The following is a 57,671-nucleotide window of genomic DNA, read 5'->3' as shown; positions in this document are numbered from 1 at the left end:
AGGGAATTGAAATTATTCCTGTCCGTAAGTTAAAAGAAGTATTTGAGTTAACGTTTATGCAAGGAAATATGCATAGAGAGCTAGATGTACATACTAACGTAGACGAAACAGATGCACAATCTATGTAAAAATAAACAATAATAAAATTTGCCAGACTTCGTTTAAGTTTGTATGCTTAATCGGAGTCTTTTTCTTTTCGTGAGGTAGAAAAACAAGCTATTTACAATTGCGCGGAATCTCAGCAATTGCATCTAGGTGTATTGTAATATAAAATAGTTGAACAGGAGTTTAATTTATTATGGAGGTGCTATGTCTAGTATGAATACGAACGAAAGAATCGTGCCCCTCCTACCATTAAGAGGCGTTCTCGTATATCCAACGATGGTTTTGCATCTTGATGTAGGACGTGATAAATCGATACAAGCACTAGAGCAGGCGGCAATGGATGAAAATATCATCTTTTTAGCAATGCAAAAAGAAATGAATATCGATGATCCGAAAGAAGATGACATATATAGTGTAGGTACAGTGGCGAAAGTGAAGCAAATGTTAAAATTGCCGAACGGTACGCTTCGTGTCCTTGTGGAAGGTTTACATAGAGCAGAAGTAATAGAGTTTATCGAAGAAGAAAATGTAGTACAAGTGTCTATTAAAACGGTAACTGAAGAAGTAGAAGATGATTTAGAAGAGAAAGCTTTTATGCGTACGTTACTGGAGCATTTCGAACAATATATTAAAGTTTCGAAAAAAGTTTCAAATGAAACTTTTGCAACGGTAGCTGATGTGGAAGAACCAGGGAGATTAGCTGATTTAATTGCTTCTCACTTGCCGATTAAAACGAAGCAGAAACAAGAGATTTTAGAGATTGTATCTGTAAAAGAACGATTACAAACACTTATTTCAATTATTCAAGATGAACAAGAGTTACTTAGCCTAGAAAAGAAAATTGGGCAAAAAGTGAAACGTTCCATGGAGCGCACGCAAAAAGAATATTTCTTACGTGAGCAAATGAAGGCGATTCAAACTGAACTTGGCGACAAAGAAGGCAAGGGCGGAGAAGTAGAAGAACTTCGTGAGAAAATTGAACAGTCAGGAATGCCGGAAGAAACAATGAAGGCTGCCCTGAAAGAATTAGATCGTTATGAAAAGTTACCAGCAAGTTCTGCGGAGAGTGGTGTTATTCGCAATTATATTGATTGGTTATTAGCGCTTCCGTGGACAGAGGCAACAGAAGATATAATTGATCTTGCTCATTCGGAAGAGATTTTAAATAACGATCATTACGGTCTTGAAAAAGTGAAAGAGCGTGTACTTGAATATTTAGCTGTACAGAAGTTAACGAATTCATTAAAAGGACCTATCCTTTGTTTAGTAGGCCCTCCTGGGGTCGGCAAAACTTCGTTAGCGCGTTCAATTGCAACATCATTGAATCGTAACTTCGTCCGTGTATCTCTTGGTGGTGTGCGTGATGAATCTGAAATTCGTGGTCACCGTCGTACATATGTTGGAGCAATGCCAGGACGCATTATTCAAGGTATGAAAAAGGCGAAAACAGTTAATCCAGTCTTCTTATTAGATGAGATTGATAAAATGTCTAACGATTTCCGTGGAGATCCATCAGCGGCATTACTTGAAGTATTAGATCCAGAACAAAACCATAACTTCAGTGATCATTACATTGAAGAACCATATGATCTATCAAAAGTTATGTTTGTAGCAACTGCTAATACACTTTCAAGTATTCCAGGTCCATTACTTGACCGCATGGAAATCATTTCGATTGCTGGCTATACAGAACTTGAAAACGTACACATTGCTCGTGAGCATTTATTGCCGAAACAATTAAAAGAACATGGCTTACGAAAAGGTAATTTACAAGTGCGTGATGAAGCGCTGCTTGAGATTATTCGTTATTATACACGTGAGGCTGGTGTTCGTACGCTAGAGCGCCAAATTGCAAAAGTTTGCCGTAAAGTAGCGAAGATTATCGTTACAGCAGAACGTAAACGTATCGTTGTGACAGAGAAAAAGATTGTTGATTTACTTGGTAAACACATATTCCGTTATGGGCAAGCTGAAAAAACAGACCAAGTTGGTATGGCAACAGGTCTAGCTTACACAGCAGCAGGCGGCGATACACTTGCCATTGAAGTTTCTGTAGCGCCAGGAAAAGGGAAACTAATTTTAACAGGGAAACTTGGGGATGTTATGAAAGAATCAGCACAAGCTGCGTTTAGTTATATACGTTCTCGTGCAGAAGAGCTTCAGATCGATCCGAATTTCCATGAGAAAAATGATATTCATATTCACGTTCCAGAAGGAGCAGTTCCAAAAGACGGACCGTCAGCAGGTATTACGATGGCAACGGCACTTATTTCTGCGCTAACAGGTATTCCTGTAAGTAAAGAAGTGGGTATGACAGGTGAAATTACACTTCGTGGTCGTGTATTACCAATTGGTGGTTTAAAAGAAAAAACATTAAGTGCTCACCGCGCAGGCTTAACAAAAATTATTTTGCCAGCAGAAAACGAGAAAGATTTAGATGATATTCCAGAGAGCGTAAAAGAAAACCTTACGTTTGTGCTTGCATCTCATTTAGATGAAGTATTGGAGCACGCATTAGTAGGAGTGAAACAATGAAAGTAACAAAAGCAGATATTGTAATTAGTGCTGTTAAACCAGAACAATATCCAGACAGTGATTTACCAGAAATTGCATTAGCAGGTCGTTCAAATGTGGGGAAGTCTTCCTTTATTAATAAAATTTTAAATCGTAAAAAGTTAGTGCGTATTTCTTCTAAACCAGGAAAAACGCAAACGCTGAACTTTTTCTTAATCAATGAGATGATGCACTTTGTTGACGTTCCAGGTTATGGATATGCAAAAGTATCTAAATCAGAGCGCGCTGCATGGGGGAAAATGATTGAAACGTACTTTACAACTCGTGAGCAATTAGACGCAGCTGTATTAGTAGTTGATTTACGTCACCAACCAACAAGTGATGACGTGATGATGTATGATTTCTTAAAGCATTATGAAATCCCAACAATTATTATTGCGACGAAAGCCGATAAAATTCCGAAAGGGAAATGGCAAAAGCATTTAAAAGTTGTAAAAGAAACGCTTGCTGTTGAAATTGGCGATGAAATTGTTCTATTCTCTTCTGAAACAGGACTTGGAAAAGAAGAAGCGTGGAAAGCAATTCATAAATTTACAAAAACAAAAAACGCGTGACGAATGTCGCGCGTTTTTGTTTTGCTAAATTTTTTAGCGTACGTTTAATGTAACTTCAATATTTCCTCGTGTTGCTTTCGAGTAAGGACATACACCGTGAGCCGCTTCTACAAGTTCTTGTGCTTCGCTATGTGAAACGCCAGCCACATGTACATCAAGTACAGCAGATAGACCGAAACCACCATCTGTATCTTTTCCGATAGAAACGTGAGCAGTTACTTCTGTACTTTCTACTTTCACACGTTTTGTACGAATGACAAGTTGTAATGCACTATCGAAACAAGCTGCATAACCAGCTGCAAATAGTTGTTCTGGATTTGTTGCTTCTCCGCCTGCACCACCTAGTGCTTTCGGCATTTTTACATCAAGATTTAATATGCCATCATCTGAAACTACTTTCCCATTTCTTCCACCTGTTGCTGTTACTGAAGCAGTATATAATTTATCCATATTTATTCCCCTTTTCCATCATTAATTGTTTTCATTGTGTCAATTAGTTTATTTAGTTGAATTAATAAAGAGCGATATTCTTGCTCTGTAATTCCTAAGTTTGTAGCCATCGTTGTCGGTAATGAACAAGCCTTTTCCTTTAAATCTTTGCCTTGTTCTGTTAATTTAATACAAACTTTTCGCTCGTCTTCCTTGGAACGAACACGTTTTACAAGTTTTAATGATTCCATGCGTTTTAACATAGGTGTTAAAGTACCAGAATCTAAAAATAGACGTTCTCCAATTTCTTTTACTGTTAGTCCATCTTGCTCCCATAGTACGAGTAAAGTAATGTACTGGGGATACGTAATACCCATTTCTTCTAAATAAGGTCGATAAAAACGAGTAACCTCTCTAGAGCAGGCGTAAATAGAAAAACAAAGTTGGTTATCTAGATGCAAAGAGTCCTCTGTCATAAATAACTCCCTTCTAATTAAGTTGTGTGCAATTTAATTTTGTAAAACCAATATAACGAAAAAGAAATACAATGTCAAATACATTGTATTGAGAAAGTCTTTGTTGCATTTTGGAACAATCATACATATTTTCCTTCATGATGAAAGAAGATAGGGAAGATGATGTTATAATTTATATGGAATAGTTTCCATCACTTGATTATGAGGGCTTTTTTTGGTAACGTACAAATAGAGTTATTAATTTATAATCATTATAAAGTAGAAGTTTTTTTATTAGTGTTACTGAATCTCCTTTATTACATACGGATAATAATTAAAAAATAATCGGTTGTTCACACGATTGTCAGATTCATAAGAGGAAAGTTGTATTATGATAGTAGATAAAGTGATAAAACGGGTGAAGGGGGACATGCTGCGTGCATATTCTTGTTGTTAGTGTAAATTATCGAACAGCCCCTGTAGAATTTCGTGAGAAACTCACATTTCAGGCAGCAGAACTAGAGCGAGCGATGACTACATTACAAAATCAAAAGAGCGTGTTAGAGAATGTCATTGTATCAACTTGTAATCGCACTGAGATTTATGCTGTGGTCGATCAATTACACACGGGACGGTATTATATTAAGAAGTTTTTAGCTGATTGGTTTCAGCTTGAAATAGAAGAAGTCGCGCCATATTTAACTATTTTTGAACAAGATGGTGCAATAGATCATTTATTCCGCGTAACGTGCGGTTTAGATTCTATGGTAGTCGGAGAAACGCAGATTTTAGGTCAAATAAAAGATAGCTTTTTAGAAGCGCAACAAGTTAAAGCAACAGGCACAATTTTTAATGAATTGTTTAAGCAAGTCATTACATTAGCAAAACGTGCCCACTCAGAAACAACAATCGGGGAAAGTGCGATGTCTGTTAGTTATGCTGCTGTTGAGCTTGGAAAGAAAATATTTGGCGAGTTAACAGATTGTCATGTGCTTATTCTTGGGGCTGGTAAAATGGGCGAACTTGCACTGCAAAACTTATATGGAAGTGGTGCTCGTAAAGTAACAGTTATGAATAGGACGCTTTCGAAAGCAGAAGTAATGGCTGAGAAATATATGGGACATGCAAAATCGTTAAGCGAATTACAATGTGCATTATTAGAAGCAGATATTTTAATTAGTTCAACTGGTGCATCGGAGTATGTCATTACGAAAGAGATGATGACGAAGGTAGAGAAAATGCGCTCTGGTCGCCCTTTGTTTATGGTTGACATTGCAGTGCCACGTGATATTGATCCAGCGATTGATGAGCTAGAAGGTTCTTTCTTGTATGATATTGATGATTTACAAGGAGTAGTGGAGGCAAACCGTGCTGAGCGTTTGAAAGAAGCAGAGAAAATTCAATTTATGATTGAAGAGGAAATTGTTCTATTTAAAACGTGGTTAAGTACACTTGGTGTTGTTCCATTAATATCAGCTCTTCGTGATAAGGCACTTGCAATCCAAAGTGAAACGATGGTAAGCCTAGAGCGAAAAATACCAAACCTTAGTGATCGTGAGAAAAAAGTCATTAGTAAGCATACGAAAAGTATTATTAATCAATTATTAAAAGACCCAATTTTAGTAGCGAAAGAAATAGCTGCTGAAGAGGGAGCGAGCGAAAAATTAGCGTTATTTGCGAAGATTTTCGATTTAGAAACGGAAGACGTAGAGAGTTGTGCGGAAGAAGTAGAACATAAAAAAGTGTGGACACCATCCGTTCCATCTTTATAATTTGGAAGGATGATCGGATGAGTTTTTTAAATAACAGTATTATTTATCATATTGCAATTATTTTATATGCTTGTAGCATTAGTTTATATTTTATAGATTATTTCCAAAGTAACCGAAAGGCGAACCGATTTGCTTTTTGGTTACTTGCGATTGTATGGGTCCTGCAGTCTATTTTTATGTTGCTTAGGGCTACAGATTCAGAAACGAATCCTATTTTAACTTTATTATCAGGGATTTATTTTTATGTTTGGTTATTGATTACGATGTCGTTAGTCATTAATCGATTTATGAGAATCGACTTTTTAGTCTTTTTTACAAATGTTGTTGCATTTGGCGTAAGCGCTTTTTCTATTTTTACACCGCTCGGAAAGATGTCGCCAGTACTTGCGGAACAATTAGTTTCAGAACTTGTATACGTGCATGTCGGTATGGCAATTATTTCTTACGCAACGTTTACTGTATCGTTCATTTTTTCTATTATGTACTTATTACAATATCGCCTATTAAAAAAGAAAAAATGGAATGCGAGATTAAGAAGGTTAGGGAATTTACCGAAGCTAGAATCTATGTCTTACGGATTAAATTTATTTTCTGTTCCATTTTTCTTACTAGCAATTTTATTAGGATGTATATGGGGATATACAAAATTGGATAATTTCCATTGGTATGATACGAAAGTAATCGGATCTTTTGTCGTTCTATTTGTGTATTGCACAGGTTTATATTTACGAGCGGCAGATGTGTTGCAAGGTAAGAAAATTGTACAGTGGAATATCGGATCGTTTCTCGTAATGCTAGTAAACATTTTTCTATTAAGCAGTTTATCCAATTTCCACTTTTGGTATTTATAATGAGGAGAGAGAATTATGCGCAAAATTATTGTAGGATCACGAAAGAGTAAACTAGCATTAACGCAAACAAACTGGTTTATTGATCAGTTAAAAGCCCTAGGTCTACCATATGAATTTGAAGTGAAAGAAATTGTCACAAAAGGTGATGTTATTTTAGATGTTACTCTTTCAAAAGTAGGCGGCAAAGGCTTGTTTGTAAAAGAGATTGAACACGCGCTACTTACGAAAGAAATCGATATGGCTGTACATAGTATGAAAGATATGCCAGCCGTACTTCCAGAAGGTTTAATGATTGGCTGTACACCAAAGCGTGTTGACCCTCGTGATGCTTTTATCTCAAAAAATGGAGCATCGTTTAAAGAGTTAGCGGAAGGTGCTATTTTAGGTACGAGTAGTTTAAGACGTAGTGCACAGCTACTCGCTGCGAGACCAGATTTACAAGTTAAGTGGATTCGCGGGAATATCGATACACGTTTACGTAAATTAAAAGAAGAAGATTATGATGCGATTATTTTAGCGACAGCTGGATTACAAAGAATGGGCTGGGATGATGAAGTTATTACAGAACATTTAGATGAAGCGTTATGTGTACCTGCTGTAGGACAAGGTGCATTAGCGATTGAGTGTCGTGAGGATGATAAGGATTTATTGCAATTGTTAGCGCATATTAATGATACGATAACAGAAAGAACAGTGGCAGCGGAGCGAGTATTTCTTCATAAACTTGAAGGTGGATGCCAAGTTCCAATTGCTGGATATGCAATCCTTACAGAAAACGATGCAATCGAATTAACAGCTCTTGTCGGCTCTATGGATGGCTCTGTTTTATTAAAAGAGACAGTAGTGGGTACTAATCCTGAGGAAGTAGGATTAGAGGCCGCGGACCGTTTAATTAAGCAAGGCGCCAAAGAACTCATTCTTGCTGCAAATAAGGAGCAACAATAAATATGAACGCTCTCGCTGGAAAAACGGTATTGATTACACGTGCCCAGCATCAAGCGAAACAAATGAGTGTAGCAGTGAAAGAAAAGAGCGGAATTCCATTGGAAATTCCGCTTTTGCGTATGGAAGGTATGTCTCATAGGCAAATTCAACATATTGAAGAGCAGCTACATTCATACGACTGGGTTATTTTTACGAGCAGAAATGGTGTAGCTTTTTTTCTAGATAGTTTAAAAAAGAAACTACCACTAACCATTAAAATCGCTGCGGTAGGTGTGAAAACAAAATTAGAGTTAGAAAAAAGGGGCTATCAAGTTCATTTTGTTCCGACTTTATTTGTTGCAGAAGCATTTGCAGAAGAGTTTCTAAAAGAATTAAGTGGAAATGAACGTATTTTATTTCCGAAAGGGAATTTAGCAAGAGAGGTAATTCCGGTTGCACTTCGGGAAATTGGTATTTCTCTAGATGAGCTAACCGTATACGGTACGAAAGTGAATATAGAAAAAAAGCAAGAGCTTATAGCGGCATTGAAGTTAGGGAAAGTAGACATTATTACATTTACGAGCCCTTCAACTGTTACTAGTTTTGTTCGTTTACTTGAGGGTACAAACTGGAGAGAATGGACAAAAAAATGTACAATTGCTTGTATAGGACCTATTACGGAAAAAGAGGCAAGTCTTTATTTTCCGTCTGTTATTGTGCCGAAAGAGTACACTGTAGAAGCATTACTACAATGTGTTTGTGAATCTATAAAATGAAAGAATGGGGATAGAAATCTATGAACTCTTTACAATTTAATCGTCATCGTCGTTTAAGACAAAGCGGGGGCATGCGTGCGCTTGTGCGTGAAACGTTTTTACATACGGAAGATTTTATTTACCCTATTTTTGTATTAGAAGGTGAAAATGTTCGTAATGAAGTTCCTTCTATGCCAGGCGTATATCAAATGTCTTTAGATTTATTGCAAGCTGAAATGCAAGAAGTTGTTGATTTAGGTATTCGTTCTGTTATTGTATTTGGTTTACCTGCTGAAAAAGATGAAGTTGGATCATCAGCATATTGTGATCATGGAATTGTACAACGTGCTATTCAGCAAATTAAAGGTGATTTCCCTGAGCTAGTAGTAGTTGCAGACACATGTTTATGTCAATTTACAAGCCATGGTCATTGCGGTGTAATTGAAGATGGTATTATTTTAAATGACGAGTCTCTTGCAGTTCTTGCGAAAACAGCTGTAAGTCAAGCGAAAGCAGGAGCGGACATTATTGCGCCATCAAACATGATGGACGGCTTCGTAACAGCAATTCGCCATGCATTAGACGAAAATGGTTTTGGACACGTGCCAGTTATGTCGTACGCTGTGAAATATTCATCAGCATTTTATGGACCATTCCGTGATGCTGCGCACGGTGCACCGCAATTTGGTGACCGTAAAACATATCAAATGGATCCGGCAAACCGTATGGAAGCATTCCGTGAAGCAGAATCAGATGTAATGGAAGGTGCAGACTTCTTAATCGTAAAACCAGCGCTTTCTTACTTAGATATCGTTCGTGATGTGAAAAATAACTTTAATTTACCAGTTGTCGCTTATAATGTAAGTGGTGAATATTCGATGATTAAAGCGGCAGCGCAAAATGGTTGGATTAATGAAAAAGAAGTTGTTCTTGAAAAATTAATTAGTATGAAACGTGCAGGAGCAGATTTAATTATTACGTATCATGCAAAAGATGCAGCAAGATGGTTACAAGAAGGAGGCGCTAAATAATGAAAAAGTTTGATAAGTCAATTGCAGCGTTTGAAGAGGCGCAAGACTTAATGCCTGGTGGCGTAAATAGCCCGGTTCGTGCCTTTAAGTCTGTTGGGATGAATCCGTTGTTTATGGAGCGTGGAAAAGGCTCTAAAGTATATGATATCGATGGGAATGAATATATCGACTACGTATTATCATGGGGTCCTTTAATTCATGGTCATGCAAATGATCGTGTTGTAGAAGCGTTGAAATCTGTTGCTGAAAGAGGTACAAGCTTCGGTGCACCAACAGAAATTGAAAATAAATTAGCAAAACTTGTTATTGAGCGCGTGCCATCAATTGAGATTGTGCGTATGGTTAACTCTGGAACGGAAGCAACAATGAGTGCACTACGTTTAGCTCGTGGTTATACAGGTCGTAATAAAATCTTGAAATTTATCGGTTGTTACCACGGTCATGGTGATTCGTTATTAATTAAAGCTGGTTCTGGTGTGGCGACTTTAGGTTTACCAGATAGTCCTGGTGTACCAGAAGGTGTAGCGAAAAATACGATTACAGTAGCTTATAACGATTTAGAAAGCGTAAAATACGCGTTTGAACAATTCGGTGATGATATTGCTTGTGTAATTGTAGAACCAGTAGCAGGAAATATGGGGGTTGTTCCTCCGCAGCCTGGATTTTTAGAAGGTCTTCGTGAAGTAACAGAACAAAACGGTGCATTGCTTATTTTTGATGAAGTAATGACAGGATTCCGAGTAGCTTATAATTGTGGCCAAGGTTATTATGGCGTAACGCCTGATTTAACATGCTTAGGTAAAGTAATCGGTGGTGGTTTACCAGTAGGAGCATACGGTGGTAAAGCGGAAATTATGCGCCAAGTTGCGCCAAGCGGACCGATTTACCAAGCTGGTACTTTATCAGGTAACCCACTTGCAATGGCGGCAGGTTATGAAACGTTAGTACAGTTAACGCCAGAATCATATGTAGAATTTGAGCGTAAAGCTGAAATGTTAGAAGCTGGATTACGTAAAGCAGCTGAAAAACATGGCATTCCGCACCATATTAACCGTGCAGGCTCTATGATTGGTATTTTCTTTACAGATGAACCCGTTATTAATTACGATGCAGCAAAATCTTCAAACTTAGAATTCTTTGCGGCTTACTATCGTGAAATGGTAGAACAAGGTGTATTCTTACCGCCATCTCAATTCGAAGGTTTATTCTTATCGACAGCACATAGTGATGCAGATATTGAAGCGACGATTGCAGCAGCTGAAATTGCAATGTCAAAATTAAAAGCGTAATGTATTAGAGAAAATCGCTCTCCGTAAGGGGAGCGATTTTTTTTATTCATAAAGTAAGCTTTCCGCACATAAATCTGTAATGACATATAGTTTGGGAGGGGGAAAAGAAGTGGCTGCAGATCATTCATTACGATTTTCATTAAAAGAATCTGTGTGGTTCCAAAAAGGACAGGAAGTCGAAGAACTTTTGTCAATTTCGTTAGATCCAGACGTTGAGATAGAAGAGCTTGATCATGAAGTAATCGTGAGAGGACAATTAGATTTAACGGGAGAGTATGTTGCACGAAAAGATGATTCAGCGTATTCATTAAGAGAACTATCGCCAGCAAAGTCAATTGATTATGTAGAAACAAGAGAAGATGGGGTTAATGAACTTGTTCATTCCTTTCCACTTGAAATATCAATTCCGAGGAATCGAGTGAAAGTAATTGAAGAGCTATATGTATCAATCGAGGAATTTGATTATGAATTAAAGGAAAATGGTTGCTTACAATTATTAGCGGATATATCTATTACCGGTTTGTGTGATGAAGAGAGAAGCGAGGATGAAGTTGAAGAGGAAGAAACGGTGTATGCTGAGTTAGAAGAAGATTCAGCGCAAGAGGATGAAAATAGACCGGCGCCGCATGTAGAAGAACCAGCATATAAGGAATCAGATGAGTGGGAAGATTACGCATTTGAACCGTTCCAATTAGAGGAAAGAAAAGAGCAGGAATTAGAAGAAGAGAAAATAGAAGAACATGAATTTGTGGAACGTGAAGAGGAGCAAGAAACAACGCCACAATTTGAACTGTTCGGACGAAAAGATTTCAAGAAAGAAAAAGCGAAAAAGCAGGAAGAACAAGAAGAAGAGTACTCACAGCGAGATGAAAATGCGCTTTATTTAACAAAACTATTTACGAAAGAACCGGAAGAAGAATTTACAAAGTTAAGAATGTATTTCGTGCAAGAAGGGGATACAATTGAATCTATTGCAGACCGTTATGAAACGTCTGTACAAAATTTACACCGTGTCAATCAAACAGAAGATATATTTTTAAATACGGGGCAAATTATTTATATTCCCGTTTCAAGGGTAAAGACGAAATAAGGAAGTGAGTGTTTTCACTCACTTCCTTTCTTAGAGGCTATGTTTTGAATAGAAAGGGTTATTCGTATGGATATTGAGTTGCGAAATCACTATGAACCTATCGTGAGGCAATATAGATTGGATACGCAGCATATGGAAGAGCACGGAAATGTAATGAAAATTTATACGAATCAAGGTCCATATGCACTCAAGAAAATAGAAGGCAGAAAGTTAGAGCGGAATAACTTTCTGCATCATATTCAATATTTGAAGGAGAAAGGTTTTTCAAATTATGTACCTATATATCATGCGACGGATGGAAGTTATATTTTAAGTGACGGGACGTATAATTATTATTTAATGCCTTGGTTAGAACGTGCAGAAGGAAACGGTGATGACAATGATCAATACCATAAAATGTTTCAGACACTTGGAACGTTGCATCAAAAAACTGTGAAGGAAGAAACGTATACGGAAGAAGATTTAGAAAAACATTATACAAGTATATCCGATCGTTGGGAAAATGATGGTGAGATGTTAGAAGAGTTTCTCGTAGAATCTGAATCAAAATGGTATATGTCCCCGTTTGAATTGCAATATTGTACGTACTATCATCATGTAATGAGAGCGCGTGAATTTGCAACGAAGCAATTAAATGAGTGGAACGATGCGATGAAAGAAAAAGAGAAAACGCGTATTACTTTTGTGCATGGTAATGTGTCACTTAATCATTTTTTATTTGACTATGAGCGGAATGGCTATTTTATTAGTTTAGAAAAATCGAAGTTTGCAACGCCTGTGCAAGATATAGTAGGTTTTTATTCACGGTCTTTAAACACATATCCAATCGCAAGAAGTGATCGGTTTGAATGGTTTCAAATGTATCAAAAAAATTTCCCTTTTACGAAAGAAGAGCAACTACTTATGTTTGCGTATATGACGTATCCATCGCAATTTATTCGGCAAATCCAGTCTTATAAGAAAAGAAGAGATAATCGCAACGAGGAAAATGAACTGCGCGGAGTAAAGAGTTTGCAACAATCGCATTGGCTCGTTAGCAATATAGAATATTTCCTGTCGCAATTACAAGCTGCCCAGCAAGGGAACGGATAAAGTAAAGGCATTCTCCGCTGATGATTAGCCTTCACCAATTGGGCGTTTACGGGCAGCAGGGCTCCCATCTAACTTCTTTGCTTCAGCTGAGTTTTGAGGTGGAGGTCTTACTGCCCGCAAATAGCGGGGGAAAGAAGATAAGTAGAGGATTCTACTTATCTTCTTTTTTTGCACGAAAAGCTGTAGTTTTAAATTTATCTTGACGAATAAGGTTTCGTTTTTTACACTATTGTATATAATAATTAACAATCATATAAATGCCTTGAAGGGGAAGAGTATAACATGAAACGTCTTCAGAGAGGAGAATCATTAGCTGAGAGATTCTCTAGATAGTTATGTTAGAAGGTAGCCCTGGAGCATCTTTTCTGAACGGAATAGTTCTTATTAGGAAAAGACGGATTTGTCCGTTATCAAATTAAGAGTATAAGCAAATTATGAATTTGTTTGTAAATAAAGGTGGTACCGCGATGTCCCTCGTCCTTTTTGGATGAGGGACATTTTTTATTTTAAGGAGGGAAAATAATGTCAAACACGGAAAAGAATTTACCAACTAAATATGATCATATGTCCGTTGAAGAAGGCCTTTATCAATGGTGGCTTGAAGGCAAATATTTTGAAGCAACAGGAGACGAGAAGAAACAACCGTATACAATTGTAATTCCACCTCCGAACGTAACTGGTAAGTTACACCTAGGTCATGCTTGGGATACAACTCTTCAAGATATTTTAACTCGTACGAAGCGTATGCAAGGATACGATGTACTATGGCTTCCAGGAATGGACCATGCTGGTATCGCAACACAAGCGAAAGTAGAAGGAAAACTTCGTGAAGAAGGTATTTCACGTTACGATCTTGGCCGTGAAAAATTCCTTGAAAAAGCTTGGGAGTGGAAAGAAGAGTACGCTTCTCACATTCGTCAACAATGGGGGAAAGTTGGTTTAGGACTAGACTATTCTCGTGAACGATTCACATTAGACAAAGGTTTATCAGATGCGGTTAATAAAGTATTCGTTCAATTATACGAAAAAGGCTTAATTTACCGTGGTGAATATATCATCAACTGGGATCCAGCAACACGTACAGCTCTTTCTGATATTGAAGTAATTCATAAAGAAGTTCAAGGTGCATTCTACCATATGAACTATCCGTTAACAGATGGTTCTGGTCACATTCGTCTTGCGACAACTCGTCCAGAAACGATGCTTGGTGATACAGCAGTAGCAGTTCATCCAGAAGACGATCGTTACAAACATTTAATCGGAAAAACAGTTACACTTCCAATCGTAGGCCGTGAGATTCCGATTATTGCTGATGAGTACGTAGAAAAAGATTTCGGAACGGGCGTTGTAAAAATTACACCAGCTCATGACCCGAATGACTTTGAAGTAGGTAATCGTCATGACTTACCACGCATATTAGTAATGAACGAAGATGGAACAATGAACGAAAAAGCTGGTAAGTATAACGGTATGGATCGTTTCGAATGCCGTAAAGAATTAGTAAAAGACTTACAAGAAGCTGGCGTATTAGTAGAAATCGAGCCACATATGCATTCAGTAGGTCATAGTGAGCGTAGCGGTGCAGTTGTTGAGCCTTATTTATCAACACAGTGGTTCGTAAAAATGGCTCCACTTGCTGAAAAAGCAGTAGCGCTTCAACAAAAAGAAGAAGAAAAAGTAACGTTCGTACCAGAGCGTTTTGAAAACACATATTTACGTTGGATGGAAAATATTCATGACTGGTGTATTTCTCGTCAATTATGGTGGGGACACCGTATTCCGGCTTGGTACCATAAAGAAACTGGTGAAGTATACGTAGGTACAGAAGCACCAGCAGATATTGAAAACTGGAATCAAGATAACGACGTACTTGATACATGGTTCAGTTCAGCGTTATGGCCATTCTCAACACTTGGTTGGCCAAATGAAGATTCAGCAGATTTCAAACGTTACTATTCAACAGATGCACTAGTAACGGGTTATGATATCATCTTCTTCTGGGTATCTCGTATGATTTTCCAAGGTTTAGAGTTTACAGGAGAGCGTCCATTTAAAGATGTATTAATTCACGGTTTAGTTCGTGACGAGCAAGGTCGTAAGATGAGTAAATCTCTTGGTAACGGTATTGACCCAATGGATGTTATCGAGAAGTACGGTGCAGATGCAATGCGTTTCTTCTTATCAACAGGAAGTGCACCAGGTCAAGATTTACGTTTCAGCATGGAAAAAGTAGAATCTACTTGGAACTTCATTAATAAAATTTGGAACGCATCACGTTTCGTATTAATGAACATGGATGATATGAAGTATGAAGAAATCGATTTAACTGGTGAAAAATCAGTAGCAGATAAGTGGATCTTAACTCGCTTAAACGAAACAATCGAAAGCGTAACACGTAACATGGATAAATATGAGTTCGGTGAAGCTGGTCGTTCATTATACAACTTCATTTGGGACGATTTCTGTGATTGGTATATTGAAATGGCGAAACTTCCACTATACGGTGAAGATGAAGCAGCTAAGAAAACAACTCGTTCTATTTTAGCTTACGTATTAGATCAAACAATGCGTCTATTACACCCATTCATGCCATTCGTAACAGAGAAAATTTGGCAACATTTACCGCATGAAGGCGAGTCTATTACAGTAGCTGCGTGGCCAACAGTTCGCGAAGATTTACAAGATACGGAAACTGCGGCAGAAATGCACCTTCTAGTTGATATCATTCGCTCTGTTCGTAACATCCGTGCAGAAGTAAATACGCCAATGAGCAAAAAAGTTCAAATGCAAATTAAAGCAAAAGATGAGGCTGTACTTGCTCAACTTACGAAAAACAGCTCTTACATTGAGCGTTTCTGTAACCCAAGCGAATTAACAATTCAAACGGACTTACAAGCGCCAGAAAAAGCAATGACTGCAATCGTATCAGGTGCAGAGTTATTCTTACCGTTAGCTGATCTTATCAATCTTGATGAAGAGAGAGCTCGTCTTGAGAAAGAACTTGAGAAGTTCGATAAAGAAGTAGAACGTGTACAGAAGAAACTTTCTAACCAAGGTTTCGTAGCGAAAGCTCCTGCAGCGGTTATTGAAGGAGAGCGTGCGAAAGAGCAAGATTACCTAGAAAAACGCGAAGCAGTTCGTCAACGTCTAGCAGATCTTGAAAAGTAAAAATGTTTTTAGAGACTCACTATATTGGTGAGTCTCTTTTCTTTGCGTATAATAGAACTATGAAAGTTGTCTTTTGAAAGGGGAAAAACATACGTGATACATACATACGAAGAAGCGATAGGGTGGATCCATAGCCGATTGAAATTTGGAATTAAACCAGGATTAGAAAGAATGAGATGGATGTTAGAAGAACTTGGAAATCCAGAGCGTCATATAAAATGTGTTCATCTTGCTGGTACAAATGGAAAAGGTTCAACGTTAACATATATGCGTTACATGTTAGAAGGCGCGAAATATAAGGTAGGAACGTTTACCTCTCCTTACATCGAATCATTTAATGAACGCATTAGTGTGAATGGAACACCAATTGCAGACGAAGAGATTACTGAACTTGTAAAGATGGTAAAACCAGTCGTTGAAAAACTAGATGAAACGGATTTAGGGGAAGCGACAGAGTTTGAAATTATTACTGTTATGGCGATTTGCTATTTCGGTAAAGTCAATTTCTGTGATGTTGTTTTATTTGAAACAGGGCTTGGTGGACGTTTTGACTCTACCAATGTTATACACCCTGTCCTCACGATTATTACGAATATCGGTCACGATCATATGCATATTTTAGGAAATACACTAGGGGAAATTGCATATGAAAAGGCGGGGATTATTAAGTCTGGCGTGCCGGTAATTACTGGTGTACAAGATGAAGAAGCTTTGCAAGTCATTCAAAATGTTGCAAAGGAAAACCATGCAAACTTATACGAACTTAGCAAGCATTTTACAGCGTTACATAAACAGTCTAATGAAGATGGGGAACAGTTTGATTTTACTTGTCCTTTTTCCGCATTTGAAGATTTGCAAATCTCAATGAAAGGCATTCATCAAGTAGGAAATGCAGCGTTAGCACTTATGGCAGTAATGTATGTAAAAACATATTTATCATTTTTAATTGAAGAAGAGGAAATAAGAACGGGATTACTGGAAGCATATTGGATTGGGCGCTTTGAAAAGTTGCAAAGTAACCCGGATATTATTATAGATGGTGCTCATAATCCAGAAGGTATCGAAAGCCTTGTGAAAACAGTAGAAGCGCATTACAAAGATAAAAATGTAATAGTGTTATTTACTGCCCTTGGTGATAAACAATTACATAACATGGTAGGTCAATTAGAAACCATTGCAGATGAAATTATTTTTACAACATTCGCCTTTGATCGTGCTATTTCTGCTGATAAGCTTGCATCATATTCACAGAAAGAATCAAAATTAGTTTTTGAAAATTGGAAAGAGGCAATTGATACAAAAGTTGAAATGATAGCAGAAAATGATGTTTTTATCATAACGGGTTCTCTTTATTTCATTTCTGAAGTACGAAAATATATTCGCGAGAAAAACTAGATAGTCTTTGCTATCTAGTTTTTTTGTTCTACAAATGAAGTCAAATGCATACATATAAGATAAATATATAGGGTTATTTGGCGAATTCCTCTGACAAATATCTCGTTTTTTTATGAAATGAATATGATATGATGCGGACAACGATAAGAGGTGAGGTGTGAGTGTATGGACAAGCAATCACGAACGATCTCAGTGAAAGTGAATGGAACAGAAGCGAAGTATGAGGAAAAAAAGAAAGATGAATTTGAATGGATGGTAGTAGAAAGTGAACGACCGAAAAATGTTGTTCCGTTTCAAAAAGCGAAATCAATGTCTGTGGAAAAATACCGAAAGAAGTGGAGTAATACATTAATTGTAATCGTTGCAACTGCAATCATTATCGGTACGGCGTTTGGAATGGGGATGCTTCATTTACTTACTGGACAAGGAACGACAGGAGGAAGTGAAGTGACAGCTTCAAGGCCGACTGGAAATGGAGAATCAAGGGTGGGTGGAACGGCAGAACAAACACCAGCACCGAAAGAAGAAAAACAAAAAGCACAGGCAGGAACGTCATTGGATCCGATGAAATTATTTTTTGTTCAAGGTGGGCTTTATTCTTCTGAAGAAAAGGGACAGGCAGCTCTTGAAGAATGGAAAGGCAATGGGGGCATTGGTGCTTTGAGACCGAGCGGTGATAAGTATGCAATAGTTGTTGGTATTGCTAGCGATGAACAGTCTATAAATCAATTAATGACTAAGTATAAAAATGATGGTGTCTCCGTTTTAAAAAAGAGCTGGGATATAACAGATAAAGCATTGCTGAAAGATGATAAAGAAGTAGGGACATTTTTAACAAAAGTGCAGCCATTATACACTCATTTAGCAAAATATGCTTCTAGCGTACAAGTTGGTGGAAAAAGCAGCCCAAAAGATATAGAAGCAATTGAAAAAGAATGGAAAAAGGTTGAAAAAGAAGGGGAAAGTATGAAACGAGAAGAAGCAAAGAAACTGTATATGTATACGTCGGTAGCTGTACAAACAGTAAAAGATGGGAAGATGGATAAGGAATCTTTGGCGAAATTAAATCAAGTTATTATTGATGGTTTACTCTCGTATGAAAAAATTGTTTCGTAGAAAGTGAAATGATAGGATAATAAAATGAGTAAGAAAGAAGTACATGTACTTCTTTCTTTTCTTTTGAATTTAGAGCAAAGTGCTTTCTCTATGATGGGAATATAATCGTATGCAATAAAGAAGTGTTATTTTAGTTAGAGAAATTAATATTTCTTTCATTTGTGGGCAAACTATTCCTTTGATACGATTAATATAAATTGTTCTGCTTCATGTGAGAAAGGAAGGAGAAAATATGAGAAAAATAATTTTAGCTTCAGGATCACCTCGGAGGAAGGAATTGCTTGAGTTAGCTAGTGTGCCATTTGAAATCGTTGTAAGTGAAGTAGAGGAAACAATTGGTGCATATTCATCGCCTTCTGATATTGTAATGTCGCTTGCTTTGCAAAAAGCATCAGCGGTGGCAGAAAATAATAGTGATCACATTGTGTTAGGTGCAGATACAATTGTTACATATGAGTCGCGTATTCTTGGTAAGCCTTCTAATGAGGATGAGGCGAAAGAGATGTTACAATTACTATCAGGGAAAACACATGAAGTGTATACAGGTGTTGCGATTATAGCAAAAGAAAAAACGGTTACTTTTTATGAGCGTACAGAAGTTACATTTTGGGAGTTAACAGAAGAGGAAATTGATACATACGTCGCGTCGAAAGAACCTCTTGATAAAGCCGGTAGTTATGGGATTCAAGGTAAAGGATCTATTTTCGTTCAAAATATCCAAGGGGACTACTATAGTGTAGTTGGCTTACCAATTGCACGTCTCGTTCGGGAATTAAAACAATTTGATATTGATGTAACCCATGCGTAAAATTGCATGGGGTTTTCTTTGAGAGAACAAATAAAGGGGTGGAGAGATGAACGGTATTCGTGATGTTGTAAGAGAAGAACAGCCACGGGAGCGTTTATTGTTAGAAGGTGCTGGAAGTTTATCAAATCGAGAGCTTCTCGCAGTGTTACTCAGAACAGGTTCTAAAGAAGAAACAGTTTTAAAGTTGTCAGATAAAATTTTACACCAATTTGATGGCTTACGTATGTTGAAAGATGCAACATTAGAAGAGCTAATTAGTATACATGGTATTGGGATTTCAAAGGCATCGCAACTTATGGCAGCCTTTGAACTAGGCAGAAGAATGGTACGTTTAGAATATCAAAATAGATATAGTATTCGAAGTCCAGAAGATTGTGCGAAATACATGATGGAAGAAATGCGTTTTTTACAACAAGAGCATTTTGTTTGTTTATATTTAAATACAAAAAATCAAGTTATACATAGGCAAACGATCTTTATTGGAAGTTTAAACACGTCAATTGTACACCCGAGGGAGGTTTTTAAAGAAGCCTTCCGTCGTGCAGCAGCCTCTATCATATGTCTTCATAATCATCCCTCAGGAGATCCCACGCCGAGCCGTGAAGATATTGAAGTAACAAAACGCTTAGTAGAATGCGGCCAGATTATCGGAATTGAAGTGCTTGATCATATTATAATAGGTGACCATAAATTCGTGAGTTTAAAGGAAAAAGGTCATATTTAAGACTATGCTTTTTACTTATTTTGTTTTATAATGTGATTTATGAGTTTTTTGTAGAAATTTATCTACAAAAAGGATAAAGATATAAAAAACGTACTGTTTTTATAATATAAATTAAGAAAAAATGAGTCCGTGAAAACAAGAAAGGAAGATAAATAATATGTTTGGATTTGGTGGATTTACTCGCGATCTTGGAATAGACTTAGGAACTGCGAACACGCTTGTATATGTAAAAGGAAAAGGTGTAGTTTTACGTGAACCTTCAGTAGTGGCGTTACAAACTGATACGAAACAAATCGTTGCTGTAGGTAGCGACGCAAAACAAATGATTGGTCGTACACCAGGGAACGTTGTGGCACTTCGCCCGATGAAAGACGGTGTAATTGCTGATTACGAAACAACTGCAACAATGATGAAATATTACATTCAACAAGCTCAAAAATCAAACGGTTTCTTCTCACGTAAGCCGTATGTAATGGTATGTGTACCATCTGGTATTACAGCTGTAGAAAGACGTGCAGTAATCGATGCGACTCGTCAAGCGGGTGCTCGTGATGCTTATCCTATCGAAGAGCCATTTGCAGCAGCAATTGGTGCAAACTTACCTGTTTGGGAACCAACTGGTAGTATGGTTGTTGATATCGGTGGTGGTACAACAGAAGTTGCAATTATTTCTCTAGGTGGTATTGTAACAAGCCAGTCAGTCCGTGTTGCTGGTGATGATATGGACGATTCAATCATTCAGTACATTAAGAAAAGCTATAACTTAATGATCGGTGAAAGAACAGCTGAAGCATTAAAATTAGAAATTGGTTCTGCAGGCGAGCCCGAAGGTATCGAGCCTATGGAAATTCGCGGTCGTGATTTAGTAAGTGGTTTACCAAAAACAGTACTAATTCAGCCAGAAGAAATTGCAGATGCATTAAAAGATACAGTAGATGCGATTGTAGAATCAGTTAAAAATACGTTAGAAAAAACTCCACCTGAATTAGCGGCTGATATTATGGACCGCGGTATCGTATTAACAGGTGGCGGGGCATTACTACGTAATTTAGATAAAGTAATTAGTGAAGAAACGAAAATGCCAGTTCTTGTTGCAGAAGATCCATTAGATTGCGTAGCAATTGGAACAGGTAAAGCATTAGACAATATCGATCTTTTCAAAACTGCTGCTCGATAATATTGCAAAATAAAAATCAGTGAAATTAAGAGGGTGTGAACGTGCCACAGTTTTTCTTAAACAAAAGATTAATTGTTTTGTTGGTTAGTATTATTCTTCTCGTGGCATTGATTGGAATCTCATTGAAAGAACGGAACAGTTTAACATGGCCAGAGCAGTTTGTTAAAGATACTGTCGGTGTTGTAGAACGTGTATTCCAAAAGCCAGCGAAATACGTAGCTGGATTCTTCGAAAATGTAGAGGATGTAAAGCGCACGTATGAAGAGAATAAAGAATTAAAAGCAAAATTAGATAATTATGCAGGTCTATCAGGGAAAGTAAAACAATTAGAAGATGATAACAAGAAGCTACAAGAGCTAACTGGTAAAAAAGAGTTAAATAGCGGGTATACTGAAATTCCAGCTACTGTTGTTTCTCGTAATCCAGATAAATGGTACGATTTAATTGGAATTGATAAAGGGGCACAGCAAGGAATTAAAAAAGATATGGCTGTAGTAACTTCACAAGGGTTAGTTGGAAGAGTGAAAAGTGTATCTCAGTTTACATCGTCAGTAGAATTACTAAGTTCTATGAGCCGAACAAATCGCGTTTCTGCTATTGTACAAGGGCAAGAGAAAATCTTTGGATTGATTGAAGGTTATGACAAAGAAAAGCAATTACTTCTTTTCACAAAGATTGGCTCTGATGCACCGGTAGAGAAAGATCAACTAGTTGTAACATCTGGACTGGGTGATATTTTCCCGAAAGGTCTTGTAATTGGAAAAATCGTTGAAGTTCAGCCGGATGCATATGGCTTAACAAAAACAGCTTATGTAAAACCTGCCGCTGATTTAAATGACGTAGAGCATATTACGGTTGCTAAACGTGCAACACCTTCAGCGCCATTAGAATAGGAGGAGAAGAAGAGATGATGAAGATATTAAAAAGAGCAGCTCTTCCTCTTTTGCTCCTTTTTGTGTTTCTATTTGAAAATATGTTTGCTACTGTTGTTCCAACGGATGTGTTTTGGAAAGACAGCATAGCAGCACCGCATTTCTTTATAATTGTCTTATGTTTTATTACAGTGTATTATAGTCCGGTCCAAGGGATTTATTACGGACTATTATTTGGCTTCTTATTTGATACCGTATACACAGAACTTGTCGGGATATATATTTTTGCTTATCCGATTTTAGCTTATTTAGTATATAGTGTGATGAAAGTACTACAATTGAATTTATTTATTGTTGTTTCTATCATATTAGCTAGCGTTGTAGCACTAGAGTATTATGTGTATGGATTCTTAACTTTATTAGGACGTACTCATATGCCAGCGTATGTCTTTTTCACAGATCGTCTCCTTTCTACTTTATTGTTAAATGCTATTTTCTTATTGATAGTTTGTTTCCCACTGAGACGATATATAGTGCGTCTTTCAAAAGCGATGGAAGAAAAAGAAAAAAGGATTTTCTAATTTTATGTCGAATTGAATCGGTGGGGTGAACTTTAGTGGAAGAAAAAAAGCAACAAAATGTAACGATAAAAGGGACAAAAGATGGGATAACGCTTCATTTAGATGATTGTTGTTCATTCTCAGAATTATTGGTGGAATTAGACGAAAAACTTTCTACACATTACTACGATGGTGATGGGCGCTCTTTAATTGAAGTGCATGTGAAAGTAGGAAATCGTTATTTAACAGAAGTCCAACAAGAAGAGATTCGTACGTTAATTCGTAATAAAAAGAATCTTGTTGTGGATTCAATTGAAAGTGATGTTATCACTAAAGCAGAAGCAATAGCTTGGAAAGAAGAAACAGAAATTGTCCCTATTTCCAAAATTGTTCGCTCTGGACAAGTTTTACATGTAAAAGGAAATTTGTTGTTAATTGGAGATGTTAATCCAGGCGGAACGGTTATCGCTGGGGGGAATATTTTTGTCGTAGGATCATTAAGAGGAATTGCACATGCTGGGTATTATGGGGATTCGGATGCTGTAATCGCTGCATCTGTTATGAACCCGATGCAACTTCGAATTAGTGATGTGGCAATGCGGGCTCCGGAAGAGAAAGAAGACGGAGCGGAGGCGGCAGAATGTGCGTATATTAATGAGAACAATCACATTGTTGTCGATCGCCTGCAACTTCTCACTCATCTTAGACCTAATTTAACAAAGTTAGAAAGGGGAATTGTATAGCTGTGGGAGAGGCAATAGTAATTACATCTGGAAAAGGCGGAGTAGGTAAAACTACTACATCTGCGAACATTGGTACGGCCCTAGCGTTATCTGGAAAGAAAGTGTGCTTAATTGACACAGATATCGGTCTTCGAAATTTAGACGTAGTAATGGGGCTGGAAAATCGTATTGTATTTGATCTTGTTGATGTCGTTGAAGGGCGTTGCCGTTTACCTCAGGCTCTTATTAAAGACAAACGTTTTGATGATCTTTATTTATTACCTGCAGCACAAACGAGTGATAAATCAGCGGTAACACCTGAACAAATGGATGAATTAATACAAGTATTACGTCAAGATTATGATTACATATTAATCGATTGTCCTGCGGGGATTGAGCAGGGATTTAAAAATGCGGTAGCTGGTGCGGATAAAGCAATCGTTGTTACGACTCCAGAAGTATCCTCAATGCGCGATGCGGATCGTATTATTGGGCTTTTAGAAAAAGAGGATATTGAACCACCGAAACTTGTTATTAACCGTGTACGTAGTCATATGCTTCATGAACAGGATATGTTAGATGTTGATGAAATTGTACGTACATTGTCAATCGAGCTTCTTGGTGTTGTCGAAGATGACGATGAAGTTATTCGAGCTACAAATACAGGTGAACCTGTGGCGTTGCAACCAAGCGGAAAAGCAGCGTTGGCTTATCGTAATATTGCAAGACGCTTGTTAGGTGAGAATGTACCATTACAAGCATTTGAACAAGAAAAGGTATCGGTATTTGCAAAGGTGAAAAACTTCTTTGGAATCCGTTAAGAGCACTTCGCACATATGCGAGGTGCTTTCTTTTTTCTTCACACGAATATCTTTCTTTCTTAGCTCATACATATGTACAAACTGTATACAACTGTTTCTAATGAAATTAGCTTAACGAAAGAAAGGAGACAGTATGAAGAATAGACGCGTAGAAGAAATTAAAAAGCGGATTGCAAAAAGGAAGGCCGAGCAAGAAAGGATGGAGGAAGAGCAGTATTTTAACGGAGGGAATTTCGATAGTGAAGCGGTATTTATTGAAGATGGAGAAAAGGAAATGCATCCTTTATTTCGAAAGGAAGTCTTTTTCTTCAAAGTTTTATTATCAGCAATATTAGTTCTTTCGGTTGCTATTTTATATAAGAATGCTCCTTCTTCATTCAATGGAGCTAAAGCTGTTACAGAAAAAGTGATGAAAGAGGAATTTCAGTTTGCTACTGTAGCGAAATGGTATGAAAAGCAATTTGGAAAACCGCTCGTATTCTATTCGCCGAACGAGAAAAAAGAAGGAAGTATTCAGCAAAAGGATTATGCAATTCCTGCTTCTGGAAAGGTAATGCAAGGGTTTCAAAAAAATGGCCAAGGTGTATTTGTCCAAACAGCTACAAATGCAAAAGTGGAGTCAGTAAATGAAGGGTTAGTTGTTTTTGCAGGCAAGAAAGAGGAACTTGGAAATACAGTTCAAATTCAACATGCAGATGGTACGGAGTCATGGTATGCAAACTTAAACGATATGTCAGTGAAATTATATGATTACGTTTCAAAGAAACAAAAAATTGGAACGGTGAGTAATGATACAAATGATAAAAATGGAAAGTTTTATTTCGCGATAAAAAAGAATGAAAAATTTATTGATCCGATCCAGGTGATATCATTTGATTAAATATAGGGACGTTTTAACGAAAATTTCCGTGCATCCATTATTTTGGGTTATTATTGTCATTGGTATTTTTACTGCGCGTTTTAAAGAGTTACTACTGTTATTTTGTATTGTTCTTATTCATGAACTTGGGCATGCTTTTGCAGCAGCACACTATAATTGGCGTATAAAAAGAATTCAACTTTTGCCGTTTGGTGGCGTGGCCGAGCTTGAGGAACATGGTAATAAGTCATTGAAAGAGGAACTTGTTGTCGTAATTGCAGGACCGATTCAACATGTTTGGATGATGCTGGTAGGTTATATGTTGTTCGAAGTCGGTTGGCTGAATACAGATTTATATTATTTCTTTATGTGGAATAATATAATTATTTTAGCATTTAATTTACTCCCTATTTGGCCGTTAGATGGCGGGAAAGTATTGTTTAATGTATTATCATATCGTTTCCCTTATTTACAAGCACATGAAAAGATGATGCAATTGTCATGTGTTTTTTTTGGTGTAATATTAGGATGGCAGTTACTCTGGAATAGTAACAATATTATGATGTGGATACTACTCATATTTTTAGCAGTGTCATTATATCAAGAGTGGAAACAAAGACGGTATGCATTTATGCGTTTTTTATTAGAACGTTATTATGGAAACAAAAGAGGAATCGAAAAGATTGCACCTATTGAAGTGCAAACGGAAGATCGTTTATATACGATCTTTACAAAATTTCGTAGAGGATATAAGCATTCTATTATCGTCCGTGGAAAATATAAAGAGCATTACACATTGGATGAAAATGAATTGCTCTATGCATATTTTACTGAAAAACGAACAACTTCATCAGTTGAAGAATTAATCGGTTAGTGTTGACGATAGCACTAACCTTTTATTATTGTAAAAGCAAAGAAGATTATAAAGTGAGGAAATAATTTTGAAAACGTTATATGTGAATTACGCTGGTTCGGAAAAGCGCGTTGCAATTGAAGAGAAGAAAAAAATTGTTGAGTTTTTATGGAAACGTAATGAAGAGCAAGAGATTGTTGGGTATATTTATGTTGGACGTGTCGTAAGAACAATTGCTGGAATGAATGCAGCTTTTGTAAACATCGGTTTAGAAAAACATGCTTACCTTTCATACGATGATGTACCATCTTCTTATCGTATACATGAAGGGCAAGCGATACTCGTACAAGTTGTGAAAGAGGCAATTGATACGAAAGGGCCTAAATTGACAGCGAATATAGAATTTACCGGGAAATATGTCGTTTATATGCCGTTTGATGAGATGCGCGCTGTTTCTCGAAAAATAAAAAATAATAAAAGAAGACAACAGTTACTCCAAATTGAAATAGAGGGAACGGGGGGATACATTTTCCGCTCTGCTTCTGAAAAAGGAGCAATTGAAGAAATACAAGCTGAAATGCAAGGGTTACAACAGTTGTATGAAGAGTTAAAAAGAAAAGAGGGCCAAGGAAAGGCGCCGTTATTACTTCATCGACCGGCGACCTTTTTAGATCGTGTATTTCAAGAGAATCCAATTGAAACCATTGAAAAAGTAGTTGTAGATACAAGAAGTATAGTAAAAGAATTAGAAGACAAAGTTGGAAAAGAAAAAGTATCTTTTTATAATGAAAAGTCTTCGATGTTTAACCATTTTGGAATAGAGCGTGAAATTGAGAAAGCACTCCAAAAAATTGTGTGGCTTCCAAATGGTGCTTATTTAATTGTAGAACAAATGGAGACGATGACTGTAATTGATGTGAATACGGGCAAGTTTACGGGAAAACAAAATTTACAAGATACAGTACTTCGCACAAATGAGATGGCAGCTGAAGAAATTGCACGCCAATTAAGACTTCGTGATATTGGTGGTATGATATTAATTGATTTTATTAATATGAAAAAAAGAGAAGATAAAGAAAAGGTAAGAGAATGTCTTATAGCTGCTATGCAAGATGACCGCACATATACAAGGGTGCTCGGCTTTACGGAGCTAGGGATTTTGGAAATGACACGTAAACGTAAAAAGCATTCTTTACGGGACGTATTATTAAAAGAGTGTGTACCTTGCAAAGCGACGGGTTATGTGATGTCGCATGAAACAATTGCGTATGAGTTAGAGAGAGAACTAATCACATATGGCAATATAGAAGATGAAGCGGTATTAATCGCTGCGCCTAAAGAACTGCAAAAACAGTTTTTGCAAAAAGAATTACAAAAAAATATTCCATTTGAAATTTATTTCAAAGATGATAATATCGAAAAGTATGCTATCGTTCGTTTTGGAAGTAAAAAAGAAATTGTAGAGCGGAAAAAATAGTTAGCAGAACATTTATTGACAACCGTCTATGATTCATGATAACATCTTTATGTTATAGTTTATAGCACCTAAACGGCTATATGCTACAACCGCACAAGACAGGTTCCCTAAAGGCATTTATGTCTACCTCGTTTTTGGCGAGTCTTAGTAATTAAGAGGAGGTGCAAGTATGTACGCAATTATCGAAACAGGTGGAAAACAAATTAAAGTTGAAGCTGGTCAAGCAATCTACATTGAAAAATTAGATGTTGAAGCTGGTGAAACTGTTACTTTTGACAAAGTTCTTTTCGTTGGTGGCGAAAACGTTAAAGTTGGTAGCCCAGTTGTAGAAGGTGCAACAGTTACTGCGAAAGTTGAAAAACAAGGTCGCGCTAAGAAAATTATCGTTTTCAAATACAAAGCGAAAAAGAACAATCGTAAGAAACAAGGTCATCGTCAACCTTACACTAAGCTAGTTGTTGAAGCTATCAACGCTTAATTCTGGTTAACATGATTAAAATTACGATAAGTCGCACGAAATTAGGAAGTATCCAATCATTTAAAATGACTGGACATGCCGATTATGCGCCACATGGACAAGACCTTGTCTGTGCTGGAACTACAGCGGTTGTGTTTGGTTCTATAAATGCAGTGGAAGAACTTTGTAATGTGCAAGCAACTATTGAACTCGGAAGTGATGGCGGATTCTTAACGTATGAATTGCCTAATGATTTAGACGTTCATACAGCAGAAAAAGCACAAACGCTTTTAGAAGGATTAGTTGTTTCGCTTAAGACGATCGAACTTGATTACGGAAAGTATATCCGTTTAATAGAAAAAGTGCAGGAGGTGTAACGTATGTTAAGATTAGATCTTCAGTTTTTCGCATCTAAGAAAGGTGTAGGTAGTACAAAGAACGGTCGTGACTCTCAGTCAAAACGTCTTGGTGCTAAACGCGCAGATGGTCAAACGGTTACAGGTGGTTCAATTCTTTACCGTCAACGCGGTACAAAAATTTATCCAGGTGTTAACGTTGGTCGTGGTGGCGATGACACTTTATACGCGAAAGTTGACGGCGTAGTACGCTTTGAGCGTCTTGGTCGTGACCGCAAACAAGTGAGCGTATATCCTGTTGCTCAAGAAGCATAAGAACTCACGGAAAACTCTAACCTGAGTGCAGGTTAGAGTTTTTCTATATTAAGGGGTATCTAAATGAATGAAAAATGGACAATTATAGATGCATTGCGCCATTCAAGACATGATTGGCTCAATCGTATGCAGATGGTGAAAGGAAACCTTTCCCTTGGAAAAGTGGAAGAAATTCATAGTCTCATCGATCGTTTTGTCCAAGAAGCGAGACAAGAATCCAATCTGATGGGGCTATCAATGCCTTTATTTTCAGAGTGGATTTTAACATATAATTGGAAACAGCAGCCGTGCTTATTGGAGTACGAAGTATTAGGGAAATTACATAACTTATCTCACTTAGATGAGACTGTATGTACATGGACGAATCAATTTTTCTCGATGCTTCAGCATAGTTTAGACGTATATGTTGAAAATTATGTTTGTATCACAATTGAATGTGACGCGGATAATGCTCGTTTCTTTTTTGATTTTCGTGGTAAGCTAACGAGTGTAGAAGAACTACAGAATTGGCTTGCGACCCAAAACAATAAATGGTATTCCATTTCTTATACAGTGCGAGACGAAGAAGTCTCAGTTATATTACAACCAATTGAAAAAAGTGTGGTGAAATAATGTTTGTAGATCAGGTCAAGATATATGTAAAAGGCGGCGACGGTGGTAACGGTATGGTTGCGTATCGTCGTGAGAAGTATGTACCAAAAGGTGGCCCAGCAGGTGGCGACGGCGGTAAAGGTGCAGATGTTGTTTTCGTAGTTGAGGAAGGCTTACGTACATTAATGGACTTCCGCTACCAACGTCATTTCAAAGCTGATCGCGGTCAGCACGGAATGAGTAAAGGTCAGCACGGACGTAAATCTGAAGATTTACTTGTAAAGGTTCCACCAGGAACAGTAGTAAAAGATGAAAAAACTGGTCAAATTCTTGCCGATTTAGTAACGCATGGACAAACTGCTGTAATTGCAAAAGGTGGCCGCGGTGGCCGTGGTAACTCACGTTTTGCAACAGCTACGAACCCAGCGCCAGAAATCGCTGAGAACGGGGAACCAGGTCAAGAGCGTGATGTTATTCTAGAACTTAAAGTACTAGCAGACGTTGGACTTGTTGGATTCCCAAGTGTAGGTAAATCTACATTATTATCTGTTGTATCATCAGCGCGTCCGAAAATTGCAGAGTATCACTTCACAACAATCGTTCCAAATCTTGGTGTTGTTGAAACTGGTGATAACCGCAGCTTCGTTATGGCTGACCTTCCAGGACTAATTGAAGGCGCACATGCTGGCGTCGGACTTGGACACCAATTCTTACGTCATATTGAGCGTACACGTGTAATCGTGCATGTTATTGATATGTCTGGTTTAGAAGGCCGTGATCCATATGAAGATTACGTAACGATTAATAATGAATTAAAAGAATACAATCTTCGCTTAACTGAGCGTCCACAAGTTGTTGTTGCAAACAAAATGGATATGCCAGATGCAGAAGAAAACTTACAAGCATTTAAAGAGAAAGTGGGAGACGAAGTAAAAATCTTCCCAATCTCAGCTGTAACAAGACAAGGTGTTCGTGACTTATTGTTTGAAGTAGCGAACTTAATAGAAACAACACCAGAATTCCCAATACATGAAGTTGCGGATGAGTCTGATACAAGTGTAATGTACAAATTTGATACTGAAGGTGTTAAATTTGAAATTACACGTGAAAGTGATGGCACGTTTGTTATCTCTGGTTACGATATTGAGAAAACATTCAAGATGACAGACTTCTCACGTGATGAATCTGTACGTCGTTTCGCTCGTCAAATGCGCGGAATGGGTATTGATGAAGCGCTTCGTGCACGTGGTGCAAAAGACGGAGATATTGTAAAAATTCTTGAATATGAATTTGAATTTATCGATTAAGACTGCCGAAATACGGCAGTCTTTTTTTATATCGTAAAAATCGGATTTATATAGGAAAAAATCCCCACTAATTAAATTTTCAATTTATAATAAAAAGGGGAGTGGTTTTAGAAGAATTTTTTTATGGGGAGAAAACGAACATGTATAAAATATTAATTGTAGAAGATGATGAGAAAATCGCGGGAATATTAGAAGAGCATTTAGAAAGGTATGGCTATCAATCATTTAGAGCAAGTGATTTACGTCAAATAAAAGATGAGTTTGTAAAAGTGAATCCTCATCTCGTGTTACTTGATATTAATTTACCGTACTTTGACGGTTTTTATTGGTGTCGTCAAATTCGTACTGTATCGAATGCACCAATTATTTTTGTTTCTGCAAGAACAGGAGAAATGGATCAAGTAATGGCGATTGAAAATGGCGGCGATGATTATATTACGAAGCCATTCCATTTAGATATCGTAATGGCAAAGGTGAAGAGTGCACTTCGCCGTGGTTACGGAGAGTATGCTTCTGCCGCTGAGAGTGATTGTTTAGGTGTAAATGGACTGTTGTTATTCCCGTCTCAGCATATTGTTGAGTGGCAAGGACAACAAACTGAACTGACAAAAAATGAGTTTTACTTATTAGAGTGTTTAATGAAACAGGTGAATCAATATGTAACGCGCGAAGAACTGTTAGAAGCTCTATGGGATGAAGTAGCATTTGTGGATGATAATACATTAACCGTAAATGTAAAACGTGTAAGGAAGAAACTAGAGGAGTTAGGCATTAAAAATGCAATTGTAACGAAACGTGGATATGGTTATGCGCTTTTTACGGAGTGGGGCGAAGGGCATGAAGGTTAAAAATTACCTTATGGGCCGCTTTTCTTTAATTCTTTCTTATATTGTTAGCCTTTGTTTATTTGGGCTCGTTTTACAGCTGCAAAGTCTTTTAGAAAAGAAATCCATTGATTGGAGTACGTGGTTATATGGACTTTTATTAGGAACAGTTGTGTTTACTGTATACCTCATTTACGATTACCGAAAACGGAGTGTGTTTTTAAAGAGGATCGAAAAGTATGTTACTGATGGAAATACATTACATGACTCTTTACTTATTGATGGATCTTATACATCAGAGCAAGAAATGGTCGTTGAATCTTTTACGTTATTAAGACAGCAATATATGAATGAAGTTCATAAACAGCATGCGAAAGAGCAACAGCAAATGATATTTATGAACCAATGGATTCACCAAATGAAAACACCAGTATCTGTTATTGAATTATTGCTGCAAAAGTTTGGCAAAGAGCATCGTGAGGCAAGAGCAACAGTTGAAAGTATTCGTGAAGAAAATAACCGTATACTAAATGGTTTAGATTTAGCGTTACATATGGCAAGACTAGAGCAGTTTGCGAAAGATTATAAGATAGAAGTAGTAAATGTTATAGATGTCGTGCGAGGTATTATTAATGAAAATCGGAAATCCTTTATTCAATCGTCTGTATTTCCGAAAGTGATGTTTGAAGAAGATACTTGTATGGTTGCATCTGATAGAAAATGGCTGAGTATTGCTATAGGTCAAATTGTTGTAAACGCAATCAAGTATACAAAAATTTCAGCGGCAGAGAAAAAAGAAATTCAATTTCAAATTGAAGAGAAAAATCAAAAGGTGTTATTACATATTAAGGACAATGGAATTGGTATTCCAGAGCAAGACGTAAAGCGCATATTTGATCCATTTTTTACGGGAATAAATGGACGTAAAACGAGAGAAGCGACTGGGATGGGCTTATATATTACGAAGGAAATTTGCGATAATTTACATCATGGAATGTATGTCCAATCGGCTGAAGGAGAAGGGACAACATTCACGTTCCAATTTGCAAAAGATGAAGAATATCATACATTGATGAGAAAAATGACAAAACTGTAAGATAACAAAACGTTTTGTAAGGGAAATCACTCGTTTCTTTTTCTTATTTTTCTTATAGTAAATGTAAGAAGAAAACACGTAGGGGGATTAGAAATGAGTGTTCTTGAAGTAAAAGGATTAACGAAGGTGTACCAATCAAAAGGTTCAGTAGCGACGACTGCTTTAAACGATATAAATTTTAAAATAGAAGAAGGCGAATTTGTAGGGATTATGGGTCCTTCAGGAAGTGGGAAAACGACGCTTTTAAATTTATTAGCAACAATTGATAAGCAAACTTCAGGTCATGTGCTTGTAAATGGTGAAGAAATTAATCAAATGCGTGCTGCAAAATTAGCGGAGTTTCGCCGTACACATTTAGGGTTCATCTTCCAAGATTTTAATTTACTTGATACGTTATCCATTAAAGAAAACATTATTTTACCACTTGTAATGGCGAAGAAATCTGTAAATGAAATCGATGCGAAAGTACTAGAAATTGCGAAGTTTTTAAACATCGAAGAAATTTTAAATAAAAAAGTATACGAAGTATCTGGGGGACAACAACAACGTGCAGCAGCAGCGAGAGCAATCATTCATGAACCGACGTTAATTTTAGCAGATGAGCCAACTGGAAACTTAGACTCGAAGTCAGCAAAATCGCTAATGGGCGCTCTGCAAGATTTACACGAGCAAAAGAAAGTAACGATTGCAATGGTTACGCACGATCCAGTAGCGGCTAGTTATTGTGAACGTATCCTTTTCATACGCGATGGAGAAATTTTCTCGGAAATACATAAAGGAAGAACGAAACAAGCCTTTTTCCAAGAAATCCTGGACGTACTTGCGATGCTAGGAGGAGAATATCATGAACTTTCGCCAGCTCGCGCTTAATAACGTAAAAGGAAATTGGCGTAACTATAAAGCGTTTCTTATAAGTAGTTGTTTATCGATTGTCGTATTTTTCATGTATGCTTCTTTTATTTATCATCCAGATGTCGTAAGCGGTAATATTAGTATGAGAAAGATGATCACAAAAGGATTAGAATCGATGAATTATATTGTGGTCATCTTCTCGGCACTCTTTATTTTATATGCAAATTCAACGTTTTTACGAGCAAGAAAAAAAGAGTTTGGTCTACTAACATTAATAGGCGGAACGAAATCGCAGCTCGGCCGAATGATTATATTAGAGCAACTGATGTTAGGTAGTATTGCAATTGTAGTTGGTATTGGGGTTGGGATGCTTTGTTCAAAATTATTTTTCCAAGCGTTAAGCGTATTATTAAAAATAGATAAGACACTTCCACTTGTTTGGAATAGTAAAGCAGTTCTTATTACAGCTGGTGTATACTTTATTCTATTTTTAATCCTATCATTGTTTAGTGTTTGGACAGTAGGACGCTTGCAAATTATTGATTTATTAAGAGAGGCAAGAAAGCAAAAAGTAGAGCCGTTTGCATTTACATGGTTATGTGTAGTTGGTATAGGATGTATTATTGTTGCATATGTACTTAGCTTCCAAGTAACGTTTCTGAATTTCCTCATCCTTTTTTTACCGGTGGTGGGACTGACAATTGGCGGAACGTATTTACTATTTACACAAGGTAGTACAGTTGTATTAAAAGCATTACAAAAAAGAAAGCAATCTTTTTATACGTACCCAAATATGTTCGTCCTTAGCAACCTTATTTATAAAATGAAAGATAATGCTCGTTTTCTATTTGTAATTTCTATCATTACGGCGGTAGTATCTTCAGCGGTGGGTACACTGTACGTATATTTTGAAAATATGAGTGCGAAAACGGTAGAACTTACACCACATGCTATTTCATATGAGGAAAAGGGGTTAAATACGCATAACCTTATTAATGAAGAAAAGGTACAGGAGCTTGTGAAGAGACACGGGTTTGAAGATGCGCGAAAAGTAACATACGTTAAACTACCGGCAACACAGAAAATAACGTTGTTTAATAGTGAACATGAAGTACCGATGACGATTATTTCAGAAAAAGAATATAATGCAGAAGTGCGCAAACAAAAGAGAGAGCAACCTACAGAAGTTCATAATGCACCAGGTAGTGCAACGATGGTTATGGTTGATATGTCAAATGAACTGATGAAGATAGATCGTACGAAACCGTATGAATTTATAATTAACGGACAAAAGCAGTCTGTTCAATTAAATAATCCAACGCAGTATTCTGTTTTTAATGATAGTGAATATCTCATTGTAAATGATCAAGATTTTGAGAAATATGCAAAACTCGTACCAGATGAAGAAAAGTCGAAATATTACGGTTATTATATTGAGGATTGGAAAAGTACAGAAAATCTTGTATTAGATTTGAAAAATGAAATTGTACCAGAAAAGCAAGGGGAATTGAGAAATTCAGTGTTTGCGTATAAGGATATAAGAGAAGGTGGAGCAATTACAATGTTCATCGGTTTCTTCGTAGCGGTACTGTTCTTCTTCTTCGCTTGTAGTATGACATACTTTAAATGGTTTAACGATAAAGAACAAGATCGTATTCAATTTAAATCGTTAAAGAGAATTGGTATGACAGATAAAGAAATTCGCAAAATTGCGATTCGACAAATGGGAGTTATCTTCTTTATCCCAATTTTAATCGGTTCCATTCATAGTGGATTTGCTCTTCATACGTTAGGGAAAATGCTTTATATTAATTTATGGAAATCAGGTGCGCTTGTAATTGGAGCATACATTTTAGCTTCTGCCATTTACTTTATGATCGCGCAAAGAGGATATTTAAAACACGTAAAAAGCTAGGGGAACCTCTAGCTTTTTGCCTATGTAGTAAGTTACAGGAGGACGATAGATGAACATTCGGCAACTAGCGCTGCAAAATATAAAAGGAAATTGGCGTAATTATAAAGTGTTTTTCTTAAGTAGTTGTTTTGCAATATTTGCTTCTTACGCATATATGTCTGTCATTGTGCATCCATATATGCAAGAGACGATGTGGTATCAAAACGTACGCTGGGGACTTATCATATGTAATGTTATAATCATTTCTTTTTTCGTCATATTTATTTTGTACTCTACTTCTATTTTCATAGAAGCACGTAAGAAAGAATTAGGGTTATATATGTTAATGGGAGCAACGAAGTCTAACGTAATAGGAGTGATTATGACCGAGCAAATTTTAATCGGGGTCTTCGCGAATATTTTCGGTATTGGGCTTGGTATGATATTTTTAAAGCTCTTTTTTATGGTATTTAGTATGTTACTGGGGCTTCCGAAAGAACTCCCTGTCATATTTGACGTAAGGGCGATTGGTGTAACATTTATTACATATATGGTCGTTTTTATTTTGTTATCTTTTATAAGTGCTTTACGTATATGGAATATAAAAATCATTCGGTTATTGAAAGAATTTCGAACAGATAAAAAAGAGAAGAAAACATCAAAGTGGCTCTGTTTATTCGGTTTTGCTTGTTTAGTGGGCGGGTATGCATTGGCGCTACAAGTGACGATGGCTACGATAGCGATATACTTTTTCCCTGTGTCTATACTTGTCTTTTTTGGAACGTACTTTTCTTTTACACATGGAGCTACCCAAGTGTTAGAAATAATAAAGAGAAATAAAAAGATTATGTATACATATCCTTATTTATTTATAGTGAATCAATTGTCACATCGAATGAAGGAAAATGGTCGCTTTTTCTTTCTGATGTCTATGGCAACGACGTTTGTAGTTACAGCAACAGGTACGGTGTTCTTATATTTTTCTAGCATGCAAGATATGTGGCGAACTGGAGGGGTACACTCGTTTTCGTACATAGAAAAAGGTATTTCTACTCATGAAGTCTTTGAGGAAGGTGCGGTTGAAAAATTACTGCATCAATATGGGTATGACGATTTTCAATATATGAGTTTTGTTGGAGTGTATGCATCCTTTCAGTCTAGTAAAGGAGAAACAACAATAGTACCGCTTATAAAAGAAAGTGAATATAACCAAGAAGCAAGGAAACAAAAACAGAAAACGTATCGTCCTAAAAAAGGTACAGTGACACTTGTTTATTATAATAAATACAATAATTCGAATGTATATAATCAAAAAGAGATTGAATTGCAAGTAATGAATCAACCATATCAATTCGTATTTAACGGTCAGAAAGAAGGGGTTCAATTTAACCATCACCCTTCGTACATTAATGGTCTGTTCTTCGTTATGAATGATGAAGATTTTGATAGTATAGCAAATCAGGTTCCTGATTCTGAAAAAATGATATATAGAGGCTACACATTACCAAATATCGAAAAGACGAAGAAATTAAATGAAGATTTACGGAAACATATGAAACAAGATAATAATAATGCATTTCGAAGCAATATGGAGTTGTATGTAAATATGAAAGAAGGCGGCGATATTACTCTATTTGTAGGCTCATTTATTAGTATATTATTCTTTCTTACTTCATGTAGTATCGTTTATTTTAAATGGTTCCATAATATTGCATCGGACCGAAAGCAGTATGGTGCACTCTCTAAACTTGGAATGACGAAGGAAGAAGTATGGAAAATTTCTCGTTGGCAATTATGTATGCTATTTTTTGCGCCAATTATAGTAGGGAGTATGCATAGTGCAGTTGCGTTATATACGTTTCATAATACGCTTTTTATGGATGGATCATTAAGAAAAGTAGGTTTGTTCATTCTGTTTTATATCGCAGCATGTATCATTTATTTCTTCTTCGCTCAAAGAGAATATAAGAAACATTTAGACTAGCGAACGCTAGTCTTTTTTTTAATATTCGAAATTTACATAGAAGAATATAAAAAAGTATGGTATAACAGTAAGAAAACGAAAAAGAGGGGAAAAGACGATGATTCGAGTAGGATATTTAGGACCAGAAGCAACATTTACAAATATGGCGGTGAGTCGTTTTTTTCCGGAAGCAGAGCATGTACCATATCGAACGATTCCAGATTGTATAGATGCAGCTGCAAATGAAAATGTAGACTTCGCAGTTGTACCGTTAGAAAATGCAATAGAAGGTTCAGTGAATATAACGGTTGATTACCTTGTACATGAGCAGCCGCTTTCCATTGTAGGAGAAATTACAGTACCAATTCAGCAGCATTTACTTGTACATCCGCAGTATGCAGAAGTGTGGGATGAAGTATATGCAGTGCATTCTCATCCGCATGCCATTGCACAGTGCCATAAATTTTTAAATGAAGAATTAAAAGGAGTAACTGTTCGAGATATGACATCTACAAGTGCTGCTGCGCAATATGTGAAAGAACATCCTGAAGAGAAAATTGCCGCTATTGCAAATGAAGCGGCTGCAGAAAAATACGGATTAACAATTGTGAGACGTAGTATTCATACGCATAAAAATAATCACACACGTTTCTTGGTACTCCATAAGAAAAAGAAAGCAGTACTCCCGAATAACGGAGAGAATCGCGGAGAGAAAACGACGCTTATGATAACGTTACCTGCAGATTATGCAGGTGCCCTATATCAAGTGTTATCAGCTTTCGCATGGAGAAAATTAAACTTATCAAAAATCGAATCGCGTCCGATGAAAACAGGTCTTGGAAATTACTTTTTCTTAATTGATGTTGATAAAGCATACGATGACGTATTATTGCCAGGCGTAACGATGGAACTTGAAGCACTCGGTTTTTCTGTTACTGTGCTGGGGAGTTATTCTTCTTATTGGTTGTAAGATGTAGATGGAATGTTGGTATTTGTCTAATCGTCAATATCATTTCATTGCCTAATATATTTTTTAATAGATTAATAAAATCCCACCTGCAGAAGGTGGGATTCTTTATTTTAACTTCGCAAGACGATCTTCTAACTGACCACGCCAAATATCAGCTAGTTCTGGAACAGCAAGAATTTTTTCAATGCCATCTTTATCTTTTCTATTATGAAAATAAATTTCGTTAGAGAACAAAACAGAAACATTGCTCGGCTGACGTTCTAGTAATGTAATTTTAGAATCTTTACGTACAGTACCTTCTTGAAGAACACGGCATAGGTAGCCAGTAAATCCAGTTGCTACAATACGCAGCAGTATGCCAGGAATACCGAGGCGTTTTGAAATAGTGCTACAAGGAACGCGAGCTTGTGTCACTTGAATGATTGCTCCACCTAGTTGATATGTATCTCCGATGCAAACATCACGCTCTAACATATTTGTTACGGTAATGTTTTCGCCAAATGTGGAAGCTGGTAGCGTAGTTTGAAATTCCTCTTCCCATAGTGCGTAATGCTCGTGTGGGTATACACAAACAGCTCGATCAGGACCGCCGTGATGTTTTAAATCCGCTACGTCATCACCACGAAATCCGTCTTTTGAGAGAAAGGCCTCTTCTGTAGGATCTTTACATATACCTGTTATCATTTCTTTATCTTCGCCATATTTCATTTGTTTCGGTTTGCCAATGCTAAAGTGAACGAGTTCAATTCCCATGTTTGATCTCCTTTACGATTGATTACAATATTATAGCATTAAAAAAGCACAGAGGATGATAAAAAACTCTGTGCTTTACATTAATAAACGAGAAATCCTGCTTTATCTAACGCCTCACAAGCAGCATCTAACTTTTCTTTAGAATCTGCTTCAATTGTATGTAAGTGAATACCGTCTGTTAGTTGCGATAGATAGGAAGCATTTGTGTTTTCGATTTTTTGTAAATATTGCTCTACATCAAATCGATTACTTACCATAATTGATGCTGTTAAGTCGCCGTATACAGGATGCTCAACTTTTACATCTTTAATCGTAACGCCATGGTCAACAAGCATTGTAAGTTCTTGACGTACTTCTGCTGGTTTGTGCTGGCATACGATTACGCGTTCAAAAGCTTGTTGTTTCTCTTGTGGTTTTAAATATAAATAGCCTTGGGCAGTCGCAATAATTGGTTCGTTTCGTGCTTTAAGCAAGGAAATATCTTGCACGATAACTTGTCTACTTACGTTTGTCTTCTTCGATAGTTCATTCCCAGATAACGGCTCATTTGCAGCGAGAAGCCACTGAAGGATAAGCTGTCGTCTTTCTTCGCCTAAAATCTTTTTTTGGTCATTTTGTTTCATTATGATTTAACACCTCTATAAAATTGATTTCCAATTGTGTGTAGTGCATGAATAGTAGTATCAATTTGATCTTTCGTTGTTTGTTGTCCGAAAGAGAAGCGGACATATTGTTTGGCCTCTTCATACGTTTTTCCAATTGCAAGCATAGTTTTCGAAGGTTCTTGTTTACCGACTTGGCAAGCACTTCCGGTGGAAATGGCGATACCATGGCGATTACATTCTAACATAGTATATTGACCTTCTATTCCTTTTATTGTAACCCCAACAATATGTGGTAAACAAGAAGTAGAATGACCTTCTACTTCAATTTCTAGCGGAAGTGTTTGTATTTGCCCTAAAAAGTAGGAGCGTAACTCTTTAAAACGTAAACTTTCTTCCCATTGAGTTTTTAATATATTTTCAGCAGCTGTTAAAAAAGATGCGATGCCGGGAACGTTCACTGTACCTGGGCGAAATCCCTTTTCGTGAGAAGTTCCCGGAAATACTTGCTCCCAGCGCGATTGCGGATTTATGTAGCAAGCGCCGACACCTTTTGGTCCGTATATTTTATGTGCTGAAACAGAAAGACTATCAATCCCCATCTCAAAAACATGGATAGGCAGTTTACCAAACGTTTGCACACAATCCGTATGAAATAAAACATTATATTTTTTTAAAAGTGCCCCGATTTCTGTAATGTTTTGAACGGTTCCGATTTCAGAGTTTCCATGCTGTATACTTGCTAGCACAGTATCTTCTGTAATAGCTGCCTCTAAATCTACTAAACAAATGAGTCCATTTTTATCAACAGGAATTTCAGTGATCGTATAGCCTTTTGATTTTAGAGATTGAAAATAACTTCGAATGGATGCATGTTCCATAGGTGTCGTAATAATATGCTTCTTAGTTCGGGGATTTAGAAGTGATTGGATCGCAAGATAGTTTGATTCCGATCCGCCACTTGTGAAAAATACTCCTTGTTCTTTTCCTCCAATCATTTCCGCAAATGTTTTTCGGCAAACTTGTAATAAAGAAGCAGCTGTTCCTCCAATATCATGTAAACTTTGTTCATTTCCGAAGTATTGCGACGCTGCTTTCATATATGATTGTAATGCTTCCTCGCTCATAGGTGTAGTAGCTGCATAGTCAAGATATATCATCATGTAAGTTCCTCTCTCTAGTAAGAGTTACAGTTCTTTTACTTTTTTAATGGTAGTGAAAATAAGAATTATAAAAAACTCTTGTCATTATTTTAAAACTATGTAAATATAGGTGTCAAGACAGTTGAAAAGTGTAAAGTAGGAGGCAACAATTATGCCAAGTGCAGATGTCTTAATTATTGGAAGTGGTGTTGCGGCACTTCGTGTTGCAAAAGAGATTTGTCACGAAAAGAATGTGATTATTATCACAAAGGAGACGAAACGTAATAATAATACACATTTAGCTCAAGGTGGAATTGCCGCAGCGGTAGCTACCTATGACAATCCTAATGATCATTTTGAAGATACATTAGTAGCAGGTTGTCATTATAACAATGAAGAAGTGGTCCGTTATTTAGTCGAGGAGGGACCGAAAGAAATTAATAACCTTATTGAAAGAGGAATGAAATTTGATGGGGATGAAACAGGTCCTCATCTTGGAAAAGAAGGAGCGCATCGAAAACGTCGTATTTTACATGCAGGTGGCGATGCAACAGGAAAGAATTTATTAGAGCATCTTATTCAAGAAGTAGCTCCATACGTTACGGTAGTGGAACAGGAAATGGTGCTCGATTTTATTATAGAAAAAGATAAATGTGTTGGGGCTTTAACTCGCAACAATAAAGGAGAATTGAAACGTTACAATGCAGATTATACGGTGTTAGCTTCAGGCGGTATTGGCGGTTTATACGCCTTTACTTCTAATGATGAGACGATTACAGGCGATGGACTTGCAATGGTGTACCGTGCAGGCGGAGAGCTTGTAGATTTAGAGTTTATACAATTTCATCCGACGATGTTATACGCGGGTGGGCGTTGTTCCGGCCTCGTGTCCGAAGCTGTTCGCGGAGAAGGAGCTGTCCTTATAAATGGAAAAGGGCAGCGTTTTATGATGGATATACATTCCGAACAGGATCTAGCACCTCGTGATGTAGTCGCACGGGCTATTCATGAACAGCTACTTGCGGGTGAAAAAGTGTACTTAAACATCGAAATGATTCAAAACTTTGAACAACGCTTTCCGACCGTGTCATCGATATGTAAAACAAATGGAGTCGATATAAATAAAAAACTTATTCCAGTCGTGCCTGGTACTCATTTTCACATGGGCGGCGTGAAAACGAACTGTGATGGAGAGACGTCTATTCCGAACTTATACGCAGTCGGTGAAGTAGCTTGTAACGGAGTTCATGGTGCAAATAGATTAGCGAGTAATTCATTATTAGAAGGTCTTGTGTTTGGAAAAAGAATCGGACGACACATTTTATCTAGAGAGACAAAAGAAAAGGTGAACATGCTAGCTGAAAAGGAAGCAAAGTTCATCGTTCTGAATCATTTACCGACGAAAGAAGAAATACAAAAATGCATGATGAAATATGTTGGGATTGTGCGAACAGAGCAAAGTTTATCTTATGCGAAGAGATGGTTTAGTAAGTATGGTGTTCGAAATATGATATTACAACATGATGTTCTTACGAATGAAGAAATAACACTTATTAATATGTTAACGGTTTGTGAGCTTATAGTTGTGTCAGCCTTGCAAAGAGAAGAAAGTATTGGCGGGCATTACCGGAGTGATTATCCAGATAGAAATATAGGAAAGAAAGAGATTGTTCGAGTAAAGAGAAAATTACAACTTGTGTGATGAGGGGAAGAGGGGCTTTATGAACACGATAAAAGTTAAAGAAGCATTAAACCGATTTTTTTTAGAAGATATAGGAGAAAGAGATGTAACATCTCAGCTTATTTTTCCAGATAACTTGCTTTCGAAAGGAACGTTTCTTGCGAAGGATACAGGGGTCTTTGCAGGATGTTTAGTAATTGAATCAGGATTTAAATTAATTGATGAGAGAATTGAAATAGAGCTTCATAAAAAAGATGGGGATCTTGTAGAAAAAGGAGAAATTATTGCAACAGTGCAAGGTCCAATCGCATCGTTATTAACAGCAGAGCGCGTTATATTAAACGTTATTCAGCGTATGAGTGGAATAGCGACGATGACGCGTAAAGCGGTTCTTGCTTTAGATAGCAGTCATACTCGCATTTGTGATACACGAAAAACGATGCCAGGACTACGTATGTTTGATAAGTATGGAGTCGTGTGCGGCGGTGGATTTAATCATCGCTTCGGTTTATATGATGGTGTCATGATTAAAGACAATCATATTGCGTTTGCTGGTTCTATTACAAAAGCTGTTACATCAGTGAAAGAAAAGTTAGGACATATGGTGAAAGTAGAAGTAGAAACAGAAACTGAGGAACAGGTGAGAGAGGCTGTTGCTGCTGGTGCGGATATTATTATGTTCGATAATCGTACGCCAGATGAAATCCGGGAGTTTTCAAAAATTGTACCAAGCGCTATCGTTACAGAAGCTTCAGGGGGCATTACAATTAAAGATTTATCAAAATACGGAAAAACAGGGGTAGATTATATTTCACTTGGAGCGTTAACACATTCAGTGAAAGCACTTGATATTAGTTTCAATATTGAAGAGTAAGGAAAGTGGCTTAGAGGGGGAGAAACGTATATGAGTATTTTAGAACAAGTACAGTCAATTGAAACGATGTTACCAGAGCGTTATTACACGATGTCAACGGAAGATATGGAAAAGCGTGTTCGTGAAATTAAAGAGAAAATGGGGAAAATGTTATTCATTCCAGGGCATCATTATCAAAAAGATGAAGTGGTACAATTTTCAGATGCAGCAGGGGATTCACTTCAGCTTGCGCAAGTTGCAGCGAGCAATAAAGATGCAAAATATATTGTGTTTTGCGGGGTGCACTTTATGGCGGAAACAGCAGATATGTTAACTACAGATGATCAAGTTGTCATCTTACCAGATATGCGTGCAGGTTGTTCGATGGCGGATATGGCAGATATTGAACAAACAGAAAGAGCATGGAAAGAGCTCACGAAATTATTTGGAGATACGATGATTCCGTTAACATATGTGAACTCTACAGCTGCAATTAAAGCGTTTTGTGGTCGTAACGGAGGAGCAACAGTAACTTCTTCTAATGCAAAGCAAATGGTATCTTGGGCGTTTACTCAAAAAGAACGTCTCGTCTTTTTACCAGACCAACATTTAGGGAGAAATACAGCGCACAATCTAGGTATCCCGTTAGATAAAATGGCAGTATGGGACCCACACACAGATTCATTAGAGTACGATGGGGATATAGAAGAAATTCAAGTGATTTTATGGAAAGGACATTGTTCTGTTCATCAAAATTTTACAGTGAAGAATATTGAGAGTGTACGAAAAAATCATTCTAATATGAATATTATTGTACATCCAGAATGTTGCTATGAAGTTGTAGCTGCTTCAGATTATGCAGGCTCAACGAAATATATTATTGATATGATTGAATCAGCGCCATCTGGTAGCAAATGGGCGATTGGTACAGAAATGAATTTAGTAAATCGAATTATTAAGCAACATCCAGATAAAGAAATTGTTTCGCTTAATCCATTTATGTGTCCGTGCTTAACGATGAATCGAATTGATCTGCCTCACTTATTATGGACACTTGAAACGATAGAAAGAGGAGAAGAAATTAACGTTATTAGCGTAGACAAACAAGTAACGGCAGAAGCAGTTCTTGCATTAAATCGTATGTTAGAGCGTGTGTAAAGCAACGGTATTCCCGTTGCTTTTTTTCATACATATAATCATAACGAGAACGAAATGGGCATACATTGTTTTGAAGAAATCATTGTGGTTCTTTATGCTTATTCCACTTCGAATGATATTGAAAATCGAAGAAGTGATAAAAGTGAAAAGAAGTTAATGTTATTTAGAAAGAGTTACTTCAAGAGATTTGTTACTTATAGATAAGTTATACAGGAGGGGGAAAATTTGAAAATTCATATCGTGCAAAAAGGGGATACCCTTTGGAAAATTGCGAAAAAGTACGGAGTGGATTTTGACACGTTGAAAAAAACAAATACACAACTTAGTAATCCAGATTTAATCATGCCAGGTATGAAAATTAAAGTGCCATCAAAGAGTGTTCACATGAAACAACAGGCTGGAGCAGGTTCAGCGCCTCCAAAGCAATACGTAAAAGAAGTGCAGCAAAAAGAATTTGCAGCAACACCAACTCCGCTTGGAATAGAAGATGAGGAAGAAGTTACGTATCAATCAGCACCAATTACACAGCAGCCAGCTATGCAACAAACACAAAAAGAAGTGCAAGTAAAACCGCAGAAAGAGCTGCAAGTAAAGCCACAAAAAGAAGTACAGGTGAAACCACAGAAGGAGATGCAGGTAAAGCCGCAAAAAGAAGTACAGGTGAAACCGCAAAAAGAGGTGCAAAAAGAACAGCCAATTCAAAAAGAAAAACCGTCTGTTATTCAAAAACCACCTGTGATAGAAAAACAAAAACCGGCGGAAAAAGAAAACACGAAGTTTTCGGTAAATGTATTACCGCAGCCGCCACAACCACCAATAAAACCGAAAAAAGAATATAAAATTTCAGATGTAATAAAAAAAGGAAGCGAGTTAATTGCTCCTCAAATTAGTAAAATGAAACCTAACAATATCATTTCTCCGCAAACGAAAAAAAATAATATAATATCGCCGCAAGTGAAAAAAGAAAATGTAGGGAATATAGTGTCGCCGCAAGTGAAAAAAGAAAATGTAGGGAATATAGTGTCGCCGCAAGTGAAGAAAGAGAATGTAGGGAATATAGTGTCACCACAAGTGAAAAAAGAAAATGTAGGAAATATAGTGTCGCCGCAAGTGAAAAAAGAAAATGTAGGAAATATAGTGTCGCCGCAAGTGAAAAAAGAAAATGTAGGAAATATAGTATCGCCGCAAGTGAAAAAAGAAAATGTAGGGAATATAGTGTCACCACAAGTGAAGAAAGAGAATGTAGGAAATATAGTGTCACCACAAGTGAAGAAAGAGAATGTAGGAAATATAGTATCGCCAAATGTATCGAAAGAAAATGTAGTTATTCCACAAGTCATACCGCCAAATATTCAAATGCCAAATATTCAAATGCCAAATATAATGCCGATCATGGATAACAACCAACCACCGAATATAATGCCAATTATGGATAACAATCAAATGCCGAATATGATGCCAATTATGGATAACAATCAACCACCGAATATGATGCCAATCATGGATAACAATCAAATGCCGAATATAATGCCAATTATGGATAATAACCAAATGCCGAATATAATGCCAATTATGGATAATAACCAAATGCCGAATATGATGCCAATCATGGATAACAATCAAATGCCGAATATGATGCCAATTATGGATAACAATCAAATGCCGAATATGATGCCAATTATGGATAACAATCAAATGCCGAATATGATGCCAATCATGGATAACAATCAAATGCCGAATATAATGCCAATTATGGATAACAATCAAATGCCGAATATGATGCCGAGTATGGATAACAATCAACCACCAAATATGATGCCCTATCAAATGCCCATGATGCCGCCGAATCCGTATTATCAACAACCAAATCCATATCAAATGCCATATCAGCAAGGAGCGCCGTTTGGACCGCAACATACGTCTATGCCAAACCCGAATATGATGCCAATGGATAATAACATGCCGCCGCTTGTGCAGGGTGAGGAAGATTGTGGATGCGGAGGAGAAAGTAGACTATATAGTCCACAACCAGGCGGCCCGCAATATGCGAATCCTTTATATTATCAACCAAATCAGTCTGCATATGCACCACAGCCAGGAACGATGTATTATCAACCAGATCCACCAAATGTATTTGGAGAGCCCGTTTCAGAAGAAGAGGACGAAGAAGAAGTTTAAAAAGGCGGGAGTATTCCCGCCTTTTTTGCATTCCTGTTAATTAAGAAAAGGCAGTTTTTTTATGAAGTGCTAGAAAATTCCCAGTGAAATATTAACAGTGTAAAAACCTTCTCTGTTACTCATCATAAGAGGGAGCTTTTCAGTAGAGAAGCTCATTCTAACAGAGGGGGTTTTTGTATTGAATACGAAAGTAAAAGTGATTGCTGCTTCTTTGTTAGTTACTAGTGCATTAGCTGCATGTGGTACACCAAAAAACAATGCAATGGATGGACGTAACTACAATTACGAGCGTACATCTTATAATGATACACACCAGTATCGTGATAATGTGACGCGTAATGATCGTTATACAGATTATGTAACATATAGAAATGGTCGTAACGATACAGGATACAATTATTACCGTGATGTAAATTACAATGGACAAATTGCTAATCCGCATCCAACTCGTAATATTACAATGAACAATTCATACATTAACAATGATGGTAAAACAGCTGAAAGAATAACAAATCGTGTGAAACGTATGAATAACGTAGACCGTGTGTCTACAGTTGTATATGGAAACGATGTAGCGATTGCGGTAAAACCACGTAACACAGTGACAAATGAAACGGCGATTGCGAACGAAATTCGTCAAGCTGTTGCAAATGAAGTTGGAAACAGAAACGTATATGTTTCTGTAAGAAATGATATGTTTACTCGTGTCGATGCAATGAGTACGCGTCTACGTAACGGTACAGTTACAAACGATTTTAATCGTGATATAGGAAATATGTTCAGAGACATTCGTTACGGTTTAACTGGTACAGTGCGATAGCAAAACAAAAGAGGAAGGGGGAGCCCTTCCTCTTTATTCATTTTCGTCTTGTAAACGACGTTTTTTAATAAAATAACTAACGGAATAAGAACCTAAAAAGCATATGAAGAGAATACCACCTGTTAAAATAGCTTCAAATAGGGGGCTTTCTGGACTGAAAATGATATAAATAATAGCCATAACGATTCCTACAATAAGAGAGCGTAAAACAATTTTGTAATAAGGAGTTAATTTTATCTCCTTTTCACTTTCTTCTACATCAATTGAAACACTTAACTGTAAATAACTAAGGATTATACTCGTAAGAATAAATACTAGCCATAATGGAGATTTCGTAATTTGATCTATTCCTTCAGTGAATCCGATATAGCCTAAAATACCGATTATACCAAGTGATTGAAAAAGAAAAGCAATACGTACGTTTTTTAACGTTTGCAGAATGAGACGTTCATCCTTTATTTTTTTCACACTACCCATCTCCTGTTTATTATGATTTCGCTGTTACATTAATTGTAACATATACATTACATTTATCAATTTATAATTTACATATAATTTGTTTAGATGAAAGAGGAAATAAAATATTTTTATAAACATGTTGCACTTATACTTTATTAATGTTATATTAGCAAAGCGATGAGCTAATTTACGTAAGACGAGAGATATGCTTAAGTGCTAAACACGCGAATGTGGTCGCCTGGTCTCTCGCCGTAAACGCATCAAGACGCCTGCTTTGCAGGCGTCTTTCATTTTATATAAAAATAAATGATACATGCAGATGAGGTGAATCCTTATCTGCATTTTTTATATTTTCGAAAGAAATGTAATATGGATAAAACCCCCATTTCCGGAAAAACTACTAATGAAAGTATGATCTTGCCTAAAAGAGGTGAACGGAAATGAAATGGATACTGATTGCGATGCAAGCTTTCGTTATAATGTTTTGTTTCGTTTATGAAACGAATGTGAAGGCGGAAGGGCCAGTACCAGAAGTGACGAAAAAAGAACCTGAGGTTACAATTTTATTAGAGCGTATGTATGTTGATGGCGAAGTAAGCGAAGAAATACTTACAGAAAAAGTGACGGATTTAGAAAAGTTTTTACAGCAGTATAAAGAATGGCAGCTCGTTGATCGTGATGATGTACAAATTGTATTGCAAAAGAAAGTTGATGATATTTCTCCGTTATTGAAAACGAGCGGGTATTTTGGTGTTTCAGAGGAAGGGATATTACAAATTTTCAAAGGTGTGCCAAAAAATGATAATGCGATCCATTCTTTCTTTCAAATTGATATGAAAAAGCTTGAGAGCTATGAACGTGCGAAATTGAAACGTGGCATTCGTATTAAATCAAAAGAAGGTTTTGTGAAGACGATTGAAAAAATGAAGCAATACGCAGTTCAAAGTAAGAAAAAAAGCAGCTCATGGTGAGCTGCTTTTTTTCTTATTTATTTTTAGCTAAAATTTCTTTTGCGATTTCATCAATTAGCATATCTTTTCCGATTGGATTGAATGCTTTCGTATTGAAGACTTCATTTGATACTTCATATACGTGATTATTTTTAACTGCTTTATTGTCTTTCCAAACGGCACTGTTTTTGTAGTCTTCGTAAACTTTATCAGCTTCGCCGCCGAAGTTTACAATAAACATTTGGTCAGGCTGGAATGCAACTAGACCTTCTAGTGATACTTGCGCCATCGTTTGTTTTAAATCCGTACCTTTTGTTGCTGGAAGTTTTAAGTCATTAAAGATGATGTCACCGTATCCGAAGCTACCGTATACACGGAAGTTTTGTGGTGTAACTGCAACGAACATAAAGTTCTCATCTTTTGTTTTCTCTTTAATTTTTTTAGATAGAGAGTCTGCTTTTTTATCGTAGTCTGCAATCCATTTGTCTGCTTTCTTTTCTTCGTCAAATAGTTTACCTACTTCTTTAAACTTACCACGCCAGTCTTCTAAGTTTGTTTCTAGAACAACTGTAGGTGCAACCTTTTCTAGTTGATCATAAATTTTTAATTGACGGTTGTTTAAAATAATTAAGTCTGGTTTTAAAGCAGTAACAGCTTCTAAATCAACTTTAGGTGCCCAGTACCAACCTACTGCTTTTACTCCATCTAACTTGTCTGTTAAGTGATTTTGGATTTTATCTTTATATGTATTTGCTGTACCAACAGGTTTATGTCCAAGAAGTAATAGTTCTTCTGTTGATCCAGATAAGTCAACAATTCTCTTTGGATTTACTGGAATTGTAGCTTCACCTTTAGCATGTTTTACAACTTTTGTTTTCGGTTGTTCTTTTGCTTTCGATTCTTCTTTTTGAGAAGAACAGCCAACGATAGAAAGAACAACAAGCATAATAGTAAATAAAATAAATAGCTTACGTTTCATCCTGATGTAACCCCTTTAATTAGTATTGATAATCATTATCGACCTCTGTATATTAAGGTGCTTTAACCTTTCTGTCAATGGAAAATAACAGAAGTTTCAAGTGGAGAACATTTGTTGGGGCAGTCTCGCTTTTCTATCATTAAATATGTTAAAATGGAATACATGATTTAAGAGGGAGAGATCGTATTTTGTTTGAATATGTTACAGGTTACGTGGAGTATGTAGGGCCGGAATATGTCGTAATTGATCATAATGGAATTGGTTATCAAATTTTCACACCAAATCCGTATGTATTTCAAAGAAGTAAGCAAGAAATCCGTGTCTATACATATCATTATGTGAGAGAAGATATTATGGCACTTTACGGTTTTAAAACACGTGAAGAGCGTTTATTATTTACAAAGTTGTTAGGCGTGTCTGGCATTGGGCCAAAAGGCGCTCTTGCAATTTTAGCTTCTGGTCAAACAGGACAGGTCGTTCAAGCGATTGAGCATGAAGATGAGAAGTTTTTAGTGAAATTCCCAGGCGTCGGAAAGAAAACAGCACGCCAAATGATTTTAGATTTAAAAGGAAAACTAGCAGATGTCGTACCAGATGCATTCGTTGATTTATTCTCAGACGCAGAACGTTTTGATGAGAAGAAAGGTTCATCAGCTGAGCTTGATGAGGCACTGGAAGCTCTGCGCGCACTTGGATACGCAGAACGCGAAGTTTCTCGTGTTGTACCAGAGTTATTAAAAGAAGCATTAACGACGGATCAGTATATTAAAAAGGCACTTAGTCTTTTACTAAATGGTAAGAGGTGAGTATAATGGACGAACGTCTCCTTTCAGGGGAATCTGCATATGAAGATGCGGATTTAGAATATTCATTACGGCCACAGACGCTCCGTCAGTATATTGGCCAAGATAAAGCGAAACATAATTTAGAAGTATTTATTGAAGCGGCAAAAATGCGTGAAGAAACGTTAGATCACGTGCTTTTATATGGACCACCAGGTCTTGGTAAAACGACGCTTGCGAATATTATTGCCAATGAGATGGGCGTTAATGTTAGAACAACTTCAGGTCCCGCAATTGAAAGACCAGGAGATTTAGCTGCTGTATTAACAGCGCTTCAGCCAGGGGATGTATTATTTATTGATGAAATTCATCGTTTGCATAGATCAATTGAAGAAGTATTGTATCCTGCGATGGAAGACTTTTGCCTTGATATTGTAATTGGAAAAGGGCCTTCAGCACGTTCTGTACGCCTAGATTTACCGCCATTTACATTAGTTGGAGCAACGACACGTGCTGGAGCATTATCGGCACCGCTTCGTGACCGCTTCGGTGTACTTTCAAGGTTAGAGTACTACACAGTAGATCAGCTTTCTGCGATTGTTGAACGTACAGCAGAAGTATTTGAAGTTGAAATCGATTCATTAGCTGCATTAGAAATTGCAAGACGTGCTCGTGGTACACCTCGTATTGCGAATCGTCTTTTAAGACGTGTACGTGATTTCGCGCAAGTTCGTGGTAATGGAACGGTTACGATGGAAATTACACAAATGGCATTAGAGCTACTGCAAGTAGATAAATTAGGTCTAGATCATATTGATCATAAATTACTGCTTGGTATTATTGAGAAATTCCGTGGCGGTCCAGTTGGATTAGAAACGGTTTCAGCAACAATTGGAGAAGAATCTCATACGATTGAAGATGTGTATGAGCCGTATTTATTACAAATTGGCTTTTTACAACGAACGCCGAGGGGCCGAATTGTAACGCCGCTTGCGTATGAACATTTCGGAATGGAGATACCAAAAGTATGACGGAGATGCCAAAGCTGCTTATTACAGCCGGGATCTTACTCATCGTTGTTGGATTAGCTTGGAAGTTCATTGGAAGGCTTCCAGGCGATATTTTTGTGAAAAAAGGAAACGTTACCTTTTATTTTCCTATCATTACATGTATTGTGTTAAGTATTGTATTATCTTTTATTATGTATATAATAAATCGATTTAAATAAGAAATAGGTGGATATAGCTATGGATATAAATCTGTTTGATTTTCATTTACCAGAAGAACTTATTGCACAAGTCCCGTTAGAAGAGCGTGAAACATCAAGATTAATGGTGTTAGACCGTGAAACAGGTGATATTGAGCATAAACATTTTACGGATATTCTTTCTTACTTACATGAGGGGGATTGCTTAGTTTTAAATGAAACGAAAGTTATGCCTGCTCGTTTGCACGGTGTGAAAGAAGATACAGGCGCGCACATTGAAGTACTTCTTTTAAAACAAGAAGAAGGTGATAAGTGGGAAACGCTTGTAAAGCCAGCGAAACGTGTAAAAGAAGGAACTGTTATCTCTTTTGGCGAAGGGAAATTAAAAGCAACTTGCACAGGAACTGCAGATCAAGGTGGACGTCAGCTTGAATTTTCATATGATGGCATCTTCTATGAAATTTTAGATGAACTTGGGGAAATGCCACTTCCTCCATATATTAAAGAGACGCTAGAAGATCGCGATCGCTATCAAACAGTATATGCGAAAGAAATCGGTTCAGCAGCAGCGCCGACTGCGGGACTTCACTTTACAGAAGAGTTACTTGAGAAGTTAAAGCAAAAAGGCGTTCAGTTAGCATTCATTACACTTCACGTAGGACTTGGAACATTTAGACCAGTTTCTGCAGACACGATTGAAGAACACCATATGCACGCAGAATATTATCATATGTCTGAAGAGACAGCGGCATTATTAAATCGTGTGAAAGAGAATGGTGGACGTATTATTACTGTAGGTACGACATCAACTCGTACGTTAGAAACAATTGCAACAGATCATGAAGGTAAGCTTTGCGCCGCTTCTGGATGGACAGATATTTTCATGTATCCGGGATATGAATTTAAAGCAATTGATGGTTTAATTACAAACTTCCATTTACCGAAATCAACATTAATTATGCTTGTAAGTGCATTTGCAAATAGAGATAATGTACTTCATGCTTATAATGAAGCAGTAAAAGAAAAATATCGTTTCTTTAGCTTCGGTGATGCAATGTTCGTTGCATCTCACGCTAAAATGAGAAACAAATAAAAGGAGTAAGTTATGACAGCAATTCGTTATGAATTTATTAAGACATGTAAACAAACGGGTGCCCGTTTAGGTCGTGTGCATACGCCGCACGGTTCATTTGATACACCAACATTTATGCCAGTTGGTACACTTGCAACAGTTAAGACAATGTCACCAGAAGAATTAAAAGCAATGGATTCTGGCATTATTTTAAGTAATACGTATCATTTATGGCTACGTCCAGGTCATGAAATTATTCGTGAAGCAGGCGGTTTGCATAAATTTATGAACTGGGATCGTGCAATCTTAACAGACTCTGGTGGTTTCCAAGTATTCAGTTTAAGTGACTTCCGTCGTATTGAAGAGGAAGGCGTTCACTTCCGTAATCACTTAAATGGAGATAAATTATTCTTATCACCAGAAAAAGCGATGGAAATCCAAAATGCATTAGGTTCAGATATTATGATGGCATTTGATGAGTGTCCACCATTCCCAGCTACTTTTGAATATATGAAGAAATCTGTAGAGCGTACGAGCCGCTGGGCAGAACGTTGCTTAAAAGCGCATGAACGTCCGCAAGATCAAGGTTTATTCGGTATTGTACAGGGGGGAGAGTACGAAGAGCTTCGTCGTCAAAGTGCGAAAGATCTTGTTTCAATGGACTTCCCTGGTTACGCTGTAGGTGGTTTATCTGTAGGCGAACCGAAAGATATTATGAACCGTGTACTTGAGTTTACAACACCACTTCTTCCAGATAATAAGCCTCGTTACTTAATGGGTGTAGGTTCTCCTGACTCGTTAATCGATGGCGCAATTCGTGGTATTGATATGTTTGACTGCGTACTTCCAACTCGTATCGCTCGAAATGGTACATGTATGACAAGTGAAGGTCGCCTCGTTGTAAAAAATGCGAAATTCGCAAGAGACTTCGGTCCGCTTGATCCAAACTGTGATTGCTACACATGTAAAAACTACTCTCGTGCGTACATTCGTCACTTAATGAAATGTGATGAAACGTTCGGAATTCGTTTAACGTCTTATCACAACCTTCATTTTCTGTTAAACTTAATGGAGCAGGTGAGACAAGCTATTCGTGAAGACCGTCTTGGCGATTTCCGCGAAGAGTTCTTTGAACAGTATGGCTTTAATAAACCGAATGCTAAAAACTTCTAATACATAATTTAAAAGGAGGAACAAAAGATGAATGCAGGTATGATGAATATCGTTATGATCGTTGCGATGTTTGCGATTTTCTATTTCTTATTAATTCGCCCGCAACAAAAACGTCAAAAAGCAGTTGCTCAAATGCAAAGTGAGTTAGCAAAAGGTGATGCTATCGTAACAATCGGTGGTTTACACGGTACAATCGAATCAGTAGATGAGACGAAAATTGTTATTAAATCTGGTGGTTCACACTTAACGTTCGATCGCAATGCGATTCGTGAAGTTGTGAAAAACTAATTTGGAAGGCCCTGCATGAAATATGCAGGGCCTTTTTTAGTTACTTTGCTTTGACATATTTACACCGAAAATACCACCGAGTGTACTCGCCCCCATTAATGCTAATTGATAAAGTAATTGTGAGTTCGATAAAGTTTGAGAAAAGCCTAAATAGTTAACTAGAAAAACGAGTATAGTGAACGTGAGACCTGTTGTGAGACCTACTAGCCAACCTTTTCCTTGAGCCTTTTTGCCGGCAGTAAATCCAGACATAAGCATAGATAAAAGAGCGAGTATAAAAATAGTAACGGTTAATGTCCCTTCGTTTATATTCGTAAACTTTAATAAAAGAGCCATAATCATACTAGTAATAGATGCGAGAATTAGTAGTGTAATAATACCGAAGCCAATTGCAGTTGATAATTTTTTCGTTCTATCCATTTATGCATTCCCCCTTTTTAATACAAGCATATTTTCCTTTTGTCTAAGTTAGACTAGTTTCTTTTTTATAGGGGAGTCTATACGTAAAAAAGGAGATGTAGAAATGGAATGGATATCAATAATTGGACGGACAATGCTTTTGTATATCATCATCTTAATTATTTTTCGTCTTATGGGTAAACGTGAGATAGGAGAGCTAAGTGTATTAGATTTAGTCGTATTTATTATGCTTGGAGAAATGGCTGTAGTGGCAATTGAAAATACCGATAAATCACTTTGGCATCAATTAGTTCCGATGACTTTTCTTATGTGCATCCAAATTATTTTGTCAGTCATTTCCCTAAAGTATCAACGCTTTCGGCATTTAATAGAAGGTGAGCCGGCTATTCTTGTAAACGCGGGAAAGATTGATGAAAAGAAGATGAGAAAGCAACGTTATAATATAGATGATTTAATGATGCAATTAAGGGAACAAGGAGTTGGGGATATTCGGGATGTAGAATATGCTATTTTGGAACCGTCTGGGAAGTTATCTGTCTTTCAAAAACAAAAAAATAAACAAGATGCATTGCAGTTTACTCTTCCTCTTATTATTGATGGAGAAATTCAATCTAGTCATTTACAAATGATTGAACATACAGATGCATGGCTTATTGAGAAATTAAAAAACTTAGGTTATAACGATGTAACACAAATTTTATACTGTAGTTTTCAAAACGGAAAATTTTTTGTTGATGTAAAAGAAAATTAGAGACTTATTCTTTGAAAGAGTAAGAATGATTAGTGTAACTAATAATCAGTGGAGATTACCCCACTGATTAAAGTTTCACCTTATTTCAAAAATGAAAGTTTACGAATGATAGGGAGACGACTTAACTCTTCTTTTCGAATGAGTTTGAAAGTGAAGAGAAGTACGATATAAACAATTGTTGTTAAAGTGATTTCCCATAATGTTTGTATGCCAAGGGCATGAGAGAAAATAATATATTTATGAAGATAAAAACCGAAGGCGCCTGCGATACCGATGGCAAGTCCGCCGAAAATATAGTCTTTTGCGTAAATGGTAAATGTAATCTTTTTTAAAACAGTAGCGTAGTGAAGAAATGTTACTGTTACAATATTTGCTGCAATAGCGAGAGCAACCCCCATCATTTGAAATTCTGGCCTGGATGCTAGTACAAAAATAACGATTAATTTCACGATGGCTCCAATAAATGTATTCATCATTGCAGCTCTTGCTAAGTTTAAAGCTTGCAAAACAGAGGTAAGTGGACTTTGGAAATAATGAAATAAAAAGCAAGGCGCAAGAAGTTGAATGAATGCTGTTGCGCTGTCTGATCCATACATAAGAGTTAAAACAGGAGAAGCGAATACGTATAATATAACGACAGACCATCCGCCGGTAATTAATGAAATTCGAAGTGCTTGTTGTAAACGGTGCTCCACTAATTTATGTTGTCTTTTTGCCATTGCTTCACTAATAGAAGGGACGAGCGCTGTAGAGAGAGCGTATGTAATAAAGGCGGGTAGTGATAGAAGCGGGAATGCATAACCGTTTAATATACCGTATTGCTGGGTTGCAACAGAAGCAGCGACACCAGCGATTGCTAAGCTTTGCATAACGACAATAGGTTCAAAAAAATATGAAACGGAGCCGATTAAACGACTTCCTGTAGTTGGAAGGGCAATATCCATCAGAGAATAAAATGTCCCTTTGCTTTCCTTTACAGTAGTGAAAAATCCAGAGCGTATTGATAAATGTTTTTCTCGCTGAAATAACGTGAGTAAAAATAATAACGATGCAACTTCACCGAGAACAGCTGATAACATAGCGCCGGCTGCAGCGTATTCTATGCCGTAAGGTAAAAATAATTGAATGCATATAGCGATAATGGTAATGCGGACGACTTGTTCTAGAACTTGCGCATAAGCGCTAGGTTTCATGTTTTGTTTCCCTTGAAAATAACCACGCAAAACAGAAGAAACAGCAATAACAGGAACAACGGGCAAAATGGCCATTAATGGATAGTACGTTCTTTCGTCGGTTAATAATGTTTTTGCTAAAATAGGTGTGAGGAACATAATTCCGATTGTTAAAATGATACTAATAACGGATGTAACAGCTAGTGATACGGTTAATATTTTTTTAACTCTTTGTTTATCGTTCACAGCTTCCGCTTCTGCTACAAATTTTGCGATTGCGACAGGAAGACCAATTTGTGTCAATGTAATTGCTAAAATGAATGTAGGAACGGCCATCATATAAAGACCAACGCCTTCTTCTCCCAAAATACGTGCCATTACTATGCGGTTGATAAAGCCGAGTATTTTTGTAATAAAGCCGGCTATCATTAAAATAAATGCGCCTTTTAAAAAGCTTTGTCTCGTCATGTTCTTCTCCTACCTTCTCAAAATCAATGGAATGATTTACAATAATTTATATGCACGTACGAGACAAGAATGACAAGCATTTAAGAGAGTGAAATATGATAGTGCTCTTGAAAGTAGTTATTGCTGTCCATTAGAGCGGGAATAAAAGCGACTTTTCGTGCGAAATAAGAAGGAGATGTTATAGATGTTAGATAGAGAGGCTTTGGTAGAATCATACCGCGGACAGTTACAAGTCGTTTTAGAAAGTAAAGTAGAAGAGTTTCAAATGTTCGGCTACGACAGAGTGACAGATGATGACATTTGGAAGTTTCTTAAAGTGAAAAAGTGGAAGAAGATAGACAGCGATGTTAGATTGTATGAATTAGTTAATGACGTATTAACAGTAAGTGCTAATGAATATATGACATATTTAACTGTTGAAGCTTACCAAGCGCCACTTTGGTCATTTGATGAATATGAAAATAAATAACCGACTGCAATTGGTTTGTTCTTCCTTTTGCAGTATAATGATAGGTATTGATAATCAGGAAATAATTATGTCTAAGATCATATATAAAGACCAACTATGAGAAGTCAAGGGGAGTTTTTTATATAAATAGGGGGTGTTTTTCTAAAAAAGGGCGTGCCAAATAAACCTAAGGATTTTCAAAAAAAATGAAAAGGTC

At 37.0% G+C, this 57,671-nt stretch carries 57 protein-coding genes, 1 pseudogene and 2 other annotated features (1 of these 60 running past the window's edge); of the genes and pseudogenes, 49 read left to right on the top strand and 9 right to left on the bottom strand.

The annotated features are described in order from the left end of the window. From lonB to ysxC, 3 genes are all read left to right on the top strand, one after another. A protein-coding gene (gene lonB, locus ACS2CR_RS18370; protein WP_000119180.1) for an ATP-dependent protease LonB crosses the window boundary here: on the top strand, positions 1-128 show its 3' end. The gene continues 1,543 nt to the left of window position 1, outside the view; only the last 128 of its 1,671 coding nucleotides appear in the window; the start codon falls outside the window, past its left edge; its stop codon occupies positions 126-128. Between the two features lie 181 nt (positions 129-309). After that, positions 310-2,640, top strand: coding sequence for an endopeptidase La (gene lon, locus ACS2CR_RS18365; protein ID WP_438906070.1), 2,331 nt, complete (start codon positions 310-312; stop codon positions 2,638-2,640). Then, entirely contained in the window at positions 2,637-3,233 is a 597-nt protein-coding gene (gene ysxC, locus ACS2CR_RS18360; protein ID WP_000869116.1) for a ribosome biogenesis GTP-binding protein YsxC, read from the top strand. Before lon ends, ysxC begins: the two co-directional genes overlap by 4 nt. 33 nt (positions 3,234-3,266) lie before the next feature. Here ysxC and ACS2CR_RS18355 read toward each other — a convergent pair whose 3' ends face one another. Then, positions 3,267-3,683 carry an organic hydroperoxide resistance protein gene (locus tag ACS2CR_RS18355; RefSeq protein ID WP_000359781.1) on the bottom strand — a complete coding sequence of 139 codons (417 nt, stop codon included), beginning with the start codon at positions 3,681-3,683 and terminating at the stop codon, positions 3,267-3,269. A gap of 2 nt (positions 3,684-3,685) precedes the next feature. Continuing rightward, entirely contained in the window at positions 3,686-4,138 is a 453-nt protein-coding gene (locus ACS2CR_RS18350) for a MarR family winged helix-turn-helix transcriptional regulator (RefSeq protein WP_053512747.1), read from the bottom strand. 416 nt (positions 4,139-4,554) lie between these two features. On the opposite strand from ACS2CR_RS18350, the gene hemA reads away from it, so the two are divergent. The 32 genes from hemA (at position 4,555) to pheA (ending at position 38,098) form a co-directional block, all read left to right on the top strand. Continuing rightward, positions 4,555-5,889: a glutamyl-tRNA reductase gene (gene hemA, locus ACS2CR_RS18345; RefSeq protein ID WP_000547867.1), complete on the top strand. Its 1,335-nt coding sequence runs from the start codon at positions 4,555-4,557 to the stop codon at positions 5,887-5,889. A 17-nt stretch (positions 5,890-5,906) separates the two neighbouring features. After that, positions 5,907-6,740, top strand: coding sequence for a cytochrome c biogenesis protein (locus ACS2CR_RS18340; RefSeq protein WP_000008991.1), 834 nt, complete (start codon positions 5,907-5,909; stop codon positions 6,738-6,740). A gap of 15 nt (positions 6,741-6,755) precedes the next feature. Continuing rightward, a complete protein-coding gene (hemC, locus tag ACS2CR_RS18335; protein WP_053512748.1) occupies positions 6,756-7,685 on the top strand; it encodes a hydroxymethylbilane synthase in 930 nt (309 codons plus the stop codon). 2 nt (positions 7,686-7,687) lie between these two features. Beyond that, on the top strand, positions 7,688-8,440 hold the full coding sequence (gene hemD / locus ACS2CR_RS18330; protein ID WP_000992342.1) for a uroporphyrinogen-III synthase: 753 nt from the start codon (positions 7,688-7,690) through the stop codon (positions 8,438-8,440). Positions 8,441-8,460: 20 nt separating this feature from the next. Then, complete coding sequence (gene hemB / locus ACS2CR_RS18325) at positions 8,461-9,450, top strand: porphobilinogen synthase (protein WP_001087065.1); 990 nt, start codon at positions 8,461-8,463, stop codon at positions 9,448-9,450. Further along, positions 9,450-10,739 (top strand): glutamate-1-semialdehyde 2,1-aminomutase, encoded by a 1,290-nt coding sequence (hemL, locus tag ACS2CR_RS18320; protein WP_000712943.1) that lies wholly within the window; start codon positions 9,450-9,452, stop codon positions 10,737-10,739. Before hemB ends, hemL begins: the two co-directional genes overlap by 1 nt. A gap of 79 nt (positions 10,740-10,818) precedes the next feature. Then, complete coding sequence (gene spoVID / locus ACS2CR_RS18315; RefSeq protein ID WP_003285397.1) at positions 10,819-11,829, top strand: stage VI sporulation protein D; 1,011 nt, start codon at positions 10,819-10,821, stop codon at positions 11,827-11,829. A 66-nt stretch (positions 11,830-11,895) separates the two neighbouring features. Further along, complete coding sequence (gene ysxE, locus ACS2CR_RS18310; RefSeq protein ID WP_000350653.1) at positions 11,896-12,921, top strand: spore coat protein YsxE; 1,026 nt, start codon at positions 11,896-11,898, stop codon at positions 12,919-12,921. A gap of 253 nt (positions 12,922-13,174) precedes the next feature. Next, positions 13,175-13,406 (top strand) — a binding site (T-box leader). Positions 13,407-13,443: 37 nt separating this feature from the next. Beyond that, complete coding sequence (locus tag ACS2CR_RS18305; protein ID WP_053512749.1) at positions 13,444-16,089, top strand: valine--tRNA ligase; 2,646 nt, start codon at positions 13,444-13,446, stop codon at positions 16,087-16,089. A gap of 93 nt (positions 16,090-16,182) precedes the next feature. Further along, complete coding sequence (locus tag ACS2CR_RS18300; RefSeq protein ID WP_000582068.1) at positions 16,183-17,484, top strand: bifunctional folylpolyglutamate synthase/dihydrofolate synthase; 1,302 nt, start codon at positions 16,183-16,185, stop codon at positions 17,482-17,484. A gap of 165 nt (positions 17,485-17,649) precedes the next feature. Continuing rightward, positions 17,650-18,600 carry a hypothetical protein gene (locus ACS2CR_RS18295; protein WP_000361014.1) on the top strand — a complete coding sequence of 317 codons (951 nt, stop codon included), beginning with the start codon at positions 17,650-17,652 and terminating at the stop codon, positions 18,598-18,600. A 232-nt stretch (positions 18,601-18,832) separates the two neighbouring features. Then, a complete protein-coding gene (locus tag ACS2CR_RS18290) occupies positions 18,833-19,408 on the top strand; it encodes a Maf family protein (protein ID WP_001226291.1) in 576 nt (191 codons plus the stop codon). Positions 19,409-19,454: 46 nt separating this feature from the next. Continuing rightward, complete coding sequence (gene radC / locus ACS2CR_RS18285; RefSeq protein ID WP_001013391.1) at positions 19,455-20,132, top strand: DNA repair protein RadC; 678 nt, start codon at positions 19,455-19,457, stop codon at positions 20,130-20,132. Between the two features lie 157 nt (positions 20,133-20,289). Continuing rightward, positions 20,290-21,309, top strand: a complete 1,020-nt coding sequence (gene mreB, locus ACS2CR_RS18280; RefSeq protein WP_000466736.1) for a cell shape-determining protein MreB — start codon at positions 20,290-20,292, stop codon at positions 21,307-21,309. Between the two features lie 41 nt (positions 21,310-21,350). After that, positions 21,351-22,202: a rod shape-determining protein MreC gene (gene mreC / locus ACS2CR_RS18275; RefSeq protein ID WP_001135488.1), complete on the top strand. Its 852-nt coding sequence runs from the start codon at positions 21,351-21,353 to the stop codon at positions 22,200-22,202. Between the two features lie 14 nt (positions 22,203-22,216). Further along, entirely contained in the window at positions 22,217-22,762 is a 546-nt protein-coding gene (gene mreD, locus ACS2CR_RS18270; RefSeq protein ID WP_000975766.1) for a rod shape-determining protein MreD, read from the top strand. Positions 22,763-22,797: 35 nt separating this feature from the next. Further along, the gene (minC, locus tag ACS2CR_RS18265) at positions 22,798-23,484 is read left to right on the top strand and encodes a septum site-determining protein MinC (RefSeq protein ID WP_000391525.1); all 687 of its coding nucleotides are present in this window, start codon (positions 22,798-22,800) and stop codon (positions 23,482-23,484) included. A gap of 2 nt (positions 23,485-23,486) precedes the next feature. Continuing rightward, positions 23,487-24,284, top strand: coding sequence for a septum site-determining protein MinD (gene minD, locus ACS2CR_RS18260; RefSeq protein ID WP_000503309.1), 798 nt, complete (start codon positions 23,487-23,489; stop codon positions 24,282-24,284). 133 nt (positions 24,285-24,417) lie between these two features. Next, positions 24,418-25,164, top strand: a complete 747-nt coding sequence (gene spoIVFA / locus ACS2CR_RS18255; protein ID WP_000797471.1) for a stage IV sporulation protein SpoIVFA — start codon at positions 24,418-24,420, stop codon at positions 25,162-25,164. Beyond that, the gene (gene spoIVFB / locus ACS2CR_RS18250; RefSeq protein ID WP_000599055.1) at positions 25,157-26,017 is read left to right on the top strand and encodes a stage IV sporulation intramembrane metalloprotease SpoIVFB; all 861 of its coding nucleotides are present in this window, start codon (positions 25,157-25,159) and stop codon (positions 26,015-26,017) included. The genes spoIVFA and spoIVFB overlap by 8 nt, the downstream gene beginning before the upstream one ends. 67 nt (positions 26,018-26,084) lie before the next feature. Further along, on the top strand, positions 26,085-27,473 hold the full coding sequence (locus tag ACS2CR_RS18245) for an Rne/Rng family ribonuclease (protein WP_053512750.1): 1,389 nt from the start codon (positions 26,085-26,087) through the stop codon (positions 27,471-27,473). Between the two features lie 77 nt (positions 27,474-27,550). Continuing rightward, positions 27,551-27,628: a sequence feature (ribosomal protein L21 leader region), on the top strand. A 14-nt stretch (positions 27,629-27,642) separates the two neighbouring features. Further along, positions 27,643-27,951 carry a 50S ribosomal protein L21 gene (rplU, locus tag ACS2CR_RS18240; RefSeq protein WP_000270907.1) on the top strand — a complete coding sequence of 103 codons (309 nt, stop codon included), beginning with the start codon at positions 27,643-27,645 and terminating at the stop codon, positions 27,949-27,951. A gap of 11 nt (positions 27,952-27,962) precedes the next feature. After that, positions 27,963-28,307, top strand: coding sequence for a ribosomal-processing cysteine protease Prp (locus tag ACS2CR_RS18235; RefSeq protein WP_002001054.1), 345 nt, complete (start codon positions 27,963-27,965; stop codon positions 28,305-28,307). A 3-nt stretch (positions 28,308-28,310) separates the two neighbouring features. Further along, positions 28,311-28,601: a 50S ribosomal protein L27 gene (rpmA, locus tag ACS2CR_RS18230; protein WP_000944958.1), complete on the top strand. Its 291-nt coding sequence runs from the start codon at positions 28,311-28,313 to the stop codon at positions 28,599-28,601. 63 nt (positions 28,602-28,664) lie between these two features. Then, positions 28,665-29,213 (top strand): sporulation initiation phosphotransferase B, encoded by a 549-nt coding sequence (locus ACS2CR_RS18225; protein WP_001003584.1) that lies wholly within the window; start codon positions 28,665-28,667, stop codon positions 29,211-29,213. Beyond that, positions 29,213-30,499 carry a GTPase ObgE gene (gene obgE, locus ACS2CR_RS18220; RefSeq protein WP_000497128.1) on the top strand — a complete coding sequence of 429 codons (1,287 nt, stop codon included), beginning with the start codon at positions 29,213-29,215 and terminating at the stop codon, positions 30,497-30,499. The genes ACS2CR_RS18225 and obgE overlap by 1 nt, the downstream gene beginning before the upstream one ends. Positions 30,500-30,639: 140 nt before the next feature. Further along, positions 30,640-31,347 carry a response regulator transcription factor gene (locus ACS2CR_RS18215; RefSeq protein WP_001986640.1) on the top strand — a complete coding sequence of 236 codons (708 nt, stop codon included), beginning with the start codon at positions 30,640-30,642 and terminating at the stop codon, positions 31,345-31,347. Next, complete coding sequence (locus ACS2CR_RS18210) at positions 31,337-32,419, top strand: HAMP domain-containing histidine kinase (protein ID WP_053512751.1); 1,083 nt, start codon at positions 31,337-31,339, stop codon at positions 32,417-32,419. Before ACS2CR_RS18215 ends, ACS2CR_RS18210 begins: the two co-directional genes overlap by 11 nt. Positions 32,420-32,512: 93 nt before the next feature. After that, the gene (locus tag ACS2CR_RS18205) at positions 32,513-33,289 is read left to right on the top strand and encodes an ABC transporter ATP-binding protein (RefSeq protein ID WP_000114529.1); all 777 of its coding nucleotides are present in this window, start codon (positions 32,513-32,515) and stop codon (positions 33,287-33,289) included. Further along, positions 33,264-35,186, top strand: coding sequence for an ABC transporter permease (locus tag ACS2CR_RS18200; RefSeq protein WP_053512752.1), 1,923 nt, complete (start codon positions 33,264-33,266; stop codon positions 35,184-35,186). The genes ACS2CR_RS18205 and ACS2CR_RS18200 overlap by 26 nt, the downstream gene beginning before the upstream one ends. A gap of 49 nt (positions 35,187-35,235) precedes the next feature. Next, positions 35,236-37,149, top strand: a complete 1,914-nt coding sequence (locus ACS2CR_RS18195; protein WP_016111797.1) for an ABC transporter permease — start codon at positions 35,236-35,238, stop codon at positions 37,147-37,149. A 97-nt stretch (positions 37,150-37,246) separates the two neighbouring features. Beyond that, entirely contained in the window at positions 37,247-38,098 is an 852-nt protein-coding gene (pheA, locus tag ACS2CR_RS18190) for a prephenate dehydratase (RefSeq protein WP_000621701.1), read from the top strand. Positions 38,099-38,203: 105 nt separating this feature from the next. On the opposite strand, the gene ACS2CR_RS18185 is transcribed toward pheA, so the two are convergent. The 3 genes from ACS2CR_RS18185 to ACS2CR_RS18175 form a co-directional block, all read right to left on the bottom strand. Then, complete coding sequence (locus ACS2CR_RS18185) at positions 38,204-38,851, bottom strand: MOSC domain-containing protein (RefSeq protein ID WP_053512753.1); 648 nt, start codon at positions 38,849-38,851, stop codon at positions 38,204-38,206. Positions 38,852-38,931: 80 nt separating this feature from the next. Beyond that, entirely contained in the window at positions 38,932-39,474 is a 543-nt protein-coding gene (locus ACS2CR_RS18180) for a transcription repressor NadR (RefSeq protein WP_000812240.1), read from the bottom strand. After that, the gene (locus tag ACS2CR_RS18175; protein ID WP_053512754.1) at positions 39,474-40,616 is read right to left on the bottom strand and encodes an IscS subfamily cysteine desulfurase; all 1,143 of its coding nucleotides are present in this window, start codon (positions 40,614-40,616) and stop codon (positions 39,474-39,476) included. The genes ACS2CR_RS18180 and ACS2CR_RS18175 overlap by 1 nt, the downstream gene beginning before the upstream one ends. A 151-nt stretch (positions 40,617-40,767) precedes the next feature. Between ACS2CR_RS18175 and nadB the strand changes: the two genes are divergently transcribed. The 5 genes and pseudogenes from nadB (at position 40,768) to ACS2CR_RS18150 (ending at position 47,285) form a co-directional block, all read left to right on the top strand. Further along, positions 40,768-42,297: an L-aspartate oxidase gene (gene nadB / locus ACS2CR_RS18170; RefSeq protein WP_016111794.1), complete on the top strand. Its 1,530-nt coding sequence runs from the start codon at positions 40,768-40,770 to the stop codon at positions 42,295-42,297. Between the two features lie 19 nt (positions 42,298-42,316). After that, positions 42,317-43,150 carry a carboxylating nicotinate-nucleotide diphosphorylase gene (nadC, locus tag ACS2CR_RS18165; protein WP_001092208.1) on the top strand — a complete coding sequence of 278 codons (834 nt, stop codon included), beginning with the start codon at positions 42,317-42,319 and terminating at the stop codon, positions 43,148-43,150. 30 nt (positions 43,151-43,180) lie between these two features. Beyond that, positions 43,181-44,287 carry a quinolinate synthase NadA gene (nadA, locus tag ACS2CR_RS18160; protein WP_053512755.1) on the top strand — a complete coding sequence of 369 codons (1,107 nt, stop codon included), beginning with the start codon at positions 43,181-43,183 and terminating at the stop codon, positions 44,285-44,287. Between the two features lie 225 nt (positions 44,288-44,512). Then, positions 44,513-44,669: pseudogene (gene safA, locus ACS2CR_RS18155) on the top strand (SafA/ExsA family spore coat assembly protein); the annotation flags it as partial. Between the two features lie 1,974 nt (positions 44,670-46,643). Then, complete coding sequence (locus ACS2CR_RS18150; RefSeq protein ID WP_153602480.1) at positions 46,644-47,285, top strand: YhcN/YlaJ family sporulation lipoprotein; 642 nt, start codon at positions 46,644-46,646, stop codon at positions 47,283-47,285. Between the two features lie 33 nt (positions 47,286-47,318). Here the strand turns inward: ACS2CR_RS18150 and ACS2CR_RS18145 are convergent, their stop codons facing one another. Continuing rightward, positions 47,319-47,753: a hypothetical protein gene (locus tag ACS2CR_RS18145; RefSeq protein WP_000721242.1), complete on the bottom strand. Its 435-nt coding sequence runs from the start codon at positions 47,751-47,753 to the stop codon at positions 47,319-47,321. Positions 47,754-48,184: 431 nt separating this feature from the next. Here ACS2CR_RS18145 and ACS2CR_RS18140 point away from each other — a divergent pair, with 431 nt between their 5' ends. After that, positions 48,185-48,715 (top strand): BofC C-terminal domain-containing protein, encoded by a 531-nt coding sequence (locus ACS2CR_RS18140; RefSeq protein ID WP_000871169.1) that lies wholly within the window; start codon positions 48,185-48,187, stop codon positions 48,713-48,715. A 13-nt stretch (positions 48,716-48,728) separates the two neighbouring features. Here ACS2CR_RS18140 and ACS2CR_RS18135 read toward each other — a convergent pair whose 3' ends face one another. After that, entirely contained in the window at positions 48,729-49,673 is a 945-nt protein-coding gene (locus ACS2CR_RS18135) for an iron-hydroxamate ABC transporter substrate-binding protein (RefSeq protein ID WP_000823606.1), read from the bottom strand. A 188-nt stretch (positions 49,674-49,861) separates the two neighbouring features. Between ACS2CR_RS18135 and ruvA the strand changes: the two genes are divergently transcribed. Genes ruvA through yajC form a run of 6 tightly spaced genes read left to right on the top strand, consistent with a single transcriptional unit; the run spans position 49,862 to position 54,195 of the window. Then, positions 49,862-50,479: a Holliday junction DNA helicase RuvA gene (gene ruvA, locus ACS2CR_RS18130; RefSeq protein WP_000464505.1), complete on the top strand. Its 618-nt coding sequence runs from the start codon at positions 49,862-49,864 to the stop codon at positions 50,477-50,479. Between the two features lie 5 nt (positions 50,480-50,484). Next, a complete protein-coding gene (gene ruvB, locus ACS2CR_RS18125) occupies positions 50,485-51,486 on the top strand; it encodes a Holliday junction branch migration DNA helicase RuvB (protein WP_000344449.1) in 1,002 nt (333 codons plus the stop codon). Next, entirely contained in the window at positions 51,483-51,683 is a 201-nt protein-coding gene (locus ACS2CR_RS18120) for a DUF2905 domain-containing protein (RefSeq protein ID WP_000138162.1), read from the top strand. The genes ruvB and ACS2CR_RS18120 overlap by 4 nt, the downstream gene beginning before the upstream one ends. A 19-nt stretch (positions 51,684-51,702) precedes the next feature. After that, complete coding sequence (gene queA / locus ACS2CR_RS18115) at positions 51,703-52,755, top strand: tRNA preQ1(34) S-adenosylmethionine ribosyltransferase-isomerase QueA (protein WP_000354034.1); 1,053 nt, start codon at positions 51,703-51,705, stop codon at positions 52,753-52,755. A 12-nt stretch (positions 52,756-52,767) separates the two neighbouring features. Next, positions 52,768-53,907, top strand: a complete 1,140-nt coding sequence (gene tgt, locus ACS2CR_RS18110) for a tRNA guanosine(34) transglycosylase Tgt (protein ID WP_000125365.1) — start codon at positions 52,768-52,770, stop codon at positions 53,905-53,907. Between the two features lie 27 nt (positions 53,908-53,934). Then, on the top strand, positions 53,935-54,195 hold the full coding sequence (yajC, locus tag ACS2CR_RS18105) for a preprotein translocase subunit YajC (RefSeq protein WP_000991115.1): 261 nt from the start codon (positions 53,935-53,937) through the stop codon (positions 54,193-54,195). 36 nt (positions 54,196-54,231) lie between these two features. On the opposite strand, the gene ACS2CR_RS18100 is transcribed toward yajC, so the two are convergent. Then, a complete protein-coding gene (locus ACS2CR_RS18100; RefSeq protein WP_053512757.1) occupies positions 54,232-54,615 on the bottom strand; it encodes a TIGR04086 family membrane protein in 384 nt (127 codons plus the stop codon). Between the two features lie 103 nt (positions 54,616-54,718). On the opposite strand from ACS2CR_RS18100, the gene ACS2CR_RS18095 reads away from it, so the two are divergent. Further along, positions 54,719-55,366, top strand: a complete 648-nt coding sequence (locus ACS2CR_RS18095) for a DUF421 domain-containing protein (RefSeq protein WP_053512758.1) — start codon at positions 54,719-54,721, stop codon at positions 55,364-55,366. 80 nt (positions 55,367-55,446) lie between these two features. Here ACS2CR_RS18095 and spoVB read toward each other — a convergent pair whose 3' ends face one another. Continuing rightward, positions 55,447-57,006, bottom strand: a complete 1,560-nt coding sequence (spoVB, locus tag ACS2CR_RS18090) for a stage V sporulation protein B (RefSeq protein ID WP_000198300.1) — start codon at positions 57,004-57,006, stop codon at positions 55,447-55,449. Positions 57,007-57,190: 184 nt separating this feature from the next. Here spoVB and ACS2CR_RS18085 point away from each other — a divergent pair, with 184 nt between their 5' ends. Further along, positions 57,191-57,475 (top strand): post-transcriptional regulator, encoded by a 285-nt coding sequence (locus tag ACS2CR_RS18085; protein ID WP_000886978.1) that lies wholly within the window; start codon positions 57,191-57,193, stop codon positions 57,473-57,475. Positions 57,476-57,671: the final 196 nt, after the last annotated feature.

The organism is Bacillus cereus group sp. BceL291 (assembly GCF_051776705.1).
Taxonomy (GTDB): Bacteria; Bacillota; Bacilli; order Bacillales; family Bacillaceae_G; genus Bacillus_A; species Bacillus_A cereus.
The sequence above is the reverse complement of the archived record's forward strand: the minus strand, read 5'-3'. Positions and strand labels throughout refer to the sequence as shown.

Bases quoted from the DNA above. Each gene is read 5' to 3' on its own strand.
- ACS2CR_RS18140 (WP_000871169.1), top strand. From the start codon at position 48,185: ATGAAATGGATACTGATTGCGATGCAAGCTTTCGTTATAATGTTTTGT.
- spoVID (WP_003285397.1), top strand. From the start codon at position 10,819: ATGACATATAGTTTGGGAGGGGGAAAAGAAGTGGCTGCAGATCATTCA.
- nadC (WP_001092208.1), top strand. From the start codon at position 42,317: ATGAACACGATAAAAGTTAAAGAAGCATTAAACCGATTTTTTTTAGAA.
- ruvB (WP_000344449.1), top strand. From the start codon at position 50,485: ATGGACGAACGTCTCCTTTCAGGGGAATCTGCATATGAAGATGCGGAT.
- ACS2CR_RS18135 (WP_000823606.1), bottom strand. From the start codon at position 49,673: ATGAAACGTAAGCTATTTATTTTATTTACTATTATGCTTGTTGTTCTT.
- nadB (WP_016111794.1), top strand. From the start codon at position 40,768: ATGCCAAGTGCAGATGTCTTAATTATTGGAAGTGGTGTTGCGGCACTT.
- ACS2CR_RS18290 (WP_001226291.1), top strand. From the start codon at position 18,833: ATGAGAAAAATAATTTTAGCTTCAGGATCACCTCGGAGGAAGGAATTG.
- yajC (WP_000991115.1), top strand. From the start codon at position 53,935: ATGAATGCAGGTATGATGAATATCGTTATGATCGTTGCGATGTTTGCG.
- ysxC (WP_000869116.1), top strand. From the start codon at position 2,637: ATGAAAGTAACAAAAGCAGATATTGTAATTAGTGCTGTTAAACCAGAA.
- ACS2CR_RS18095 (WP_053512758.1), top strand. From the start codon at position 54,719: ATGGAATGGATATCAATAATTGGACGGACAATGCTTTTGTATATCATC.
- ysxE (WP_000350653.1), top strand. From the start codon at position 11,896: ATGGATATTGAGTTGCGAAATCACTATGAACCTATCGTGAGGCAATAT.
- ACS2CR_RS18205 (WP_000114529.1), top strand. From the start codon at position 32,513: ATGAGTGTTCTTGAAGTAAAAGGATTAACGAAGGTGTACCAATCAAAA.
- ACS2CR_RS18225 (WP_001003584.1), top strand. From the start codon at position 28,665: ATGAATGAAAAATGGACAATTATAGATGCATTGCGCCATTCAAGACAT.
- radC (WP_001013391.1), top strand. From the start codon at position 19,455: ATGAACGGTATTCGTGATGTTGTAAGAGAAGAACAGCCACGGGAGCGT.
- ACS2CR_RS18085 (WP_000886978.1), top strand. From the start codon at position 57,191: ATGTTAGATAGAGAGGCTTTGGTAGAATCATACCGCGGACAGTTACAA.
- hemB (WP_001087065.1), top strand. From the start codon at position 8,461: ATGAACTCTTTACAATTTAATCGTCATCGTCGTTTAAGACAAAGCGGG.
- spoVB (WP_000198300.1), bottom strand. From the start codon at position 57,006: ATGACGAGACAAAGCTTTTTAAAAGGCGCATTTATTTTAATGATAGCC.
- tgt (WP_000125365.1), top strand. From the start codon at position 52,768: ATGACAGCAATTCGTTATGAATTTATTAAGACATGTAAACAAACGGGT.
- ACS2CR_RS18215 (WP_001986640.1), top strand. From the start codon at position 30,640: ATGTATAAAATATTAATTGTAGAAGATGATGAGAAAATCGCGGGAATA.
- rpmA (WP_000944958.1), top strand. From the start codon at position 28,311: ATGTTAAGATTAGATCTTCAGTTTTTCGCATCTAAGAAAGGTGTAGGT.
- ACS2CR_RS18120 (WP_000138162.1), top strand. From the start codon at position 51,483: ATGACGGAGATGCCAAAGCTGCTTATTACAGCCGGGATCTTACTCATC.
- ACS2CR_RS18200 (WP_053512752.1), top strand. From the start codon at position 33,264: ATGAACTTTCGCCAGCTCGCGCTTAATAACGTAAAAGGAAATTGGCGT.
- spoIVFA (WP_000797471.1), top strand. From the start codon at position 24,418: ATGAAGAATAGACGCGTAGAAGAAATTAAAAAGCGGATTGCAAAAAGG.
- ACS2CR_RS18180 (WP_000812240.1), bottom strand. From the start codon at position 39,474: ATGAAACAAAATGACCAAAAAAAGATTTTAGGCGAAGAAAGACGACAG.
- mreD (WP_000975766.1), top strand. From the start codon at position 22,217: ATGATGAAGATATTAAAAAGAGCAGCTCTTCCTCTTTTGCTCCTTTTT.
- obgE (WP_000497128.1), top strand. From the start codon at position 29,213: ATGTTTGTAGATCAGGTCAAGATATATGTAAAAGGCGGCGACGGTGGT.
- ACS2CR_RS18340 (WP_000008991.1), top strand. From the start codon at position 5,907: ATGAGTTTTTTAAATAACAGTATTATTTATCATATTGCAATTATTTTA.
- nadA (WP_053512755.1), top strand. From the start codon at position 43,181: ATGAGTATTTTAGAACAAGTACAGTCAATTGAAACGATGTTACCAGAG.
- queA (WP_000354034.1), top strand. From the start codon at position 51,703: ATGGATATAAATCTGTTTGATTTTCATTTACCAGAAGAACTTATTGCA.
- ACS2CR_RS18195 (WP_016111797.1), top strand. From the start codon at position 35,236: ATGAACATTCGGCAACTAGCGCTGCAAAATATAAAAGGAAATTGGCGT.
- rplU (WP_000270907.1), top strand. From the start codon at position 27,643: ATGTACGCAATTATCGAAACAGGTGGAAAACAAATTAAAGTTGAAGCT.
- ACS2CR_RS18185 (WP_053512753.1), bottom strand. From the start codon at position 38,851: ATGGGAATTGAACTCGTTCACTTTAGCATTGGCAAACCGAAACAAATG.
- mreB (WP_000466736.1), top strand. From the start codon at position 20,290: ATGTTTGGATTTGGTGGATTTACTCGCGATCTTGGAATAGACTTAGGA.
- ACS2CR_RS18175 (WP_053512754.1), bottom strand. From the start codon at position 40,616: ATGATGATATATCTTGACTATGCAGCTACTACACCTATGAGCGAGGAA.
- hemD (WP_000992342.1), top strand. From the start codon at position 7,688: ATGAACGCTCTCGCTGGAAAAACGGTATTGATTACACGTGCCCAGCAT.
- ACS2CR_RS18350 (WP_053512747.1), bottom strand. From the start codon at position 4,138: ATGACAGAGGACTCTTTGCATCTAGATAACCAACTTTGTTTTTCTATT.
- hemC (WP_053512748.1), top strand. From the start codon at position 6,756: ATGCGCAAAATTATTGTAGGATCACGAAAGAGTAAACTAGCATTAACG.
- lon (WP_438906070.1), top strand. From the start codon at position 310: ATGTCTAGTATGAATACGAACGAAAGAATCGTGCCCCTCCTACCATTA.
- ACS2CR_RS18295 (WP_000361014.1), top strand. From the start codon at position 17,650: ATGGACAAGCAATCACGAACGATCTCAGTGAAAGTGAATGGAACAGAA.
- ACS2CR_RS18235 (WP_002001054.1), top strand. From the start codon at position 27,963: ATGATTAAAATTACGATAAGTCGCACGAAATTAGGAAGTATCCAATCA.
- ACS2CR_RS18305 (WP_053512749.1), top strand. From the start codon at position 13,444: ATGTCAAACACGGAAAAGAATTTACCAACTAAATATGATCATATGTCC.
- hemL (WP_000712943.1), top strand. From the start codon at position 9,450: ATGAAAAAGTTTGATAAGTCAATTGCAGCGTTTGAAGAGGCGCAAGAC.
- ACS2CR_RS18100 (WP_053512757.1), bottom strand. From the start codon at position 54,615: ATGGATAGAACGAAAAAATTATCAACTGCAATTGGCTTCGGTATTATT.
- ACS2CR_RS18355 (WP_000359781.1), bottom strand. From the start codon at position 3,683: ATGGATAAATTATATACTGCTTCAGTAACAGCAACAGGTGGAAGAAAT.
- ACS2CR_RS18210 (WP_053512751.1), top strand. From the start codon at position 31,337: ATGAAGGTTAAAAATTACCTTATGGGCCGCTTTTCTTTAATTCTTTCT.
- pheA (WP_000621701.1), top strand. From the start codon at position 37,247: ATGATTCGAGTAGGATATTTAGGACCAGAAGCAACATTTACAAATATG.